This is a genomic window from Cryobacterium glaciale (assembly GCF_004402535.1).
GTDB lineage: Bacteria > Actinomycetota > Actinomycetes > Actinomycetales > Microbacteriaceae > Cryobacterium > Cryobacterium glaciale.
Genome location: NZ_SOEY01000008.1, coordinates 229,124 through 285,559, shown reverse-complemented (window position 1 = coordinate 285,559; position 56,436 = coordinate 229,124). Strand labels below are relative to the sequence as shown.

The 56,436-nt window shown below is 66.5% G+C and carries 53 protein-coding genes (2 of these 53 only partly in view); 25 read left to right on the top strand and 28 right to left on the bottom strand.

All coding sequences use genetic code 11. From position 1 onward, the window contains the following. Both xylB and E3O06_RS06115 read right to left on the bottom strand, forming a co-directional pair. Positions 1–538 carry the start of a xylulokinase gene (gene xylB / locus E3O06_RS06120; RefSeq protein WP_134502081.1) on the bottom strand. Its footprint begins 944 nt before the window's first position, so the window shows 538 of its 1,482 coding nt (coding positions 1–538); it begins with the start codon at positions 536–538; its stop codon lies off the left edge, out of view. Continuing rightward, positions 535–1,173: an SIS domain-containing protein gene (locus tag E3O06_RS06115; RefSeq protein WP_134502080.1), complete on the bottom strand. Its 639-nt coding sequence runs from the start codon at positions 1,171–1,173 to the stop codon at positions 535–537. Before E3O06_RS06115 ends, xylB begins: the two co-directional genes overlap by 4 nt. Positions 1,174–1,310: 137 nt before the next feature. Between E3O06_RS06115 and E3O06_RS06110 the strand changes: the two genes are divergently transcribed. Next, complete coding sequence (locus E3O06_RS06110; RefSeq protein ID WP_166788120.1) at positions 1,311–2,255, top strand: sugar-binding transcriptional regulator; 945 nt, start codon at positions 1,311–1,313, stop codon at positions 2,253–2,255. An 81-nt stretch (positions 2,256–2,336) separates the two neighbouring features. Here the strand turns inward: E3O06_RS06110 and E3O06_RS06105 are convergent, their stop codons facing one another. The 3 genes from E3O06_RS06105 to E3O06_RS06095 all read right to left on the bottom strand — a co-directional run bounded on the left by E3O06_RS06105 (position 2,337) and on the right by E3O06_RS06095 (position 6,027). Then, a complete protein-coding gene (locus E3O06_RS06105; protein WP_134502078.1) occupies positions 2,337–3,407 on the bottom strand; it encodes a substrate-binding domain-containing protein in 1,071 nt (356 codons plus the stop codon). 83 nt (positions 3,408–3,490) lie between these two features. Next, positions 3,491–4,468 carry an ABC transporter permease gene (locus E3O06_RS06100; protein WP_134502077.1) on the bottom strand — a complete coding sequence of 326 codons (978 nt, stop codon included), beginning with the start codon at positions 4,466–4,468 and terminating at the stop codon, positions 3,491–3,493. Between the two features lie 2 nt (positions 4,469–4,470). Then, positions 4,471–6,027, bottom strand: a complete 1,557-nt coding sequence (locus E3O06_RS06095) for a sugar ABC transporter ATP-binding protein (protein WP_134502076.1) — start codon at positions 6,025–6,027, stop codon at positions 4,471–4,473. A gap of 172 nt (positions 6,028–6,199) precedes the next feature. Here E3O06_RS06095 and E3O06_RS06090 point away from each other — a divergent pair, with 172 nt between their 5' ends. Both E3O06_RS06090 and E3O06_RS06085 read left to right on the top strand, forming a co-directional pair. Then, positions 6,200–7,132 (top strand): sugar-binding transcriptional regulator, encoded by a 933-nt coding sequence (locus tag E3O06_RS06090; protein WP_166788119.1) that lies wholly within the window; start codon positions 6,200–6,202, stop codon positions 7,130–7,132. Between the two features lie 51 nt (positions 7,133–7,183). Then, positions 7,184–7,951 (top strand): SDR family oxidoreductase, encoded by a 768-nt coding sequence (locus tag E3O06_RS06085; RefSeq protein WP_134502074.1) that lies wholly within the window; start codon positions 7,184–7,186, stop codon positions 7,949–7,951. A gap of 8 nt (positions 7,952–7,959) precedes the next feature. On the opposite strand, the gene E3O06_RS06080 is transcribed toward E3O06_RS06085, so the two are convergent. Genes E3O06_RS06080 through E3O06_RS06070 form a run of 3 tightly spaced genes read right to left on the bottom strand, consistent with a single transcriptional unit; the run spans position 7,960 to position 9,951 of the window. Beyond that, positions 7,960–9,192, bottom strand: a complete 1,233-nt coding sequence (locus E3O06_RS06080; RefSeq protein ID WP_134502073.1) for a hypothetical protein — start codon at positions 9,190–9,192, stop codon at positions 7,960–7,962. Then, on the bottom strand, positions 9,192–9,740 hold the full coding sequence (gene pyrE, locus E3O06_RS06075; protein WP_134502072.1) for an orotate phosphoribosyltransferase: 549 nt from the start codon (positions 9,738–9,740) through the stop codon (positions 9,192–9,194). The genes E3O06_RS06080 and pyrE overlap by 1 nt, the downstream gene beginning before the upstream one ends. A gap of 22 nt (positions 9,741–9,762) precedes the next feature. Then, complete coding sequence (locus E3O06_RS06070; RefSeq protein WP_134502071.1) at positions 9,763–9,951, bottom strand: hypothetical protein; 189 nt, start codon at positions 9,949–9,951, stop codon at positions 9,763–9,765. Between the two features lie 63 nt (positions 9,952–10,014). Between E3O06_RS06070 and E3O06_RS06065 the strand changes: the two genes are divergently transcribed. Further along, positions 10,015–10,929 carry a LysR family transcriptional regulator gene (locus E3O06_RS06065; protein WP_134502070.1) on the top strand — a complete coding sequence of 305 codons (915 nt, stop codon included), beginning with the start codon at positions 10,015–10,017 and terminating at the stop codon, positions 10,927–10,929. Between the two features lie 29 nt (positions 10,930–10,958). On the opposite strand, the gene E3O06_RS06060 is transcribed toward E3O06_RS06065, so the two are convergent. The 9 genes from E3O06_RS06060 to E3O06_RS06020 form a co-directional block, all read right to left on the bottom strand. Next, positions 10,959–12,458, bottom strand: coding sequence for a CoA-acylating methylmalonate-semialdehyde dehydrogenase (locus E3O06_RS06060; protein ID WP_134502069.1), 1,500 nt, complete (start codon positions 12,456–12,458; stop codon positions 10,959–10,961). A gap of 24 nt (positions 12,459–12,482) precedes the next feature. Beyond that, positions 12,483–13,805 carry an aspartate aminotransferase family protein gene (locus E3O06_RS06055; protein WP_198415785.1) on the bottom strand — a complete coding sequence of 441 codons (1,323 nt, stop codon included), beginning with the start codon at positions 13,803–13,805 and terminating at the stop codon, positions 12,483–12,485. Between the two features lie 87 nt (positions 13,806–13,892). After that, positions 13,893–15,038 carry an ABC transporter substrate-binding protein gene (locus E3O06_RS06050; RefSeq protein ID WP_134502068.1) on the bottom strand — a complete coding sequence of 382 codons (1,146 nt, stop codon included), beginning with the start codon at positions 15,036–15,038 and terminating at the stop codon, positions 13,893–13,895. A 13-nt stretch (positions 15,039–15,051) separates the two neighbouring features. Then, the gene (locus E3O06_RS06045) at positions 15,052–15,828 is read right to left on the bottom strand and encodes an ABC transporter permease (RefSeq protein WP_134502067.1); all 777 of its coding nucleotides are present in this window, start codon (positions 15,826–15,828) and stop codon (positions 15,052–15,054) included. Continuing rightward, a complete protein-coding gene (locus E3O06_RS06040) occupies positions 15,825–16,652 on the bottom strand; it encodes an ABC transporter ATP-binding protein (RefSeq protein WP_241979903.1) in 828 nt (275 codons plus the stop codon). The genes E3O06_RS06045 and E3O06_RS06040 overlap by 4 nt, the downstream gene beginning before the upstream one ends. Before the next feature lie 8 nt (positions 16,653–16,660). Continuing rightward, positions 16,661–17,614 carry an ABC transporter permease gene (locus tag E3O06_RS06035; RefSeq protein WP_134502065.1) on the bottom strand — a complete coding sequence of 318 codons (954 nt, stop codon included), beginning with the start codon at positions 17,612–17,614 and terminating at the stop codon, positions 16,661–16,663. An 8-nt stretch (positions 17,615–17,622) separates the two neighbouring features. Continuing rightward, complete coding sequence (locus E3O06_RS06030; RefSeq protein ID WP_134502064.1) at positions 17,623–18,639, bottom strand: TIGR03842 family LLM class F420-dependent oxidoreductase; 1,017 nt, start codon at positions 18,637–18,639, stop codon at positions 17,623–17,625. Positions 18,640–18,649: 10 nt separating this feature from the next. Next, positions 18,650–20,083 carry a dihydropyrimidinase gene (gene hydA / locus E3O06_RS06025; protein WP_134502063.1) on the bottom strand — a complete coding sequence of 478 codons (1,434 nt, stop codon included), beginning with the start codon at positions 20,081–20,083 and terminating at the stop codon, positions 18,650–18,652. Positions 20,084–20,110: 27 nt separating this feature from the next. Then, positions 20,111–20,995, bottom strand: coding sequence for a nitrilase-related carbon-nitrogen hydrolase (locus E3O06_RS06020; protein ID WP_134502062.1), 885 nt, complete (start codon positions 20,993–20,995; stop codon positions 20,111–20,113). A gap of 152 nt (positions 20,996–21,147) precedes the next feature. Between E3O06_RS06020 and E3O06_RS06015 the strand changes: the two genes are divergently transcribed. The 5 genes from E3O06_RS06015 to cofD all read left to right on the top strand — a co-directional run bounded on the left by E3O06_RS06015 (position 21,148) and on the right by cofD (position 26,440). Beyond that, complete coding sequence (locus E3O06_RS06015) at positions 21,148–22,515, top strand: aminotransferase-like domain-containing protein (RefSeq protein ID WP_134502061.1); 1,368 nt, start codon at positions 21,148–21,150, stop codon at positions 22,513–22,515. A 133-nt stretch (positions 22,516–22,648) separates the two neighbouring features. Further along, a complete protein-coding gene (locus tag E3O06_RS06010; RefSeq protein ID WP_134502060.1) occupies positions 22,649–23,662 on the top strand; it encodes a putative F420-0 ABC transporter substrate-binding protein in 1,014 nt (337 codons plus the stop codon). After that, complete coding sequence (locus E3O06_RS06005) at positions 23,659–24,675, top strand: putative F420-0 ABC transporter permease subunit (protein WP_134502059.1); 1,017 nt, start codon at positions 23,659–23,661, stop codon at positions 24,673–24,675. Before E3O06_RS06010 ends, E3O06_RS06005 begins: the two co-directional genes overlap by 4 nt. Then, positions 24,666–25,439: an ABC transporter ATP-binding protein gene (locus E3O06_RS06000; protein ID WP_134502058.1), complete on the top strand. Its 774-nt coding sequence runs from the start codon at positions 24,666–24,668 to the stop codon at positions 25,437–25,439. Before E3O06_RS06005 ends, E3O06_RS06000 begins: the two co-directional genes overlap by 10 nt. Continuing rightward, positions 25,436–26,440 (top strand): 2-phospho-L-lactate transferase, encoded by a 1,005-nt coding sequence (cofD, locus tag E3O06_RS05995; protein WP_134502057.1) that lies wholly within the window; start codon positions 25,436–25,438, stop codon positions 26,438–26,440. Before E3O06_RS06000 ends, cofD begins: the two co-directional genes overlap by 4 nt. Before the next feature lie 3 nt (positions 26,441–26,443). Here the strand turns inward: cofD and cofC are convergent, their stop codons facing one another. Continuing rightward, positions 26,444–27,079, bottom strand: a complete 636-nt coding sequence (cofC, locus tag E3O06_RS05990) for a 2-phospho-L-lactate guanylyltransferase (protein ID WP_134502056.1) — start codon at positions 27,077–27,079, stop codon at positions 26,444–26,446. 154 nt (positions 27,080–27,233) lie between these two features. Between cofC and E3O06_RS05985 the strand changes: the two genes are divergently transcribed. Continuing rightward, positions 27,234–27,590, top strand: coding sequence for a nuclear transport factor 2 family protein (locus tag E3O06_RS05985; protein ID WP_134502055.1), 357 nt, complete (start codon positions 27,234–27,236; stop codon positions 27,588–27,590). 220 nt (positions 27,591–27,810) lie between these two features. Here the strand turns inward: E3O06_RS05985 and cofE are convergent, their stop codons facing one another. Then, on the bottom strand, positions 27,811–28,593 hold the full coding sequence (cofE, locus tag E3O06_RS05980; RefSeq protein WP_134502177.1) for a coenzyme F420-0:L-glutamate ligase: 783 nt from the start codon (positions 28,591–28,593) through the stop codon (positions 27,811–27,813). A gap of 6 nt (positions 28,594–28,599) precedes the next feature. Continuing rightward, a complete protein-coding gene (locus E3O06_RS05975; protein ID WP_134502054.1) occupies positions 28,600–29,601 on the bottom strand; it encodes a TIGR03557 family F420-dependent LLM class oxidoreductase in 1,002 nt (333 codons plus the stop codon). 79 nt (positions 29,602–29,680) lie between these two features. Between E3O06_RS05975 and E3O06_RS05970 the strand changes: the two genes are divergently transcribed. Then, a complete protein-coding gene (locus E3O06_RS05970) occupies positions 29,681–30,517 on the top strand; it encodes an exodeoxyribonuclease III (protein ID WP_134502053.1) in 837 nt (278 codons plus the stop codon). Positions 30,518–30,523: 6 nt separating this feature from the next. Continuing rightward, positions 30,524–31,111: an antibiotic biosynthesis monooxygenase gene (locus tag E3O06_RS05965; RefSeq protein WP_134502052.1), complete on the top strand. Its 588-nt coding sequence runs from the start codon at positions 30,524–30,526 to the stop codon at positions 31,109–31,111. 73 nt (positions 31,112–31,184) lie between these two features. Here E3O06_RS05965 and putP read toward each other — a convergent pair whose 3' ends face one another. Then, positions 31,185–32,687, bottom strand: coding sequence for a sodium/proline symporter PutP (gene putP / locus E3O06_RS05960; protein ID WP_134502051.1), 1,503 nt, complete (start codon positions 32,685–32,687; stop codon positions 31,185–31,187). Positions 32,688–32,883: 196 nt separating this feature from the next. On the opposite strand from putP, the gene E3O06_RS05955 reads away from it, so the two are divergent. From E3O06_RS05955 to E3O06_RS05945, 3 genes are read left to right on the top strand one after another with little or no spacing between them, the layout of a single operon-like run. Further along, entirely contained in the window at positions 32,884–34,062 is a 1,179-nt protein-coding gene (locus E3O06_RS05955) for a CaiB/BaiF CoA transferase family protein (RefSeq protein WP_134502050.1), read from the top strand. A gap of 18 nt (positions 34,063–34,080) precedes the next feature. Continuing rightward, entirely contained in the window at positions 34,081–35,295 is a 1,215-nt protein-coding gene (locus tag E3O06_RS05950) for an acyl-CoA dehydrogenase family protein (protein WP_134502049.1), read from the top strand. Positions 35,296–35,308: 13 nt separating this feature from the next. Next, positions 35,309–35,971 carry a GntR family transcriptional regulator gene (locus E3O06_RS05945; protein ID WP_134502048.1) on the top strand — a complete coding sequence of 221 codons (663 nt, stop codon included), beginning with the start codon at positions 35,309–35,311 and terminating at the stop codon, positions 35,969–35,971. Here the strand turns inward: E3O06_RS05945 and E3O06_RS05940 are convergent. Continuing rightward, a complete protein-coding gene (locus tag E3O06_RS05940) occupies positions 35,968–36,606 on the bottom strand; it encodes a fumarylacetoacetate hydrolase family protein (protein WP_241979899.1) in 639 nt (212 codons plus the stop codon). The two genes, E3O06_RS05945 and E3O06_RS05940, sit on opposite strands and share 4 nt — an antisense overlap. A gap of 109 nt (positions 36,607–36,715) precedes the next feature. Next, on the bottom strand, positions 36,716–37,636 hold the full coding sequence (locus tag E3O06_RS05935; RefSeq protein ID WP_134502046.1) for an AEC family transporter: 921 nt from the start codon (positions 37,634–37,636) through the stop codon (positions 36,716–36,718). Between the two features lie 81 nt (positions 37,637–37,717). On the opposite strand from E3O06_RS05935, the gene E3O06_RS05930 reads away from it, so the two are divergent. Further along, positions 37,718–38,533, top strand: a complete 816-nt coding sequence (locus E3O06_RS05930) for an alpha/beta fold hydrolase (protein ID WP_134502045.1) — start codon at positions 37,718–37,720, stop codon at positions 38,531–38,533. A gap of 113 nt (positions 38,534–38,646) precedes the next feature. After that, complete coding sequence (locus tag E3O06_RS05925) at positions 38,647–42,846, top strand: SCO7613 C-terminal domain-containing membrane protein (protein WP_134502044.1); 4,200 nt, start codon at positions 38,647–38,649, stop codon at positions 42,844–42,846. Positions 42,847–43,871: 1,025 nt separating this feature from the next. On the opposite strand, the gene E3O06_RS05920 is transcribed toward E3O06_RS05925, so the two are convergent. Continuing rightward, positions 43,872–44,117 carry a hypothetical protein gene (locus E3O06_RS05920; RefSeq protein WP_338144814.1) on the bottom strand — a complete coding sequence of 82 codons (246 nt, stop codon included), beginning with the start codon at positions 44,115–44,117 and terminating at the stop codon, positions 43,872–43,874. 68 nt (positions 44,118–44,185) lie between these two features. Then, positions 44,186–45,022, bottom strand: coding sequence for an SDR family NAD(P)-dependent oxidoreductase (locus E3O06_RS05915; RefSeq protein WP_134502043.1), 837 nt, complete (start codon positions 45,020–45,022; stop codon positions 44,186–44,188). Between the two features lie 88 nt (positions 45,023–45,110). On the opposite strand from E3O06_RS05915, the gene E3O06_RS05910 reads away from it, so the two are divergent. Continuing rightward, on the top strand, positions 45,111–46,262 hold the full coding sequence (locus tag E3O06_RS05910; protein ID WP_134502042.1) for a cation:proton antiporter: 1,152 nt from the start codon (positions 45,111–45,113) through the stop codon (positions 46,260–46,262). Here the strand turns inward: E3O06_RS05910 and E3O06_RS05905 are convergent. Further along, positions 46,259–46,675: a DUF3592 domain-containing protein gene (locus E3O06_RS05905; RefSeq protein WP_241979897.1), complete on the bottom strand. Its 417-nt coding sequence runs from the start codon at positions 46,673–46,675 to the stop codon at positions 46,259–46,261. The genes E3O06_RS05910 and E3O06_RS05905 overlap by 4 nt on opposite strands. A gap of 123 nt (positions 46,676–46,798) precedes the next feature. Next, positions 46,799–47,284 (bottom strand): SRPBCC family protein, encoded by a 486-nt coding sequence (locus E3O06_RS05900; protein WP_134502041.1) that lies wholly within the window; start codon positions 47,282–47,284, stop codon positions 46,799–46,801. A 78-nt stretch (positions 47,285–47,362) separates the two neighbouring features. Here E3O06_RS05900 and E3O06_RS05895 point away from each other — a divergent pair, with 78 nt between their 5' ends. The 7 genes from E3O06_RS05895 (at position 47,363) to E3O06_RS05860 (ending at position 55,594) form a co-directional block, all read left to right on the top strand. Then, positions 47,363–48,253 carry an amidohydrolase family protein gene (locus E3O06_RS05895; protein WP_338144813.1) on the top strand — a complete coding sequence of 297 codons (891 nt, stop codon included), beginning with the start codon at positions 47,363–47,365 and terminating at the stop codon, positions 48,251–48,253. Positions 48,254–48,529: 276 nt separating this feature from the next. Next, positions 48,530–49,939 carry a DUF6421 family protein gene (locus E3O06_RS05885; RefSeq protein ID WP_134502040.1) on the top strand — a complete coding sequence of 470 codons (1,410 nt, stop codon included), beginning with the start codon at positions 48,530–48,532 and terminating at the stop codon, positions 49,937–49,939. Next, positions 49,939–50,604: an SDR family NAD(P)-dependent oxidoreductase gene (locus E3O06_RS05880; protein WP_134502039.1), complete on the top strand. Its 666-nt coding sequence runs from the start codon at positions 49,939–49,941 to the stop codon at positions 50,602–50,604. Before E3O06_RS05885 ends, E3O06_RS05880 begins: the two co-directional genes overlap by 1 nt. 189 nt (positions 50,605–50,793) lie before the next feature. Continuing rightward, positions 50,794–51,696: an ABC transporter ATP-binding protein gene (locus tag E3O06_RS05875; protein ID WP_134502038.1), complete on the top strand. Its 903-nt coding sequence runs from the start codon at positions 50,794–50,796 to the stop codon at positions 51,694–51,696. Then, positions 51,693–52,805, top strand: coding sequence for an ABC transporter permease (locus tag E3O06_RS05870; protein WP_134502037.1), 1,113 nt, complete (start codon positions 51,693–51,695; stop codon positions 52,803–52,805). Before E3O06_RS05875 ends, E3O06_RS05870 begins: the two co-directional genes overlap by 4 nt. Positions 52,806–52,829: 24 nt before the next feature. Beyond that, positions 52,830–53,912, top strand: coding sequence for a threonine aldolase family protein (locus E3O06_RS05865; protein WP_134502036.1), 1,083 nt, complete (start codon positions 52,830–52,832; stop codon positions 53,910–53,912). After that, positions 53,909–55,594, top strand: a complete 1,686-nt coding sequence (locus E3O06_RS05860) for a long-chain-fatty-acid--CoA ligase (protein WP_134502035.1) — start codon at positions 53,909–53,911, stop codon at positions 55,592–55,594. Before E3O06_RS05865 ends, E3O06_RS05860 begins: the two co-directional genes overlap by 4 nt. Before the next feature lie 175 nt (positions 55,595–55,769). On the opposite strand, the gene E3O06_RS05855 is transcribed toward E3O06_RS05860, so the two are convergent. Continuing rightward, on the bottom strand, positions 55,770–56,436 hold the end of the coding sequence (locus E3O06_RS05855) for an HNH endonuclease signature motif containing protein (protein WP_134502034.1). The gene runs 950 nt beyond the window's last position; 667 of the gene's 1,617 nt are visible here — the last part of the coding sequence; its start codon lies off the right edge, out of view; its stop codon occupies positions 55,770–55,772.

The following is a 56,436-nucleotide window of genomic DNA, read 5'->3' as shown; positions in this document are numbered from 1 at the left end:
CGGTTCCGGAGGCCTCGGAGCGATCGGTGACCATGCGTCCGGTGAGGCGAAAGGTCAGGTAGTCGTGCGGCAGCAGAATGTGCGCCACGCTGGCGAAGTTGTTCGGTTCGTGGCGGGCGAGCCAGGCGATCTTGCTGAGGGTGAAGGCGGCTGTGGGCAGCGATCCGGTGCGGGCGATGAGCTCCGCTTCGCCGATCTGGTGGCGAAGGTCGAGCAGCTCGGGTGTGGACGTCGTGTCGTTCCAGAGCTTCGCCGGGCGCACTACCCGGTACGCCCGGTCGAGGCACACGAGTCCGTGACACTGGCCGGCGATCGACAGACCCACGATGACGTCGGCGGCGCCAGCCTGAGCCTTGACTGCTGCGAACGCCGTGGTGAACGCCGCCCACCAGTCGTCCGGGTTCTGCTCACTGCACGGAGGGGCCACCGGCGTGTGCGGGGCGCTTCCGCTCGCGATGAGTTCGCCGGTATCGACGTGTCGCAGCTCGACCTTGCAGGACTGGGTCGAGGAGTCAACGCCGGCCACAAGCCGGGTCATTCCGCGCCTGCCGTCTGCACGTGCGCATCCGCTGTCTGGGCTTGTTGGCCGACATAGCCCGCCGGGTGGGTATGGATTACGTCATGCCAGGGATAGCCACGCACGGTCATCAGGGTCGTGGCGAGGGCATCGCCCCAGGCGCCGGCGACGAGGGTGCTCCCCATGGCGATGAGTCCGCCCGGGTCGGCATCGCCCGGGATGGTTTCGACCAGGGCGACGCTGCCGGCAGCTCGCGCGAACGGGGATTCACTGTTTCCGGTGACGGCGATGACGTGCACCGCGCGCTCGGCCAGGCGGGTCACGAGTTCGGTCAATTCAGCGGATTGGCCTGTCTTCGACAGAGCGATCACGGTATCGGTCGGGGTGATGGCGCCCATTCCGCCGTGCAGGGCGTCCTGGCCGGAGAGGTAAAAGGCTGGTGTCCCTGACACCGACAGGAGATGCGCCAGACGTTCGGCCGCGATGCCCGATGTGCCGGCTCCGGTGGTGACGACCTTTCCCGTGGTGGCGAGCACCCGGTGCACGACGTCGAGAAAGGAACCGTCAAGCGAGTGCGCGAGCTGGTCGATCGCGGCCGCTTCTCGTCGAATGAAGGCACGCGCGGATTCCAGCACCTCAACACCGTTGTTGCTCACATGAACCCCGGACGCTCTCTTTTGTCTAGGTCTTCATCCTCACGGCGCTGTACTCAAATGTCAAGTCGTGCGCTCATATGAGAGAATCGTCTTGCGAGCCTGAAATTCGGCGCAGAGTGGCGAGGCAGAGGAGAGTCATGAATATCGGTCCCAGCGAGCTCGTGCAAATGGCCTACGTGGCGCAGCAGCACTATCGCGTCGGAAAATCGCTCGTTGAAATCGCTGACGATATCGACATGTCCCGCTTCAAGGTCGCGCGTCTTCTGGCCCGAGCCCGAGAGACCGGACTCGTCACCATTCGGGTTAACGCGCCGGGCACCCTGCACGCCGACCTTGCTCGCCGTCTGGCGGCGGCCTATGGGCTGAACCGGGCGATCGTGGCCAACACGACCACCGATCTCAGCCCGGCCATTCGGGCGGAACTGGGTCGGATCACGGCCAATCTGCTGACCGAGATCGTCACGGAATCCGACGTGCTTGGCATCGCCAGCGGGCGCACCCTCACGGCCATCGTCGACCAGCTCGACCGGCTCGCGCCCTGCGATGTCGTGCAGCTCACCGGCATGGCCGGCGACCCGAACCAGACGTCCAGCGACCTGGTGCGGCGCATCTGCGAGATTTCGGGCGGTCGACCGTTTCCGATCTACGCCCCCCTCGTGGTCTCCGATCCGCAGGCCGCTGAAGCGTTCAAGCGCCAGGCATCCGTTCAAGCCACCTTCCAGCGGATGAGCCGGGTGACGAAGGCGGTGCTCGCGGTCGGCAGTTGGGAGCCGCCGGAGTCCCAGCTGAGCGACGCCCTCAGCGATGACGAGCGCGCCGAGTTGCTCGCCCGCGGCGTTCGCGCCGAAATCAGCGCGACCCTGCTCGACGAACGCGGCCAGCGGGTACCTGCGCTGGAAGGACGCACGCTCGCGATCGACATCGAGGCGCTGCGCAACATTCCCGAAGTCATCGTCGTGGCCGGTGGCGCTCAGAAGACGGAGGCCTTGCGGGCGGCGCTGAACACCGGGGTCGTCACCATCCTGGCCACCGATTCGCATATGGCCCAGCGACTGCTGGACGGCGCGCCGCGCGCCAGGTGACCCCCGGGCGCAGACACGTGGTGCCGCGGTCGAGAGAATTCTCGACCGCGGCACCACGTTTGTGTTCCGGCAGGCGGTGCCTTACTTGCCCTGTCCTGGCAGGTTCTCGAAGGCGATATCGCCCGTGATGAGGTTGCCGGCGATCAGCTCGCTGAGAGCGTCGAGGAAGGTCGGGCGGTCGGACACGACGTGCTCGATGGCGTCACCGACGTTGTCGGTGGTGATCGGGGGCATGAGGTAGATGAGGTTCTTGTCGACCTCTTCGCCGCGGGCGATCTTGGCGGCGACGGCGACACCCGTGGCGAGCTGGACGGTGCCGTTCTGCAGGCTGGTCCCGATGAAATCGCCGTTCTCGACGGCGTTGAGGCCGTCTTCGATTCCGTCGATGCCCACGACCGGTACCCCCTCGATGCCCGCTTCGCGCAGGGCCTGCACGGCACCGAGACCCATGTCATCGTTCTGAGCGATCACACCATCGATCTCGCCGCCGAACGCGGAGATCCAGTTCTTCACCTTGTTGATGGCTTCGTCGCGGCTCCAGTTGGCCGTGTCCTTGGCGAGAACGGTGATTCCCGGGTTTTCGGCCAGCACGTTGTCGATTCCCTGGCCGCGGTTGATCTCACCGGATCCACCGAGCGGTCCCTGCAGGATCACCACGTTGCCGGAACCACCGAGCGCCTCCATCATCATTTCAGCTTCCTGCTCGCCTGCCGCGACGTCGTCGGGCTGAACGCTGCCGGCGACCTCGGAGTTGTTCAGGGTGGCATTCACGTCGAGGAACGGGATGCCGGCTGCCTTCGCCGCCGCGACCTGCGGCTGGAGGGTCTCGAGCTGCACCGGAACGACGACGATGGCGTCAACCGCGGCACTGATGTACTGGTCGATCTGGTTGGCCTGGGTACTGACGTCCATTCCCGCTGAATTCCAGAGAATGTCGATGTCGTTCTCTTCGGCGTAGCGGTCGATGCCTTCCTTGCCCTCGGTGATGAACGACGACATGTCGTACACCGTCACCCCGATCGTGACCCGGTCGCCCGCGTCGGCGCCCTGATTGGCGGTGGGGTCCCCTGCCCCGCACGCGGTGAGCGAGAGCGCTGTCAGCCCGGCGATCGCGATTCCGGTCGCGCGACGGATAGTGCGTGTGATCTTCATTGATTCCTCCGTGTTGGATTCCCGGTGTCGGGAGTGCGTGGCGCCAGCGCGAATGCGCGTGGGCCAAGTGCGTGGTGACGAAACTAAACGCGCCGTTTGGAGGCCCACACGTCGACGGCGACGGCCGTGACGATGAGCACCCCCTTGATGACGTCCTGCCAGTAGGCGGGAACGGTGAGAATGTCAAGTCCGTTGTTGAGGGTTTGGATGAGCAGAAGGCCCAGCGCCGTGCCCCAGATGGTGCCCCGGCCACCGAGCAGGCTGGCTCCGCCGATCACGACCGCCGCGATGGCATCGAGTTCGTAGCCCTGGCCCAGGTTCGGTGACCCGCTGATCACGCGGGATGAGAGCATGATTCCGGAAAGCCCCGCGAGCGCTCCGCTGATCGCGTAGACGCTGAACAGGATGCGTCCCGTCTTGACCCCCGCGATCTCGGCGGCCAGGCGGTTGCCGCCCACCGCATAGACGCGCATGCCGTAGGCGGTGCGCTTCATCAGGATTCCGAAACCCACGATGCTGACAATCATCAGGATCACGGGGATCGTCAGCCCGAAGATTTCGGTGTTGGCGATCTGACCATAGGCCGCCGGCAATCCGTTGATCGGTGCGCCACCACCGACGACGAATGCGAGGCCGGAGGCCAGGGTGAGCATGCCCAGGGTGGCGATGAACGGTGGCACGTTGATGATCGAGACCACCAGCCCGTTGATCGAGCCGGCGATCAGCCCGACGGCCACGGCAACCAGCAATGCCAGCCAGATGCGGTCGGGGAAGGTCTTGGCGGTCAGCGCCCCCGACATGGCGCTCAGGGCGATAATGCTGCCCACCGACAGGTCGATACCGCCAGTGAGGATGACGAGGGTCTGGCCGAGAGCGATCAGGGCGAACGGTGCGGCAGCGATGAGGATCGTGACGACGTTGTCGACGGTCCCGAACCGGGCGCTGCGATAGAGGAAGAACGAGATAATGAGCACCATCACGATGACCATCGCGTAGCGCACCGCAAGGTCCTGCAACCATTTTGCGGAGAAACGCCGCGTGGTGTCCTGGGTAATTGTCATGCTCAGTTGTCCTTCTGATTGTTCGTGGACGGGTCGGGGGTGGAGGAATCGATGCCCTCGAGTCCGCTGGCCAGCCGAAAGATGGTGTCCTGCACCCCTGGATGCGCCAGCTGCTCGGAATCGAGCTCACCGGCGATGATGCCGTTGCGCAAGACGAGCGCCCGATGGGACAGGCTCAGGATCTCCGGCATGTCGCTGGAGGCCATGACCACCGCCATCCCTTGCTCAGCGAGGTCCACGATGATGCGGTAGATCTCGCTGCGAGCGCCGACGTCAACGCCACGGGTGGGTTCATCGAGGATGAGAACATCCACCGGGGAGGTGAGCCAGCGCGCCAGCACGACCTTCTGCTGATTGCCACCGGAGAGCGTCTCCATCGATTGGTCGAGCCCGCGGCTGCGCAGCTTGACGGCGTCCATGGCCTCGCGCACCTGTGACCGGCGAAAGCCCTGTCGAAGCAGTCCGCCAACCGAGAATTTGTCCATCCGGGGCAGAGTGGCGTTGTCGAGTACGCTCATCGACAGCACGGCTCCGGCACCCTTGCGGTCCTCCGGAACGAAGGCCATGCGAGCCGCAATCGCTGCTGCGGGCGTGCCTCCCTTGATCGTGGTTCCCTTGACCCTGATCGAACCGGCGATGCTCTTACGAATACCAAACACCGTTTCCAGCAATTCCGTGCGGCCGGCCCCGACGAGTCCGGCCAGACCGACGATCTCGCCCCGCCTCACAGTGAGGCTGAGCGGCGCGGCCGCACCGGACACGTGCAGGTTGTCGATCTCGAGCACGGCTTCCGTACCGGGCTCCGGCAGGGCGGGAAAGAGGCCTTCGAGCTCACGACCGATCATGGCCGTGACGATGTCATCGTCGGTGAGGTTGCGCAGGGGCTCGTCGAGCACGAGCTCGCCGTCCCGCAAGACCAGGACGCGGTCCGCGAGAGCGCGCATTTCTTCCATTTTGTGGGTCGTGAAGAGCAGGGCGACACCGCGGTCGCGCAGTGTGCGCATCACCTCGATCAGTTTTCCGACTTCACGCTCGGCGATGGCGCTGGACGGCTCGTCGAGCAGGATGACGCGAGCTCCGGTGTTGGTTGCCTTGACGATTTCCACGATTTGCCGCAAACCGACGGGGAGGCTGCCCATGCGCCGCGTCGGCTCGATGTCGACGCCGAAGACGTGCAGAATCTGTCGGGCCGATTCAATCATGGCCCGGCGTCGCAGGCCGAACGGTCCGCTCAATTCGCGCCCGAGGAAGATGTTCTCGTAGACCGTCATCTCCAACACGGAGGCCAGTTCCTGGGGAACGATCGCCACCCCGAGCCGATAGGCCGCCTGCGGGTTGCCGCTCGGAAGGCTTTCGCCACGCACGAACACCTCACCGGAGTCCGGCCGGTACTGCCCGGACGCGATCTTCATCAGCGTGGACTTTCCGGCACCGTTCTCACCCGCCAGGGCGGTGATCGTTCCCGGAGCGAGCGAGAGGGAGATGCCCTTCAGTACCGGAATCCCACCAAATGCCTTGGTCAGATCGCGGCATTCCAGAGTGCCCAGTTCATCTGCCATCAGCCTCACCTTTCGTGCAAGGAGAACTGGCGACAAAGCCTCTTTGCGATCAACCATCGAAAACGAATGTTTTCAAACTCTAACCACAAAAAATACATATGTGAAACCACCATGCACAAATGAGCGAAGTGCTAACCTTGAGCGCAGGCAAACTCAATGGAAGAGAGTTGCGTTGAAACGGAACGATGAAGAGCGCATGGCCGACGTCGCAACGCGTCACTTCATTGGCAACCTCTCGAGGATCGAAATCGCCGAGGAACTCGGAATCTCTCGATTCAAGGTGGCCCGGTTGCTTGAGGAGGCCATCGAACTGGGAATCGTCACGATTGATATCGGCATGCCTGGTGTCGTGGATCTCGACCTGTCCATTGCCCTGCAGAAACGATTCGGGCTCAAACGCGCGATCGCCGTGATGACCCCGAGTCCGCGACCCGAGGTCGTGCAAGAGGCTTTGGGCCGGGTCGGCGCTCAGCTTCTGAGCGAAATCCTCGTCGACGGCGACGTCCTGGGCGTTACCGCCGGGCGCACGCTCAGCCACATGGCGCACAACATCGGTGAGATCGCCCACTGCGAGGTCGTACAACTGGCCGGGGTCGCCGGGCCGGTTCGCGAGAACGGCATCGATATCGTGCGCCGCATCGCCCTGGCATCCGGTGGAAACGCCTATCCGATTTTCGCCCCCCTCTTGGTGAAAGATCGCGCCACAGCGATCGCGCTGCGCAGTGATCCGGTCATCCACGAGACGTTTCGACGTTTCGACGGCGTCACCAAGGCCGTCGTCGCGATCGGAAGCTGGAACCCGCCGGATTCCCAGCTGTATGACAACGCCCGGAATATCGGCGTACTCGATGACCTCCTCCGCCGAAACGTTCTGGCCGAGGTTGCAGCGACCCTGCTCGATTCACGCGGACAGGAAATCGACGCCGTCGCCGACCGCTCGGTCGCCATCAGCTCGGCGCAACTGCACGCCATCCCCGATGTCATCGGCCTGGCCGGAGGCACCCTGAAGGCCGCGGCGGTGCGCAGCGCGATCGACAGCGGACTGGTCACCTCGCTCGTCACCGATACCGGTTTGGCGCAACGGCTGTTGAGCCAGCCGGCGTAGGGTGCGCCGTCGGCACGACCTTGTACCCACCATCAAACCTGGAGTAGACACATGCATGCAGATCTCAGTGGCAAAGTAGCCGTCATCACGGGGGGAGCGCGAGGGCTCGGTTATTCCCTCGCCACGGCCCTCGCCGCGCAGGGAGTCGCCGTGGGCCTCATCGACCTGCTCGATGGCGTCTCCGGATCGGCTGCGACCCTGGCCCGCGACCACGGCGTGGCCACCGCGAGCGTCCAGGTCGATGTGACCGACGCCGCAGCGCTCGACGCGGCATTCACTGAGCTGGAGGCAAAGCTCGGCACGGCAGACATTCTCGTGACGGCCGCGGGAATCACAATGTGGGGTGACAGTGTCGACGTGACCACTGCGGCGTGGAACAAGGTCATCGGGGTGAACTTGAATGGCACCTTTTTCGCCAGCCAGTCGTTTGCACGGCGACTTCTCGCGTCGGGCAAACCCGGATCGGCCATCTTCATCGCGTCGATGTCGGGCCTGATCATCAATGTCCCCCAGTTCCAGGCGTCGTACAGTGCGTCGAAGGCCGCCGTGAGCCACCTCGCCAAGTCGCTTGCCGTCGAATGGGCACAGTCCGGAATTCGAGTGAACGCGATTGCACCCGGCTACTTTCTGTCGGACATGACGCGTCAATTCACCACGGAGAACCCCGATCTGGCCACGCAGTGGACCAGCACGATCCCCCTCGGTCGCATGGGCGAACCCGAAGACCTGCACGGTCTGACCACGTTTTTGGCGTCGGAGGCCTCCGCGTATATCACCGCCCAGACCATCGTCATTGATGGCGGCTACACCGCCTTGTAGGCAGGGCGTCAGGCGGTCGGGCCGGCTCCCATGATGCTCCCGGTGAGCGGTTCGGCCGAGGCTCGGCTGACGAAGCAGTAGTAGTTGCGTGGCTCGGCGGTCCACTGCTCGGCGGTGATCGGGTAGCTGCCCTGCATCTGCAGGTTCGGGTAGGCACCGGCCGCGTTCAGGTCGAGGACGCCGGGTGCCGTGCACAGCAGGTTGATCTGGGCGGCCAGGGCGGCCTCTCCTGGAAAAACGGTGGCCAGGTCGCCGCCGAAGTTACCTCGATACACCAGCTGGGCGGTGTGCCCGGCAGCACAATCAACGACCGTGAAGTCTTCCGCCCACGGCGAGGCGTACGGCTCGAGGCACTCTCCACCGAACAGGGTGTTCCACTCGTGCACACCGGCGGGCTGCGCGGCCGTGATCTCCGGGGTCAGGGTGGGAGTCGGCGTCGGACTGGGAGTCGGCGAAGCTGATGCTGTCGGTGCCGGCGCCGCCGCCGGGCTCGCGACGAGCCGCTGGCCCAGATAGAACAGCCCGACGAGCACGATGAGGGCGAGCAGCCCGACGGCCGTCCAGATGAGGGCGGCCTGGTTCGCCCCGGGAGCGCCACGCCGGGACCGGTGGCGGCTCGGCGGCCCGGCGCCCACACCCGCTGTTTCCGCTGCCGCGGTCACGGCCGCTGTCGGCACACCCTCAGCGCCGGCGCCCAGTGCGGGCAGCAGTTCCGTCGGCTGGTCGCTTTCCGCGTCGGCTTCGGCTTCGGCTTCGGTCTCGGTCTCGGTCTCGGTCAAGCGGATGCCCGCCGTTTCGACGCCGACTGGTGCAACAGTAACCGGCAGGAGCGCGGTCGGGTCAACCAGAGTTGACGAGACGGGAGCCGGCTCAGCAGGCGACACCTCAGGTGTCGGCGCAGATTCAGGCCCGACTCCAGCGGCGGCTAAAACAGGGTCGGTGGACTCTGTAGCAGCAGCGTCGATCTCGACCGGTTGCGGCAGTGGGTTCGTCCACCAGGGCGCCGGGCCGGCCGGCGTGACCGCAATCAGAGCTGCCTCCGGTGGAGCGACAACGGGCTCCTCCGCCTCTTCAGCAACCCGGCGGGCGCGTCGACCGAATCGGGGCGCGGGCGCGGCGGCATCCGCTTCTTCAGGAATGGGAGACTCGGCGTCCCTGTCCTCGGCGCCCGTGCCGTCTGAGTCCGGGTCGAGCTGCGACGCGAGCCAGTCGATTCCGCGCTCGTCGTCGTCTGGTGCCACTAGTTCAGCCCCAGGTCCTCAAGGGAGATCGCGGCGAAGTAGGGGTAGCCGGCGGCCTCGATCACTTCGCGGGCACCGGTGTTGCGGTCGACCACGACGGCGACGCCGGCGATCTCGGCGCCCACCTTGAGCAGGGCTTCGATGGCGGCGAGGGGGGATCCGCCGGTGGTCGAGGTGTCCTCGAGTACGATCACGCGCTTGCCGGCGAGGTCAGGGCCTTCGACCTGGCGGCCGCGGCCGTGGTCCTTGGGTTCCTTGCGCACGACGAACGCGTCATAGCTCAAGCCTCGGGCCGCGCCCTGGTGCATGACGGCCGCGGCGATCGGGTCGGCGCCCATGGTCATGCCGCCGACGGCGACGACATCGGGAACGTCCTTGATGAGATCGAGCATGACCTGCCCGATCAGCGGGGCGACCCGGTGGTCGAGGCTGACCCGGCGCAAGTCCACGTAGTACGTGGCCTTCTTACCGCTCGTGAGAACGAAGTCTCCGTGAAAAACGGCCTCGGCCGAGATGAAGTCGATGAGTTTCTGCCGTGTATCAGTCACACAGGCAAGTTTAGGGGGGTGCTTAGAAGATGCGCACCAGGTTGCGACGCTCGGTCTGACGGTAGCCATCGCGGTGCACCTCGACGACGAGGGCGGCGATGGAGACAACGGCAACGAGCAGGATGGCGATAAGGACGAGCACGAGATGCCTTTCGAAGGAGGTGGAGTGGCCCGGCACGGAGGCGACATTGCTCGTGTATGACTCTCTCATTTGAGCACCCCTGACCGTGCAGCACAATCGCTTTATTCTGCATGAACTCTTTAGACTAGCTACATGGACGTGCAACGGCTCGAACTGCTCCGCGAACTTGCCGACCGCGGCAGCGTCACGGCGGTCGCTCTCGCCACCCACCGGACCCCCTCGGCGGTCTCCCAACAGCTCAAGGTGCTCGAACGAGAGGCCGGCCTGCCGCTCACCCAGCGACAGGGCCGCGGGCTCGTGCTCACCGACGCCGGTCGGGCCCTCGCTCGCAGCGCAACGGATGTCGCGGTGTCACTCGCGAAGGCGACCGCGCTCTGGGACGAATTTCGCAACCACGCCTCGGGCGAGGTGAGCCTCGTCACCTTTCCCACCGCCGGCCAGATGCTGCTCCCCGGAGTGATCAAGAACCTCGGGCCCGGCCTCGTGCTCAACTGCGCCGACGAAGACCCCGAGCTGAGCGACTTTCCCGCGTTCACGGCCGAGTATGACATCGTGCTGGCCCACTCGATGAGCGGGCAGCTGTCCTGGGCCGGCCGGGGGCTGAAAGTCGTGCCGCTCATGACCGAGCCGCTCGATGTGGGACTGCCGGTGGGGCATCCGCTCGCCGATCGTGCCTGGGTCGGCCCGCGGGACCTCGCCGGGGAGACCTGGATCGGCGTCACCGACGGCTACCCGTTCGAGCGCATCCTGCATGCCATCGAACAGGAGGCCGGCGCACACCTGTCGATGTCGCAGCGATTCGCAGACCTCGCCCTGATCGAATCGTTCGTGATCGCCGGGCTCGGGATCGCGCTCGTGCCGCGCTACACCTCCGGCGGCGGGCAGCCCGGCCGCCTCGTGCTCAAGCCGCTGCGCGGCGTGGAATCGCAGCGGCAGATCGTGGCCCTGATGCGCCCCGACCGAGCCGAACGCGTGGCCGTGCGCACAGTAATAGAGGCCCTCCAATCCGAGGCCGCGAAAGTTGAGCAATCCCACACCGCGAAATAGGTCCGCGAGAGCGGGGTGAGGATAGAAGGCTAGGTGTTCTGGGGGAACCCCAGGTTGATGCCGCCGTGGCTCGGGTCGAGCCACCGACTCGTCACGGCCTTCTCCCGGGTGAAGAAGTTGACGCCGGCGGGACCGTAGGCCTTGGCGTCACCGAACAGCGAGTTCTTCCAACCGCCGAAGGAGTGGTACGCGACCGGCACCGGAATCGGCACGTTGATGCCGACCATTCCGACCTGCACCTCGTTCTGGAACCGGCGAGCTGCACCGCCGTCGTTGGTGAAGATCGCGGTGCCGTTGCCGTACTGGCTCGCGTTGATGAGGTCGAGGCCCTCCTGGTAGGTGGCCACGCGCACGATCGACAGCACCGGGCCGAAGATCTCGTCGAGGTACACGGCCGAGTCGACGCTGACCTTGTCGAACAGGGTCGGGCCGAGCCAGAAGCCGTTGGGGTCACCGTCGACCGTGACGCCGCGACCGTCGATGACGATGTCGGCGCCGTCGGCCTGGGCGATGTCAATGTAGCCGGCGACCTTGTCGCGGTGCACCTGCGTGATCAGCGGTCCCATGTCGCAGTTACGGGTTCCGTCGCCGACGGTGAGGCCCTTGACCCGTTCGGCGATCTTCGCGATGAGCTCGTCGGCGACGGGCTCGACGGCGACGATGACGCTGATCGCCATGCAGCGCTCACCGGCGGATCCGAAACCGGCGTTGACGGCGGCATCCGCTGCCAGTTCGAGGTCGGCGTCGGGAAGAACGAGCATGTGGTTCTTGGCACCGCCGAGGGACTGCACGCGCTTGCCATGCTTGGCAGCGGTCTCATAGATGTAGCGGGCGATCGGGGTGGAGCCGACGAAGGAGATCGCCTGCACGTCGGGGTGAACGAGCAGCGCGTCGACGGCCTCCTTATCGCCGTGCACGACGTTGAGCACACCGGCCGGAAGTCCGGCTTCGGTGAAGAGCTCGGCGAGCCAGTTCGAAGCACTCGGGTCCTTCTCGCTCGGCTTGAGCACGACGGTGTTGCCGGCCGCGATGGCGATCGGGAAGTACCAGAGCGGCACCATGGCCGGAAAGTTGAACGGGCTGATGATGCCGACGACGCCGAGTGGCTGGCGCAGCGTGTAGACGTCGACTCCGGTCGAGACGTTCTCGGAGTACTCACCCTTGGTCAGGTGCGGCATGCCGAGAGCGAATTCGACGACCTCGAGCCCGCGAATGATCTCACCGAGCGCATCAGAGGTGACCTTGCCGTGTTCGGCGGTGAGGATCTCGGCTAGGTCGCCCTTGCGGGCGTTGAGCAGCTCGCGAAAGTTATACATGATGGTCTGGCGGCGGGCCTGGCTCAGGTCGCGCCAGGCCGGGTATGCGGCCTGGGCTACCGCGACGGCGTCGTCGAGGTCGGCCGTACTGGCCAGTAACACGTTCTTGGCGACTGTGCCCGTGGCCGGGTTGTAGACGGGCGCGGTGCGGGTAGACGTGCCAGCTGAGGCTGCCCCGCCGACGTAGTGCTGGATGGTGGGAACTTCGGTCATGATTTGAGCCTTTCAGTGAATCGGTTAGGAAAGCAGGTCGAGGCTGAGCACCTCGTCGTAGATGGCGAGCGCCTCGGCCACCTCAGCGTCGGTGACGACACACGGCGGCACGACGTGGATGCGGTTCTCCATGAGGAATGGCAGCAGGCCGCGGCCGAGCAGTTCGGCCTTCACGCGGGCCATGACGGCGGCGCTCACCGGCTCCCGGGTCTCGGGGTCGGCGACGAGTTCAACCGCCCAGAACACTCCGACACCGCGCACTTCGCCGATGATCGGGTGCCGGGCCTGCAGTATTTTCAGCCCCGGTTCGAGCACGTCGCGGCCGATGCGAGCGGCGTTCTCAACGATGCCCTCGGTCTCCATCGCGTCGAGGGCGCCGACGATCGACGCCATGGCGAGCGGATGCCCGCTGTAGGTGAGTCCGCCGGGGAAGACCGTCTCGTCGAAGTCGGCAGCGATGGCGTCGGAGATGATCACGCCGCCGGTGGGCACATAACCGGAGTTGACGCCCTTCGCGAAGGTGATCAGGTCGGGCACAACGTCATAGGCCTGGAAGGCGAACCAGTTTCCGGTGCGGCCGAAGCCGCACATGACCTCGTCGAGGATGAGCACGATGCCGTACTTGTCGCAGAGCGCACGCACACCGGGCAGGTAGCCGGCGGGCGGCATCATGATCCCGGCGGTGCCGGGAATCGACTCGAGCAGAATCGCGGCGACCGACGCAACGCCCTCACCCTGGATGACGCGTTCCAGGTGGTGCAGCGCGCGGGCGCATTCCTCGGCCTCGCTGGTCGCCCAGAATTCGCTGCGGTAGAGGAACGGTCCGAAGAAGTGCACGTGGCCGCGCGCATATTCGTTGGGAATGCGGCGCCAGTCCCCGGTCGCGACGATGGCCGCGCCGGTGTTGCCGTGGTACGACTTGTAGAGCGAGAGCACCTTGTCGCGGCCGGTGTGCAGGCGGGCCATGCGCATGGCGTTCTCATTCGCATCCGCGCCCCCATTGGTGAAGAAGACCTTGTTGAAGCCGGCCGGGGCACGGTCGGTGATGCGCTTGGCTGCTTCACCGCGGGCCAGGTTGGCCGTGGACGGCGCGATGGTCGTCAGCAGTGCGGCCTGCTCGGTGATGGCCTTCACGACGGCCGGATGCTGGTGGCCGATATTCACGTTCACCAACTGACTCGAGAAATCCAGATACCGGCGTCCGTCGTGATCCCAGACGCGGCAGCCCAGCCCACCGGCGATGACGAGCGGCTTCAGTGCCGCCTGTGCCGACCAGGAATGGAAGACGTGCGCCCGGTCGAGTTCGCTCGTGTGCGCATTAAGGCTTTGAGTAATGGTGTCAGTCACGGCTATCGCTGGCTTTCTCTGTTGGTTTGGTGAATCGGAAAGAGTGTGGACCGGGCGGCCTTTTAGGGGCCGCCCGGCCGGGCGCTGCTAGTTGCCGCCCTCGTTGAGGGTGACCTCGGTGGGGGTCCAGTCGGCGCCCATCACGTCGACGCCGTCGGCTTCGAGCTCGTCGAGTGCCTGCTGCACGTACTCGTTGGAGTAGGCGGTGGCGGGCGGTTCGGTGGTGATGATGGTCGCACCGGTCTCGTTCTTGGTGTTGAGGGCGATGTCGACCGTGTTGGCCCAGGCCGCGTCATCGATGAGTCCGACGCCGTTGGTCGAGGGGAAGATAAGCTTGCTGACCTCGTTGGTCATCCACAGCTGGTGGCTCTGGCCGAGTGACGAGCCCGCGGCGGTCACGATGCCCGCGGCTTCTTCGGGGTTGGTGCCCGCGTAGATCCAGCCCTTGATGGAAGCCTTGATGAACTTCACCGTGTTGGCGGCGTAGTCTTCATCGCTCTCCAGCTGGTCGGCATTGGCCCAGATAGCGTCCTGGAGCATGGCCGTGCCCTCGTCGTTCCAGTCGATGACGTTGAGCTCATCGGGCTGGTAGAGCTCTCCGGTTTCTTCGTTCACGGTCTCGAGCACCTGGGCGTATTCGTTGTAGGTCATCGCCTGGGCCGCGTCGATGTCGCCGGAGAGGAAGGCGTTCATGTCGAAGGCCTGCTGGATCAGCGAGATGTCGTCGAGTGCGACGTCGGCCTGCTGCATGCCGGCGAAGAGTTCCCACTCGTTGCCGAAGCCCCAGCTGCCCACGTTCTTGCCGGCCAGGTCGGCGGCGGTTTCGATGCCCTTGTCCTTGAAGGAGATCTGGGTGGTTGCGCTGCGTTCGAAGATCTGGGCCACGTTGGTGATGTTGGCGCCCTGCTCGATCGAGCCGAGCACCTTGGGAACCCAGGAAATGGCGTAGTCCACGTCGCCGGCCGCGAGTACATCCTGCGGGACGATGTCGGGGCCGCCCTCGACGATGGTCACGTCGAGTCCTTCCTCTTCGTAGAAGCCCTGGTCAACGGCGGCGTAATACCCGGCGAACTGGGCCTGGGCGACCCACTGCAGTTGCAGCGTGATGGGGGTGAGCTCGCCGGCGGCATCCGTTGAGGGGGTATCGCTCGCGGTGCTGCAGCCCGAAAGCACGAGCGCGCCGACAGCCGTGATCGCTCCGACGGTGCCGAGCCATGTGATGCGGTGTTTCATGGTGCCTCCTTGGTTACTGGTGCTGTGTGTGGTTGCGGGTGACGAGCTTCTCCACGATGAGAGCTGCACAGTAGAAGGCGAGGCCGAGAATGATGGACCCGAGCACGTAGGCCCAGGCGAGGCCGTAATTGCTGCTCGACGCGGCCGAAGTGATCGATTTGCCGAGGCCGCCGACCGGTCCGCCGAAGTATTCGGCGATGAGGGCGCTGATCACGGCGAGTGACGACGCGATGCGCAGCCCGGTGAAGACGAACGGCAGCGCGGTCGGCAGGGTGACGGCGCGGGTGGCCTGCCAGCTGGTCACGGCGTAGGCGCGCATGAGGTCGCGGTGCACCGGGCGCACCTGGCGCAGCCCTTTGAGGGTGTTGAAATAGACCGGAACGAACACGGCGAGCGCCGCGACGAGCTGCCTGGCGGTCTCGGCGCCGGCACCGAACATCGTGTAGAGCACCGGGGCGAGGGCCACGATCGGTACGACCGACAGAGCGGCGACGACCGGCGCTGCCATCTCGTCGAACAGGCGGGCGAGCGCGGACACGATCGCGAGCGCAATGCCGAGCAGTGCGCCGACGACGAGGCCAATCAGGGAATTGCGACCGGTGACCGCCATTCCGTTGGCGACATTCTGCAGGTTCGCGGCGAATTCGGCGCCGATCGCGAACGGTGCCGGCAGGATGAAAGCCTTGATGGCCAGCCCGGTGACGAGGCCCTGCCAGAGCAGGATGACGGCCACCCCGAACACGATCGGGGCGAGCACGGTTTGAGCGAGTCCAGGCTGACTGGTTCTCATCGCGTCTCGACCCCGCGGGCACCGGCCGGTGCTGCAGTTCCCTCGTCACCGTGCAGCAGCTCGCGCACGTGGCTGAGCGCGTGGAAGAATCCCTCGTCTTCACGCAGGTATTCGCCCCGCCCGCTCATCTCGCCGAGACCAACGCTCACAATAGAGCGGATGCGCCCGGGCCGCGGCGACATGACCACGACCCGGTTGGACAGGAACACCGCCTCGGGAATGGAGTGGGTCACAAAGACCACGGCCGCCTGCGTTTCAGCGCAGATGCGCACGAGTTCGTTCTGCATGCGCTCGCGGGTCATCTCGTCGAGGGCGCCGAACGGTTCGTCCATGAGCAGCAGGCTCGGGCTTTCGGCGAGCGAGCGGGCGATCGCGACGCGCTGCTGCATGCCGCCGGAGAGCTGGTCGGGGTAATGACTCGCGAAGTCGGCGAGCCCGACCAGAGCGATGAGTTCGGCCGCGCGCGCTCGCCTGGCCGTCTTGCCGACCCCGTGCAGTTCGAGCGGCAGCTCGATATTGCCGGCCACGGTGCGCCAGGGCAGCAGGCCGGCCTGCTGAAACGCGATGCCGTAGTCCTGGTCGATGCGGGCCTGCCGGGCCGGCTTGCCGAACACCTCGATGCTGCCGCTGGTCGGCACGTCGAGGTCGGCCACGAGTCGCAGCAGGGTGCTCTTGCCGCATCCGCTCGGCCCGATCAGACTGACGAATTCGCCGGGCGCGACCGTGAGACTCACGTCGTCGAGGGCCGTGACTCCCTGGCCCTTGCGGGCCGCGAAGATGCGCGTCACACCGTGGACTTCTACCGCGGGCACATCAACAGTCATGCTCGTGCTCATATAGAAACTTCTCCCCTGCGAAAACGACGAAGGAACAGGCCGATCAGGCCCACAAGGCCGGCGGCGACGAGGCCGACCAGGATCGATCCGAAGATGGGCGCCCAGGGCTTGCCCGGGTCGCCGCCGGCCGCGCCGGCGTATTCCACGATGAGCCGACCGATGCCGCCGCGCAGCCCGATCGACACCTCCGCGACGACGCTGCCGACGACGGCGCTGACCGCGGCCAGGCGCAGGGCCGGCAGCAGGTAGCCGACGCTCGCCGGCAGGCGAAGGCGCCACAGCGTCTTCCACCAGCCCACCGCATAGCAGCGCATAAGGTCGACGTGGTTGGCGTCGGGTGAGCCCAGGCCGCGCAGGGCGCCGATCGACACCGGGAAGAACGCGAGGTAGGAGGCGATCAGCGCGACCGACATCCAGCTCTCCCAAGTGAATTCGCCGAGCTGCAGCTGCGCGCCCCAGCGCCGCACGAGCGGGGCGATCGCGATCAGCGGCACGGTCTGACTCAGAATGATCCAGGGCAGAATCGCCGACTCGGCGAGCCGGAAGCGTTGCATGAGCAGGGCGAGCGCGAGCCCGACGGTAACGCCGACCAGCCAGCCGACCGCGGCGATGCCGAGGGTGAACAGCGAGCCTTGCAGCACCGCCGCCCACAGCGGCAGAGCGGATGCCGCGCCCGTCACCGGCTCAACCAAGCGTTCGGCCATGACCGCGAGGTGCGGCATCGCGAGGTCGGTCGTGCGCGGCAGCACCGTCACACCATTGAGGATGACTCCGTCGGCCGGGCCGAAGGTTTTGTAGAACTCCCAGACCAGGGCGAGCAGAGCGAGGCCGGCCAGGCCGAACAGGCCACCGCGCAGGCGCGGGTGCACCCCAGGCCGCCGACGTGCGGCGCGCGCCGAGGCGATCTGCTCGGCGGTCTGCTGGGCGATCTGCTCGCTGGTGGCCGGCATCCGCTTCGCTATTTCTTGGCCGTGATGGCGTCGGTCAGGGCCGGGATCACGGTTTCACCGTAGACCCGCATGGTCTCTTCTTTGTTGTCGTGCTGCAGGTAGCCGGCGAACTGGTCGACACCGAGCTCTTTGAGCGCCTCGAGCTTCTCGATGTGGTCCTGGGCCGTGCCGAGCAGGCAGAACCGGTCGACGATCTCGTCGGGCACGAACGCGGCGTGCTCGTTGCCCGCCTTGCCGTGCTGATTGTAGTCGTAGCCCTCGCGGTCCTTGATGTAATCGGTGAGAGCTTTTGGCACGGCCGAGTCGGCGCCGTACTTGGCGACGATGTCGGCCACGTGGTTGCCGACCATGCCGCCGAACCAGCGGCACTGGTTGCGCATGTGCTCCCAGTCCGTTCCGATGTAGGCGGGGGCGGCCACGCAGAACTTGATCGCCAGGGGGTCGCGGCCGGCGTTGGAGGCTGCGGTGCGCACGCTGTCGATCATCCACTTGGCAACGTCGAGGTCGGCCATCTGCAAAATGAAGCCGTCGCCGACCTCACCGGCGAGCTTGAGCGCGAGAGGACCGTAGGCGGCGACCCACACCTCCAGGCTGGAGCCGCGGCTCCACGGAAACTGCACAGTGGCGCCGTTGTATTCGGCCGGGCGCGAGTTGGCGAGCTCCCGAATGACGTGGATCGACTCGCGCAACGTCTTAAGCGTGGTCGGGGCGCCGTTGGTGGTGCGCACCGCAGAGTCACCGCGGCCGATGCCGCAGATGGTGCGGTTGCCGTACATCTCGTTGAGGGTCGCGAAGGTCGAGGCCGTGACGGTCCAGTCGCGGGTGGCCGGGTTAGTGACCATGGGGCCGACGATGATCTTGCTGGTCTCGGCCAGGATGCGGCTGTAGATCACATAGGGTTCCTGCCAGAGCAGGTGCGAGTCGAAGGTCCAGACGTGGCTGAACCCGTGCGCCTCCGCCAGTTTGGCGAGTTGTACGGTTCGCGCCGACGGCGGGTTGGTCTGAAATACTGCTCCGAATTCCATGTCATGCCCCTTAGATGAGGTACTGACTGAGGCCGCGCTTGATGTAACGACCGTCACCCTTGGTGCCGAGGTAGGCGTTATCGTCGACGACGACCTTGCCGCGGGAGATGACGGTGTCGACGTGGCCGTCGATCTCGTAGCCTTCCCAGGCGGAATAGTCCATGTTCATGTGGTGGTTCTTGCCCACACCAATGGATGTGTGTCCGTTCGGGTCGTAGATCACGACGTCGCCGTCGGCGCCGGGGGCGATGACGCCCTTCTGGCCGTACATGCCGAACATGCGTGCCGGAGTGGTGGAGCACACCTCGACCCAGCGTTCGAGCGAGATCTTGCCGTCGACGACACCCTGGTACAGCAGGTCCATGCGGTGTTCGACCGAGCCGATGCCGTTGGGAATCTTAGAGAAGTCGGTCAGGCCCATGTCCTTCTGGCCCTTCATGCAGAACGGGCAGTGGTCGGTGGAGACCATCTGGATGTCGTTCGTGCGCAGACTTTGCCACATGTGGTGCTGGTGACCCTCGGCCTTGGCGCGCAGCGGCGTGGAGCAGACCCATTTGGCACCCTCAAAACTGCCCCACTCCTCACTCTCGGCGCCGAGGTTGTCCTCGAGCGAGAGGTAGAGATACTGCGGGCAGGTCTCGCCGAACACGTTCTGGCCGTTGTCCCTGGCCTGGGCAATCTGGTCAACGGCCTGCTTCGCCGACACGTGCACTATATAAAGAGGTGCGCCGGTGAGGTTGGCGAGCATGATCGCCCGGTGGGTGGCCTCTTCTTCTGCCTGCCAGGGCCTGGTGAGGCCGTGGTAGAGCGGGCCGGTGTTGCCGGCGGCGACCGCCTGTTGCACGAGCAGGTCGATGACGCTGCCGTTCTCGGCGTGCATCATGATCATGCTGCCGTTCTGGGCGGCGCGCTGCATGGCCTTGACGATCTGGCCGTCGTCGCTGAGGAACACGCCCTTATAGGCCATGAACAGCTTGAAGCTCGTGACACCGTCGTCGACGAGTTCGTCCATCGCGGTCAGTGAGCTGTCCTGCACGTCGGAGAGGATCTGGTGAAAGCCGTAGTCGATGGCGCACTGGCCGGCGGCCTTCTGCTGCCAGGCGGCGTAGCGCTCGAGCACGCTTTCACCGGCGTACTGCACGACGAAGTCGACGATGCTCGTGGTGCCGCCCCAGGCCGCCGCGCGGGTGCCGGTTTCGAAGGTGTCGCTGGCCTGGGTGCCGCCGAACGGCATCTCCATGTGGGTGTGGGCGTCGATGCCCCCTGGGATGACGTACTTGCCGCCGGCGTCGATGACGCGGTCGACGTTGCCCGCCACGTCGAAGCCGAGCAGGTTCGAGCCGGGCGCGAGCACCGCGGCGATCTTCTCGCCGTCGATGAGTACGTCGGCGAGCCCTCGGCCCGTGGCGTTGACCACGGTGCCGTTCTTGATCAAAGTCTTCATGGCATCCTTCGTTGTGGTCTGCTCAAACTAGGGCGCGACGAGGGGCTCGTAGGAGTCGGGGCGACGGTCGCGGTAGAACTGCCAGGAGTTGCGCACCTCCCGGATCACGCCGAGGTCGAGGTCGCGCACGAGGATCTCCTCGGTGTCGGTCGAGGCTCGTTCTCCCACGTAGTTGCCCTTGGGGTCGACGAAGTAGGAGCTGCCGTAGAAGGTCACTGCCTCGTCGCCGAACTCGGCTTCCTCGTTGCCGATGCGGTTGTTGGCGCCGACGTAGTACTGGTTGGCGACGGCGGCGGCCGGCTGCTCGAGTTCCCACAGGCGGTTGGACAGCCCGGGCTTGGTGGCCGAGGGGTTGAACACGATCTCGGCACCGTTCAGTCCGAGCGCACGCCAGCCCTCGGGAAAGTGGCGGTCGTAGCAGATGTAGACGCCGATCTTGCCGTACGCGGTGTCGAAGACCGGGTAATCGGTGTTGCCGGGGCGGAAGTAGAACTTTTCCCAGAACTGCGGCAGGTGCGGGATGTGGTGTTTGCGGTATTTACCGAGATAGGTTCCGTCGGCATCGATGACCGCGGCGGTGTTGTAGAGCACGCCGGGCTGCTCTTCTTCGTACATCGGTACGACGATGACCATCTTGTATTCGGCGGCGAGCTTCTGGAAGCGTTCGACGATGGGGCCGGGCACGGCCTGCGCGTAGTCGTAGTACTTGGCGTCCTGCACGATGCCGAAGTACGGGCCGTGAAAGAGTTCCTGGAAACAGATCACCTGCACGCCCTGAGCTGCTGCGGTGCGCACAAAGCCCTCGTGCTTCTGGATCATGGATTCCTCATCGCCGGTCCAGGTGGCCTGGGTGATGGCGGTTCGAACAATGTTTCTGTTGTCGGTGCTGGTGTCGGTGGTACCCGTGCTCATGCTGTGCCTTCCATTTGCTTCCGTTAGTCAAGGGCCGATACGAACCGCGCCGTTCGTATTGTTATTATTTGACGTAAACATTTCAAATGTGTTTCTCTGTGTATCGCACGCATTAATCATCCTGTCGTCCGACGCAGCCAGGGGCAAGAGCAATGCAGAACTTTATCGACGAAATCGAGCAGCGCACGCCGGCGGGCATCGCCGCGGCCATCGGCCGGCTGATTGCCTCCGGTCGCCTCGCACCGGGTGACCGCCTGCCCACCGTTCGAGTGCTCGCCGGCGAGCTTGGCGTGAGCCCCGCCACGGTCAGTCACGCCTGGCAGGCCCTCTCGGCGGTCGGCCTGATCGTGTCGCGTGGTCGAGGCGGCACCTTCGTGCAGGATGCCGCACCCAAGTGGCTGCCGGCGCGCAGCCAGTCAATGATCGGCACGGTCGGTCCGGCCCGCCTCGACCTCTCGCGCGGTACTCCCGACCCGCGGTTGTTGCCGGCACTCGGGCCGGCCCTCTCTCGGGTATCGCTGCGCGCCGTGACGCCGAGCTACCAGGACCTGCCCATCCTTCCGGAGTTGCTCGAGGTGCTGCGCGGGTCGTGGCCGTACCCGGCCCCGACGATCACCATCGTCGACGGCGCCCTCGACGCCATCTCGCGCTGCCTCGACGCGGTCACCCGGTTCGGCGACCGCGTCATCGTGGAGAACCCGTCGTTTCCGCCATTCTTCGACCTGCTCGACCAGCTCGGCCTGGAACGCCTGCCGGTGGCCGTCGACGAGCACGGCATCATTCCGGCCGACTTTGCCGCGGCCCTCAAGCTCAGCCCGGCCGTCGTGCTGCTGCAACCGCGCGCGCAGAACCCGACCGGAGCATCGATGACCGCGCACCGGGCCGAGGAACTGGCCCGCCTTCTGCGGAATACCCCGGCGAGCGCTGACACCATCGTCATCGAAGACGACCATTCCGCCGAGATCAGCATCGCGCCCGACGTGAGCCTCGGCCTCTGGTTGCCCGGCCGCACCCTGCACGTGCGCAGCTTCTCGAAGTCCCACGGCCCCGACCTCCGCATGGCGGCGCTCGGCGGCCCGGCCGCACTCATCGACCCGATCGTGTCGCGGCGCATGCTCGGCCCGGGCTGGACCAGCCGCATGCTGCAGACGATTCTGCACGACCTGCTGACCAACGGCGAGAGCATGGCGCAGGTCAGCGAGGCGCGCCGCATCTATTTCGCCCGCCAGCGCGCCCTCGCCGACGCCCTGGCCGAGTTCGGACTCGATGTGGTGCAGGCGGACGGCATCAATACCTGGCTGCCCGTGCAGAACGAGCGTGACGCCCTGGTGCGCCTCGCCGCGTCGGGCATTCGCGTGGCTGGCGGCTCGCCATTCCTGGCCGTGGAGGGTGGCCCCGCGTTCATTCGGGTGACCGCCGGCGCCCTGCCCGACGACGTCCGACCGGTGGCGGAGGCCCTCGCCGCTGCGGCGCATCCGCTGGATTCGGCCGTGCACCCGGTCGGGGCGCGCTGGGCGTAGCCGCGCGAGGAGCCTAGGCCTCGGTGGGGGTTTAGGGTTGAGGCAGACCACCGGTTTGCTTTGACCGGCTGAGCTGGCCTGGATTTGGGCTGAGGTCCACCCTTATTACGCCAGTTGAGCCGAAAGAGACCTCATGAATCGAATCACCGTGCGCCTGACCGTGCGCCTCGCCGCGTTGGCCGCCACGTCGCTGCTGCTCAGCGGATGCGCCGCCACGGTAACCCCCGCCGCCACACCCGCCGAGACCAGCGCCGAGACCCCGGCCGCCAGTGCGAGCTACCCGGTCACCGTCGATAACTGCGGCACGAGCGTCACCGTCACCGCCGCCCCTGAGCGCATCGTGTCGATCAAATCCTCGACGACCGAGCTGCTGCTCGCCCTGGGGGTCGGCGACCGCATCGTGGGCTCGGCCTTCCTCGACGGCCCGCTGCCGGAGTCGCTCGCCGCGAAAGGCGCCGATCTCAACGTGATCAGCGACTTCCTTCCCGGCCAGGAGGCCGTGCTCGGTCTGAACCCCGACTTCATCTACGGCGGCTGGGAATCCAACTTCAGCGCCGACGGGGTAGGCGAACGCCCTGCCCTCGGGGATCTCGGCGTCGGCAGTTACGTGTCCCCCGCCGCCTGCAAGGGCGATTTCATGCCCCAACCGCTCACTTTTGACACGGTCTTCGCCGCGATCGACGAGGCCGGTGCCATCTTCGGCGCGGCGCCGGCCGCCGCCGAGCTGGTCAGCACGCTCGAGGACGAGCTCGCGGCGCTCGAGCCGATCACCGCCGAGACCAGCGCGCTCTGGTATTCCAGCGGCACGACCACGCCCTACGTCGGCGCCGGCGTCGGTTCGCCGGCCATGATCATGGCGGCCGCCGGACTCACCAATATCTTCGCGGACGTCAACGACACCTGGACCTCGGTCGGCTGGGAATCGATCATCGAGGCCAACCCGAGCGTCATCGTGCTCGTGGACGCCAGCTGGAACACCGCCGCCGCGAAGATCGCCCACCTCGAATCGGACCCGGCCACGCAGGTGCTCGACGCGGTGAAGAACCGGCGCTACATCATTCTGCCGTTCGCCTCCACCGAGGCCGGCCTGCGCAACGTCGAGGCGGCGTCCTCCACCATCGCCCAGTTTGCCGACCTGAACGAGTGACTCGCGCGCGATACCTCGGCTGGCTCGTCGCGGCCATCATCACATTGATACTGGTGTGCGGGGTGGCAGTGACCATCGGGCCGGCAGCGGTGAGCCTCGCCCAGGTCGCGGGCAGCATCGGCGCCCACCTCGGACTGCCCGTCGAACCGGTCCCGCTCCTCATCGACTCGATCGTCTGGCAGCTGCGGCTCCCCCGGGTGCTCACGGCCGCGCTGGTCGGCGCCGGCCTCGCCCTCAGCGGCGCGGTGATGCAGAGCGTGACCCGCAACCCCCTCGCCGACCCGTACCTGCTCGGGCTCTCGAGCGGGGCATCCGTCGGCGCGGTGTGCGTGGTCATTCTCGGCGTCGGATTCGCCTTGCCGGCCGCCGCCTTCGCCGGCGCGCTGCTCGCCCTGATCGCCACGCTCAGCATCGCCCGGGTCGGCGGCACGATCACTCCGGTGCGGGCGGTGCTCGCCGGCCTCGCCATCGCGCAGCTCGCTGGCGCGCTCACCTCGTTCATCATCTTCTGGGCGGCCAAGGGCGACTCGTACCGGGAGATCCTCAACTGGCTGCTCGGCTCGGTGGCCGGCGCGACCTGGGAGAGCGTCGCGATCGCGGCGACGGCCGTCGCAGTCGTGGGCACCGGCATCCTCTTGTCGGCGACCCGGCTCGACGCGTTCGCCTTCGGCGATACCTCGGCGGCGAGCCTCGGCATCAACGTGAACCGCACCCGCTGGGCACTGCTCGGGTCAGTTGCCCTGCTCACCGGTGCCATGGTGGCCGTGAGCGGGTCAATCGGGTTCGTCGGGCTCATCCTGCCGCACCTCGTGCGCGGAATCAGCGGGCCGGGACACCGCCGACTGCTGCCGCTCGTCGCGGTCTGCGGCGGCCTGTTTCTGGTGATCGCCGACACGCTGGCCCGCACGGTGTTCGACCCGCGCGAGCTTCCGGTCGGCATCATCACGGCGTTCATCGGCGTGCCGGTTTTCATTCTGCTGATCAAGAGAAAGAAGTCACACCTATGGGCGTAGACCTCGACCAGCTGTCGTACAGTATCGACGCCACCAGAATTCTGCGGAACGTCTCGGCGTCGCTGCCCACCGGCAGCGTCACCGGCCTGCTCGGGCCGAACGGCGCCGGCAAGTCCACCCTGCTGCGGATCATCGCCGGCATCGACAAAGCGGATGCCGGCACCGCCTCCCTCGACGGCGTCTCGGTCGGGTCGCTGAACCGGCGCGACGCGGCCCGGCGCATCGCCCTCCTCGAACAGAATGCAGCGCCGAGCGTCGAACTCACCGTGCTCGAGGTCGTGCTGCTCGGGCGCATCCCGCACCGCACCAGGCTGATGGGCTCCTTCGGGGGCGAAGAGGATCGTGCCGTCGCGTTCGACGCCCTCGAAGCCGTCGGCGCGGGGGCGCTTTTCGATCGCTCCTGGCAGACGCTGAGCGGCGGGCAACAGCAGCGGGTGCAGATCGCCCGGGCCATGGCGCAGCAGCCGAGCCTGCTGTTGCTCGACGAACCGACCAATCACCTCGATGTGAGCGCCCAGCTCTCGCTGCTGGCCCAGGTGCGCGAGCTCGGCGTGACGGCGATCATGGCCCTGCACGACCTCAACCTCGCAGCGGCGTACTGCGACCAGATTGTGCTGCTCGACGGCGGCCGGCTGGTGGCTTTCGGCACGCCCGCCGAGGTGCTCACCCCCGAGATCATCGGCGCCGTCTATGGGGTGGACTGCTTCATTCTCGAGCATCCGCGCGGCGGTCACCCGGTCATCGTGTACTCGGCGGCGTCATGAACGGTGTCGGTTTAGAGCGTGTCACCGTACTGGCCGGCGGGGTCGGCGGCGCCCGGTTCACCCGTGGCCTGCTAGCCCGCCTCGCCGTCACTGCACCCGACGCAGCCGTGACGGTGATCGTGAACACCGGCGACGATATGTGGCTCGACGGGCTGCGCATCTGCCCCGATCTCGACACCGTCATGTACACCCTCGGCGGCGGCATCAACGAGGCGCAGGGCTGGGGCCGACCCGACGAGTCCCGGCGGGCCGCGGCCGAGATCACCGCTTACGGCCGCGGCTGGTCCTGGTTCACGCTCGGAGACCTCGACCTCGCCACCCACATCGTGCGCACCGATCTGCTCCGTGGCGGATCAACCCTGAGTGACGCGACCGAATTTCTCTGCCGCCGCTGGCAGCCGGGGGCGAGACTGCTGCCGATGAGCGACCAGCCGATCGAAACCCACGTATGTCTCGCCGAGAATATCGATGAGCACGCAGCGGGTGACTATATTCACTTTGAGGAATGGTGGGTTCGCTACCGGGCCCGGGTCGCGATCACGAGGTTCGAACAGCGCGGGCTGGCCGAGGCTGTCGCCGCGCCGGGCGTGCTTGAAGCCATCAGTGAGGCCGACCTCGTGGTGCTGCCGCCATCGAACCCCGTCGTGTCGGTCGGCACCATCCTCGCGGTGCCTGGCGTGCGCGAAGCCCTGCGTTCGACGGTCGCGCGGGTAGTCGGAGTGTCCCCGATCATCGGCGGCGCGGCGGTGCGCGGCATGGCCGACGCCTGCCTGCACACGATCGGCGTCGAGACCAGCGCACTCGCCGTCGGGCGGCACTACGGCGCCCGCAGCGCGGGTGGAATCCTCGATGCCTGGCTGATCGACGAAACGGATGCCGCGGCGCTGCCAGCGCTGGCGGCCGCCGGCATCCGTTCTGCCGCGGTGCCGCTGTGGATGACCGACCTGCCCGCCACGACCGCGATGGCCGCTGCCGTGCTTGGCCTGGTTGCCGCTAACTAAACCTCAGTGGTGAACGCTGCCGAGCAGCACGCTCGTGTTCGGCCCGAGTCCGAGCGCGCCTGCCATGTCGAGGTCGGCGGCGGTGTCCACGTCGCGCCGAATCGATGAGTTCGACGGCAGATCCAGCACCACGTGACCGGCCGTCTCGTGCACGGCACGGGAGTCCAGTCCGAACCGGGGAATGAACATGACGCCCGCTCGGGCGAACAGGGTCGTCGTTCCAATGCCTTCGGCGTCCGGCACCATCGAGCGCGGATATGCCGCGGCGAGCCCGAACACGCTGTCGATGTCGGCCGATCGCAGGGCTGGCAGGTCCCCGGTCATCACGGCGAGGTTTGCATGCGGGCAAGCGCGCCGGGCCGCGGCGATGCCCTGCTCGATCGCGGCGTTCAGTCGATCGTGCCCCGTCGTCTTGGCCACCGCTTCCGGCACGATCACCGCCCCGCGGGCAGCGAGGCGAATGCCGAGGCGCCCGCTGCCGGTCACCACAAACACACGTTCCACAGCGGATGCTGCTGCAAGCGCCGCCACCGTGTCGATCGCAAATGCCTCGGCGAGCGCCGCCCGCTCTGGCCTGTCCCCCAGTCGGCTCTTCGCGTGCGAACTGTCCTTGACTGGCACCACTACCGCCCACGTCATGCCTGCTCGACCTCTATGCTCGCCACGAATCCGAGGCTATCACTGACCCTCGGGGCCGTTGGCGCCGACCCCGAGACGGCCACGGTACCCTCAAGGGTCGACTCCAAACATCCGTCGACCCGAATTCGTTCGACCGAACGGCCCAGGAGGTCACATGTCACAGTCACTCACCGCACAGGCTCGCGCGCTCCCCATGGCGATCGTCACCTACCTCGAGCGCAGCGTCAGCGCCAAGCCAGCGTCCGCTCGCCAGACCTTCGTCGAAAACGCTGTCGTCGTCGATGACGGCAAGTCCTACACCGGCGAAGCGGCCATCGCTGCCTGGCTGGCCGGCAGCGCAGCGGAGTTTGAGTACACGACGACCCTGCTGCGCACCGAGACAGACGAGTCAGCGACGACCGTCGTCAACCGCATCGAGGGCAACTTTCCGGGCCGCAGCGTCGACCTGAGCTACCGCTTCGAACTCGAGCCCGAGACCGGCCTGATCCAGAACCTCACCATCTCTATCTAGGGCTTCTCCGCGCGGGACGCCCCGTTCCCAGCAGAGTGGATGGCGCGGCCGATTCCTGCAGACGCGCCCGGTTCCGACCGGCGTACGGCGCGGGTCGCGCTGCCATTTGCTGCGCAAGCGCCCCGCTGTTGCTTGGGCGGCTGGCAGGCCAGGCACGCGAGCCGGTCACCACAGCGCCTGCAACAAACGGCCACGCGATGCCCGGCCCGCCCCGCGAAGCTCAGCTGGCCGAGCCCGCCGCAACGCTGGCAGCGCGCCCGGCCGCGAAACCCTCCGCATACCCTTCGGCGCGGGCCTCCGCCGTGCCGAGGCGAAACATGTCGGTGTCGCTCTGCCGTTGCAGTGCCCGGGCCCCGACGGTGTCCAGGTCGCCGACCAGCCGGCCGAGCCCGCGCACCACGGCGACGGGATTGCCGCTGGTCTTGCCTTTGATCAGGTCGGCGGCACCGGCGATCTCGTCGGCGACGGCCGCGACGGTGACATCGAGGCGGCGACCGGAGGCATCCGCTGTGCCGCGAAGGTCATCGAGGACCGCCAGCCCGGCCGCGCCGATGGCGATGTCGGTCTGGCCCTCGCGCCACGGGCGTCCGGCGGTATCGGTCACCAGCACGCCGAGTCGCAGCCCGGTTCGCTCGCGCAGGGCCGAGCAGATGGCGCGCGCCGACCTGTCCGGATCGACCGGCAGCAGCAAGACCATCCCGTCGGGCGCGTTGCTCGTGTCGACGCCGGCCGCGGCCATCACCAGGCCCTGCCGGTTCTCGACGATGCGGGTGAGGCCGCCGGGGTGCGCCCGCGAGGCCACGACACGCACGGTCTCGTCGGTGATCGCCTGTTCCCGGTCGGCGGCCAGCACGGTGCGGCCCTCGGCTTTGGAGACGATTTTGCTGGTCACCGCGATAATATCGCCGTCGAGGAGGCGTGATTGCGCGGCCTCTGCGATCAGGGTGGCCAGGTCGTCGCCGGCCCTGATCTCGCTGAAACCACCGAGCGTGAATATGCTCAGCACGTTCTACCGAACGAGCTTCGGCAGAACGGATGCGCCGAACACGTCGATCCACTGCTTCTGATTGCGGCCGACGTTGTGCAGGTAGATGCGATCGAAGCCGAGGTCGACGAAGTTCTGGATGTACTTGCGGTGCTCGTCGGGGTCGGCCGAGATGATCATGCGGCCCTCGAAGTCCTCCGGGCGTACGAGCTTGGCCATCTGCTCGAACTCGAAGGGCGAACGGATATCGCCCTTCGGAAACTTCATGCCACCGTTCGGCCACTCGTGCAGCGCATTGGTCATGGCCTCTTCGTCGGTCTCGGCCCAGCTCATGTGCAACTGCAGCACCTTGGGCATGATCGAGGGGTCCTTGCCGGCCTCGCGGGCACCGTCGTCGAACTTGCCGAACAGCATCGAGATCTTCTCGAGCGGAGCGCCGACCGTGATGAGTCCGTCGGCCAGTCGGCCGGCGCGCTTGGCGGTGACCGGGCCGGCGGTGGCGACCAGAATTTCGGGCGCAACCTCGGGCATCGTCCACAGTCGGGTTGATTCAAGTTTGAAGAACTGCCCGGAATGCTTGACGTCCTTGCCGGCGATCGACCCGGCGAACAGCTTCGAGATGATCTCGATGGCCTCGAACATGCGGTTGATGCGCTCGGGGGCTTCGGGCCAGTAACCGCCAACGATATGCTCATTCAGGGCCTCGCCGGAGCCGAGGCCGAGCCAGTGCCGGCCGGGATACATCGACGCGAGCGTCGCGGAGGCCTGGGCGACCATGGCCGGGTGCCAGCGAAAGGTCGGGGCGGTCACGCCGGGCCCGAAGTCGCCCTTGGTGCGCTCGGCGATCGAGGCCAGAACGCTCCAAACGAAACTCGACTGGCCCTGCGCCGGAACCCACGGTTGAAAGTGATCCGCGGCCATGACGCCGGTGAACCCGTGCTCCTCGGCGTAGGCCGAGAGCGCGACAGCCTCAGCTGGCGCGAACTGCTCCAGCATGGCCGCATAGCCAATCTGCAACTCCGTCATTATGACCTTCCTGCACTTGGTGTTTTGTACCATTCAATCGCACTACGGGCTGAACGCTCACCCCTTATAGGCTGGAGGCATGCGCATTGCCACCTGGAACGTCAACTCCGTTCGTGCCCGCTCCGGGCGAATCGTCGACTGGATGGAACGGGAGGACATCGACGTTCTTGCCATGCAGGAGATCAAGTGCAAGCCCGAACAGTTTCCGTCGCAGGTGTTCGAGGACGCCGGCTACGACCTCGCTATTCATGGCCTGAGCCAGTGGAACGGTGTGGCGTTTGCCAGTCGTGAGCCGATGACGGATGTCGTCACCGCCTTCCCGTATATGCCCGGCTTCTTGAAGGGTGCGGTCGGGCCGGATCAGCCGCTCGAGGCGCGCGCCCTCGGCGTGACGGTGAATGATCTGCGATTGTGGAGCCTGTACGTGCCAAACGGGCGCGCACTCGGCGACCCGCACTACGCCTACAAGCTGGCCTGGCTGAAGGCTCTCGAGACCCACGCGGCCGAGGAACTTAGCCGGCGCCCCGCGCTCGCACTGGCCATGATGGGCGACTGGAACGTCGCCCCCCGCGACGAAGACATGGGCGACCCAAGCTTCGTGCCCGGTCAGTCGACGCACATCTCCCCCGAGGAACGGGCGGCATTCGACGCCTTCGAGCGGGCCGGACTGGCCGACGTCGTGCGACCGATCGTTCCGGAAGGATTCACCTTCTGGGACTACAAGCAGCTGCGGTTTCCGCGCAACGAGGGCATGCGCATCGACTTCATCCTCGGCTCGCCGGCGTTCGCCGATCTCGTGACGGATGCCAGCATCCACCGCAACGAGCGCAAGGGCGACGCCCCGAGCGACCACGTACCGGTGCTCGTCGACCTCGACCTGGGCGGCGATGACGACGACCGACCGATGATCTTCTAGATTCACATGTCATCCGTCCCCCCGCCCGCGTCAGCATCCGTGACCGTTTCCATCACGCGCACGGTCGACCCGGCACGGTTCACCGAGGCGAGCGAATGGGTGCAGTTCGGCATCAACCTCGCGCACAGATACCCCGGGTTTCTCGGGTCGGGCTGGGTACGCGGCAGCGAAGATTCCGCGACCTGGAACATGCTCTATCGTTTCTCCAACCCCGAGAGCCTCGAGGCCTGGGAGAACTCCGACGAGCGCACCGAATGGCTCGAAGCCGGTACCGACCTCGTACTCGACGCGCACGTCGAGAAACGCACCGGCATCGAGGGCTGGTTCGACACCCTGCAGCAGGCACCGCCGGGAACGCCAGCCCTGCTGCCGCCGCCGCGCTGGAAGCAGATGATCAGCATCTGGCTCGGCTTCTTTCCGGTCAACCTCGCCTTCACCCTGCTCGTGAGCTGGCTCGTGCCCGGCTGGGGTGACCTCGGCACAGCCCTGAAGGTGCTGCTGACCACCCTCGTGCTCACCCCGCTCATGGCTTACTTCGTGCTTCCGTGGGTGACCCGGATGCTGCGCCCCTGGTTGCAGAGACAGCCTCGCTGACCAACGCGAACGGCACCCGCCGCCGGCCGTGAGGCCGACGGCAGGTGCCGTTGTCGTGCGCGGTGCAGGCTGGTTAGGCGGAGACCTTTTCGGGAGCCTTGTACGTGGGGTGAGCCTGCTCAGCGGCAAGTTCGAACTCGGCCTCGATTTCGGCGTTCGGCTTGTACGTGGCGAGCGAGACGATGACGGCGACGATCAGGCTGGCGGCGAAGCCCGGCACGATCTCGTACATGATGTCGCCGAGCGGGGAGTTGCCCCAGACGAAGACGACGAGGGCACCGGTGACCATCGAGGCCAAGGTACCCCAGGTGGAAAGCTTCTTCCAGTACAGCGACAGGATGACGACCGGTCCGAAGGCGGCACCGAAACCGGCCCAGGCGAAGCCGACCAGGTCGAGAATGGTCGAGTTCTGCTGCAGCGCGATGAGTCCGGCGACAACGGCCACGACCAGAACGCCGAGGCGACCAAGCAGGACGAGGTGTTTCGGTGTCGCGTCCTTGCCGACGATCCGGTAGAGGTCCTCGACCAGCGCAGAGGAAGAAACGATCAGCTGCGAGGAGATGGTGCTCATGATGGCGGCGAGCACCGCGGCCAGCACGAGGCCGGCAATGAACGGGTGGAACAACGTCTGCGCGAGCAGCAGGAAGACCGTTTCCGGGTTCTCGAGCGACAGGTCCGGGTTCTGCTGGAAATACGCGATGCCGATGAGCGCGGTCGCGACAGCGCCGAGGGCGGTCGCGACCATCCAGCCGATACCGATGCGGCGTCCCGCCTTTGCGTCCTGCGGGGTGCGCATAGCCATGAAACGCACGATGATGTGCGGCTGACCGACGTAGCCGAGGCCCCAGGCGGTGGCGGAGATGACGCCAAGAACCGACCCTCCGGCCGTCAGGGAGAGCAGGTCGGGGTTGAACGCGCGGATGGAGTCGAGGGTGGCGGTGATTCCGCCGGTCGCATTGAGCGCGACGAGGGGAACAGCAATCAGTGCCACGAGCATGAGAATGCCCTGGGCGACGTCGGTGAGGGTGGCGCCGAGAAAACCGCCGAACAGCGTGTACAGCAGGGTGACGCCGCCGACGATCAGCATTCCGGTGAGGAAGGTGGAGCCGAAGGATTCTTCAAAGAAGACACCGCCGGCTACCATGCCGGAGGAGACATAGAAGGTGAAGAACACCAAAATGATCAGGCCGGAGACCACGCGCAGCAGGCGCGAGGTGTCTTTCAGCCGGTTCTCGAAAAAGCTCGGAATGGTGATCGAGTTCTTCGACACGAAGGTATAGGAGCGCAGCCGCGGGGCCACGTACTTCCAGTTCAGCCAGGCACCGATGGTGAGGCCGATGGCGATCCAGGCCTCCACGAGACCGGACACATAGATTGCGCCGGGGAGCCCCAGGAGGAGCCAGCCGGACATGTCCGAAGCGCCGGCGCTCAGGGCTGCTGTGCCCGGTTTGAGTCCGCGGCCGGCGAGCATATAGTCGTCAAGATCTTTGGTCTGGCGAAAGGCAAAGTAGCCGATGGCCACCATGCCGGCGAGATATAAAACGATTGCGATTAACTGAAATGTTTGATCCGTCAATGGGATTCCTTTGTTGGGATGCCCGACGTACTGGACGTGATTACCCGAGGTGCCGGGCAAGCTCAAAGTTCCAGTCTCGCAGAAATACGGGCTTGATACCATTTTTTGTCCCCCATTTGCCCCTCTGGCCGGGCCGCGCACTCTCGATTCACAACCATCTCTTCCCCTTTCCGGAGAAATTGGATACAGTATCCAAATGACCCGAACTGAGGACGAAACACCCGCTACGGGGCCGCTGGACGGCATCCGTGTGGCCGATTTTTCCCGCGTGCTCGCCGGGCCATTCGCCACGATGATGCTCGCCGATTTCGGTGCCGATGTCATCAAGATCGAGCATCCGCTCGGCGATGACACTCGCGCCTGGGTGCCGCCAATCGATGAGAACGGCATGGGCAGTTATTTCGCGAGCGTCAACCGCAACAAGCGCTCGGTCGTGTGCGACCTGCGCACGGACAGGGGCCTGGCCGAGGCGCGGGCACTCGCCCTCAGCGCCGACGTCGTGATCGAGAATTTTCGTCCAGGCGTGATGGAACAGTACGGCCTCGACTATGCGACCCTGAAGATCGAGAGCCCCGAACTCGTGTACTGCTCGATCACCGGATTCGGCCGCACCGGCGGTGCCGCGCTGCCCGGGTACGACCTGCTCGTGCAGGCGGTCGGCGGACTCATGAGCGTGACCGGCGCTCCCGATTCGGAACCGAGCAAGGTGGGCGTCGCCCTCGTCGACGTACTGACCGGGCAGAACGCGGTCGTGGGCATTCTTGCGGCGCTGCGTTCGCGCGACCAGACCGGCCGGGGCCAGCGGGTCGACGTGAACCTGCTCTCCTCCCTGCTTGCCGGGCTGGTCAACCAGGCTTCGAGCACACTCGCCACCGGTGTCGCGCCGAAACGGCTCGGCAACGCCCACCCGAGCATCGCACCCTACGAGACCTTCCGCACCCTCGACGACCCGATCGCGATCGCCGTCGGCACCGACAAGCAGTTCAGCAACCTGGTCGAGGTGCTCGGGCTGCCCGAACTCGCCGCCGACGCGCGGTTCGACCACAACGCGAACCGTCTCGCGCACCGCGCCGTGCTCAAGGCACTGCTCGAGGAAGCGCTCGAGACGCGCTCCGCTGCCGAATGGACGGCGCGGCTGTCGATCGCGCGGGTTCCCGCCGGCAAGGTGAATTCCATCGCCGAAGCCCTCGACCTGGCCGCCCTGCTCGGCCTGGCCCCGGTCGTGTCGGTGACGGATGCAGCTGGCTCTCGCCTCAGCCAGCAGATCGCCAACCCGATCAGCCTGTCCGCCACGCCCGCGCGCTACCTCCGCCCGCCGCCCCTGCTCGGGGAGCACGCCGGTGCGACCTTTCACCAGCCACAGCCATCCGCTTGACCGACCGAAAGACGACTCATGACCGCTAGAACTGCTATCGATACGAGTGCTGTCGAACTTACCGACACCGACCTGACCGACGCCGTCGACCTCGTCGGCATCGATTCCCTGCTGACCGAGGCCGAGATCGACCTGCGAAACGAGGTGCGAGCCTTCGTGAACACCACCATCAAGCCGAACATCGCCGAATGGTACGAGAAGGCGGTCTTTCCGCTCGAGATCGTTCCGCAGATGGCCAAGCTCGGCCTGCTCGGCATGCACCTGAAGGGATATGGCTGCCCCGGGCGCACCGCGGTCGAATACGGCCTCGCCGCACTCGAGCTGGAGGCCGGCGATTCCGGGCTGCGCACCTTCGTAAGCGTGCAGGGTTCGCTCGCCATGAGCGCTATTCACAAGCACGGCTCCGAGGAGCAGAAGAACGAGTGGCTGCCGCGCATGGCGGCCGGCGAGGTCATCGGATGCTTCGGGCTGACGGAGCCTTCTGCGGGTTCCGACCCGGCGAGCATGACGACCTCCGCTCGCCGTGACGGCGCCGACTGGGTGATCAACGGCACCAAGCGCTGGATCGGCCTCGCGACGGTCGCTCAGGTCGCGATCATCTGGGCCATGACGGATGACGGGATTCGCGGCTTCGTCGTGCCCACCAATACCGCCGGCTTTGTTGCCACGCTGATCGAGCCGAAGCTCTCGATGCGTGCCTCGATTCAGTGCGAGATCGAGCTGACCGAGGTGCGCCTGCCTGACTCGGCCATGCTGCCGAAGGCAAAGGGCTTGCGCGGACCGTTCGAGTGCCTCAATGAAGCCCGATACGGCATCGTCTGGGGCGTCATGGGCGCCGCCCGCGACAGCTACCTCACCGCGCTGGCCTTCTCCAAGGAGCGGATGCAGTTCGGCAAGCCGCTCGCCGGCTACCAGCTCACCCAGCAGAAGCTCGTGAACATGGCCCTCGAAATCAACAAGGGCACCCTGCTCGCGCTGCAGCTCGGCCGGCTCAAGGACGCCGGAACGCTCGCTCCGCACCAGATTTCGGTGGGCAAGCTCAACAACTGCCGCGAGGCGATCGCCATCTGCCGCGAAGCCCGTGCGATGCTCGGCGGCAACGGCATCACCCTCGACTATTCCCCCCTGCGCCACGCTAACAACCTCGAGAGCGTGCGCACCTACGAGGGCACCGACGAGGTACACACTCTCATTCTCGGCCAGCACATCACCGGAATCGCGGCGTTCCGCTGAGTTAGAGTCGAACGTGCCTTCTCACCTCGCAAATACCCGGCCGCCGACCGTTCCGGCGTTCGTTCTCGGCGAGCTGCGCCGACTGATCGCGGTCGGTGAGCTGGTTCCCGGTCAGCCCTTGCGCCAGGAGGACCTGGCCGAACGACTCGGCGTCAGCCGGGTTCCGGTGCGGGAGGCGCTCAACACGCTGGAATCCGAGGGACATGTCGTGCACGAGCCGCATCGCGGCTATCGGGTGACCGAGCTGTCCCTTGCCGATCTGCTCGAGGTGTACCGGCTGCGCCAGCTGCTCGAGGCCGAAGCCGTGCGCGCCACGATCGCGCTCGGCAACGCGCGGGTGCTCGTCGACCTGCGCGCGGCCGGTGCCCTGGTCGAACAGGCCAACGCGGCCGGCGATCTGCTCGCCATGAACGAGGCCAACCGACGATTTCACTTCGTGCTCGTGACGTCATCCGGATTGCCCCGGCTCGAGCGCATTCTGCGTGCGCTCTGGGATTCGACCGAGGCCTACCGCCGGCTGTACTACCAGGAAACGGGTAACCGGGCGCGGGTCGAGCACGAGCACGCGGGTATCGTCGACGCGTTCGCTGCGGGGGATGCCGAGCTGGTCATCCGCTTGCTCGATGAGCATCGTGGCCACGCGACAACCGCACTCGGTGCGCTGCTGGGGACCTAGCCCGCGCTGACCAGGCTGAAGGCCAGATCGCCGATCCCGTCGATGCCCGCGGTGATCTCGTTGCCGGGCTCGATGCGACCGACGCCGGCGGGGGTTCCGGTGAAAATGAGGTCACCGGGCCGCAGGGTAACGAAGCGGGACAAGGCGGCGATCACGCCCTGCACGGGCCAGATCTGGTCGACGAGGTCGCCGTCCTGGCGCCTCTCACCGTCGACGTCGAGCCAGATTCGCGCGGCGGAGGGGTGACCGACCGCACTAGCCGAAACGATCGGAGTGCAGGGCCCCGAGAAGTCGAAACCCTTGGAGAGATCCCAGGGGCGGCGCAGGACCTTGGCGGCGTCCTGAAGGTCACGCCGAGTGAGGTCGACGCCGGCGCCGTAACCGAAAACGTGGGTGAGGGCATCCGCTGGCGCAATGTCGGCGCCGCCGACACCGATCGCGACCACGAGTTCCATCTCGTAGTGCAGGTTGTCGGTCTCGGGCGGGTAGGGAACCGTGTGCGGGGCCACTCCGCGTGCAGGAACACCCTCATCGACGGCGAATACGGCGTCGGCCGGTTTGGCGAAGAAGAACGGCGGCTCCCGGTCGGGGTCATTGCCCAGCTCGCGGGCGTGTTCGGCGTAATTGCGGCCCACGCAGTACACCCGGTTCAGGAAAAAGCGCGCGGTTGAGTCGACAATCGGTAGATTGGCCGGCTCAGGTGCGGTGAAGGGGCTGGAAGCAGACACGTGGTCCTTTCAAGAGTCAGGCGAGCAGCGCCGCGATCACGAGCAGGGCGGGCATCGACAGGATCGTGGTGAGCAAAACGGTGTCGCGGGTGACGACGATCGCTCGGTCGTAGCGCGAAGCGAAGTTGAAGATGTTCTGCGCGGTCGGCAATGCCGACACCGCGACCACGGCGAACAACTCAGCATTATCGAGGTCGAACACGAAATGCCCGAACAAATACGCGATGATCGGCATCAACACGACCTTGATCAGGGTGGCCGCGACGACCTGTTTACGCCCGGTTCCGGCCTTGAGCAGGCGCTGCCCGTGCAGGGACATGCCGAATGACAGCAGCACCAGGGGGATCGCTGCGCCTCCGATCAGTTCGAACGGTGCGAGCACCGGATCCGGCAGGGTGATGCCGAAGGTCGCCACGAGCACACCGGCGAGCGAGGCGAGAATCATCGGGTTGCGTAGCGGCTGGGTCAGAATCGACACGAAGGAGGCCCGACCCCGGGTAGCGACGTCGAGGACCGCCAGGATGGTCGGTGCGAGGATCACCAGCTGCAGCAGCAACACCGGTGCCACGTACTGGGCACTGCCGAGCACGTAGATGGCCACCGGCAGCCCGATATTGTTCGCGTTCACGTAGGTTGCGCTCGACGCGCCGAGCACCGTCTCGGCCAGTGGCGTGCGAAAGAACAGCCGGGCCAGGGCGATATAGAGGAGTACACCGACCGCGATGGCGCAGACGATGGCGACCAGAAACTCGGAGAACAACACCGAGACGTCCGCGTGGGACAGCACGGTGAACAGCAGCGCGGGAGTGGCGACGAAGAAGGCCATGCGGTTGAGTACCCGGCCGGCGCCGGCCCCGACGATGCCGAATCGCTCTACGAAGTACCCGATCAGGATCACAAATCCGATAATCGAGAAACCGATCAAAACACCGCCCATTCCGTCGAGCCTACGGGTTCGCCCGGCCGGTTGCCTGCGCGGCTCTATCGGGCTGGCGCACCGCGTTGCTACGCTCGACGCATGCCCCGACTCGACGTTCCTGGCGCTTCCCTGTATTACGAGACTCAGGGAGACCCCGACTCGCCAGCCCTGCTGCTGATCCACGCGGGTATCGCGACCCTGCGCATGTGGGATCCGCAGGTCGCCGCCCTCGCAGCACACCACTACGTCATTCGCTTCGACACCCGTGGGTTCGGCCAGACCACGACCGAGAATGTCGAATTCTCCAACCGAGCGGATGCCACGGCGCTGCTCGATCATCTCGGCGTCGCTCGCGCCACCCTCATTGGGTGCTCGCGCGGCGGCACGATCGCGATCGACCTGGCCGTGGCCAGCCCCGAGCGGGTCGCCGGCCTGGTCACGATCGGATCCGGGCCGAGCGGGTTTCCCGATGTCGAGCTGACCGAGAAAGAGGACGCCCTGTTCGACAAGCTGGATGCGGCATTCACGGCGCGTCAGTGGCCGCGGCTGGCCCGGCTCGAGGTCACGCTCTGGGCGGTCGGACCGACCCGCAAGGCGGCCGATGTCGACCCGGCCTTTCTGGCCCTCGCGCAGGAGCTCAATCTGCGCAACGTCATCCACGCCACGGAAACTCCGCTCTCCCTGCCGCTCGAACCGCCCGCACTCGACCGGGTCAGCGACATCGACATTCCGGCGCTCATCACCGTCGGTGAACTCGACGTCACGAGCGCGCTGGCCCACTATGAGTTCCTCTTGGAGATGCTGCCGCAGGCGAGCGGATGCACCTTCCGCGGCACGGCACATTTACCGAGCGTGGAGCATCCGCTCGAGTTTCAGCGGGTGCTCGTGAGCTGGCTGGCGACCAACAGTCTCTGATCGGGCACCCGCATCCTCCCCCGGCAGAAGTTCTCCACATGCCTGTGCTCGGCCGGCCCCATTTTTCTCCGCCCGATAGCCTGTGCGGAGAGTGACCGACCGCGGGGAGATCGATGTCAGAGCACGAGCCAGTCCATACCGGGGAGTTCTATCTGCGCCATGTGGGTCGAATAATCTGGCCGCGCCACATCGCAGACCTCACCGACACGACGCTCTGCCCGGCCTGCCACGCCCCGCTCAAGTTGCCGGTGTGCTCGGCCTGCCGGCTCGACCTGCGGCATGCGACCGCAACCGAATTGCTGGCGAGCTCAGCGGATGCCGCGGCAGCCCTGGAAAAGCGCGCCGAGCTGATCGGGCGCATCCGCTACGAGACGGGGTTGAGCTCGGCTCCCGTGCGCGCGGCCGGCACCACCGTGGCCAGCGCCGGTACCACCACCACGACGATGCCAGCACCGGCCCAGCAGACGGTGGCCATTCCCGTTGCGCCGCGCGCCCCGCTTCCCGTGGCGCCGCCGGTTTTCGACCCGACAGCCAGCACCCGGATTCCGCGGGCTGCCGTGCCCCCGCAGCCACCCTCGACGCCCGCACTGCCCGTGGCCGGGGCCGCACCAGCTCTGCCCGCGAAGCCCCAACGTTCCAGCGTGCAGGTCGTGCTGCTCTCCATTGGCGTGCTGTTGGTCTCGGTTGCCGCGATCTTCTTCCTAACCGTCGCGTGGATCGTCGCCGGACTGGGGTTTCGCTCGGTTGTCGTCGCGGTGCTGACCGTGGCGGCGCTCGTGGTCGCGGCGCGGATGCGTCGCTCGCGGCTTACGTCCACCGCAGAGGGCATCGGCAGCTTTGCCGTCGTGCTCGTGCTGCTCGATGTCTGGGGCATGCGGCAGAACAACCTGTTCGGCCTCGCTGCCGGCGATGGCGCCCTCTATTGGGGCGTGGCCCTGCTCGCCTGCGCAGCGCTCTTCCTCGGCTGGCACGCCCGCTCGGACCTGCGGGTGGGGAGCGTCGCCGGTTTCGCCGTCGCGGTTCCCGGCCTCGGGCTGTTTGCAGCGGGCATCTTTCAGAGCCAGGACACGCTCACCCGCGTTTTCTTCGGCTTTCTCGGTGCTGCCGTCGGCGCGCTGCTGCACCGTGTGACGCTTCCCCGGCCCTCAGCGGTCGTGCTCCGGCGGCCCGCGATCGATCGCTTTCCCGAGCGGATGCTGCTGCTCGTCCTCGGCGCGCTGGCCCTCGGCGCGTCGGCGATCGTTGCCGTGTTCGTCGACTTCGACAGCCTCGTCGCCCCGGTCTGGTGCCTCGGCGCGGTTGCGATCGTCGCCACGGCACACGCCGTGCTCGTGCTGCGCGCGCAGCAGACCGCACTGGTCGCTGCGGCTGCTGCAACCCGGCCGTCCGCCACGCCGGTCGCCGTGCCAGCCACTGCGCCAGCGGAGGAGCAGTCCCGCGTGGCCGCCGCCGTGAGCGCCCTGCTCGCCCAGTCTGCAGACGCGGGCGCGACGGTCGAGTCTGCCCGATTCATGACGGAGTATCGATTCTTCGCCTATCTTGCGGCGTCGCTGGCGGCGCTCTCCGCAGCCGGCATTGCGCCGGTTATCGCCGGTCGCCACGACAGCCTGGCCTTCACACTGACCATGCCCGTGCTGGTGGCTGTGGCCCTCGCCGTTGCCCTCGAATGGTTCAGCCGTCGCTTCGTCCCGCCCGCTGCTGCGCGCACTGCCGGCGCCGTGGCTGCGGGGTCGGCGGCGGTCGTCGCGGTCATTCCTCTGCTGGTCACGGTCTGGTACGCCGCTGTGCCCCTCGCTCTGGCAACGGAGAACGGAGTTCGAGGTCGCGAGGTCGTCACCGACCTCGCCACTGCCGACAACGGTTGGGCCTTGCTCGCCCTGGTCGGGATCGGCGCGGTCCTGCTGATCGGGTGGACCCTCGGGGGTCTGATCCACGCCCGTCGCCAGATCGTGACCGCCCTCACGCTGGCCGTCGTCGTTCTCGCGGTGCCCTTCGTGGAGTCGGTCGGGATCACCGTCGCGCTCTACCTGCTGCTGGGCACCGGGGCGCTCATCTGCTTGCTGCTCGCCCGTACGCCCGAGTTCGCACTCATCCCCGGCAACGGCAGCACGACGGGTCGGTTCTCCGTCGGATTTTTGGCCCCAGGCCTCGTCGGGCTCCTGATTTCCGGTGAAGCGTTCGGCTATCTCATCAGCTGGGCGCACCCGACAACCTGGTGGTTCGGCACTATCTCGCTCGTGCTCGCCCTCTGGTTCGCCCGCCTGCTGGTGAAGCGAACTGCGCCCAACGCCGTGCTCGACGGCAAGCTGCTGGCCCCCGAGTCACGCACACACGTTCGCGGAGCGCTGCTGGCCGCGGCCATTGTGGTCGCCCTGGTCGGTGTCGCGCACGTTCCCCTGGCCCTTGCGCCCGATCAGAACTGGTCGGACTCGATTAACCTGGCCAACGTCACGGCGGCCCTCGCCCTCGTCACAGCGCTGCTGCATCTGCTCCTTGCCGCCGCGGTGCTGCGACCAAGAGTGCTCCCACCCCTCGAGCGGCGCTGGGCCTTCTTCACCCTGCTGGTTCCGACCGTGGTCGTCTTCGCCCTGCCGATTCGATCCTGGTCGCTCGCCGCCGACGAATCGCTCCTGCAGCCCGAACCGTCCGGCTCGATCGTGCGTACGGGTCTGCTTGTGGCGTCCTGCGCCGTGTGGGTGTTGGTGCGCGCCAACCGCGGCGGCCTGCACACAGAACGGGGCATTGCCGCCGTCGCGTTGGCCCCGCTGCTGTTTCTGCTGGTGCGCGAGGTTTTGTTCGCAACGGATGCCGTCGCATCCGTTTTCACCCTGGCCCCACCGGCGGTCGCGCTCGTGGTCTGCTCGCTCGCGCTGTTTCGCAGCACCGATGCCAGCAGCGTGCGCGTCGACCGGTTCGCCCGGCGTGACCGGATCGCCCTCGAAATCGGCGCGGCGATCGTGCTCATCCCGGCCGCGTTCACGGCAGCGGTCACCTTTCGCTCGCTCGGCTGGCTCGTGATCGTGCTCGCCGGCATCGTGGCCCTCATCATGGCGATCGCCCCTGACGGGATCTTCGGTTCCCGCTCGAATCGACGTCACTTCGGCTGGCTCGCCATTGCGCTCGGCACCGCCGGCCTCTGGCTCGGCCTCGCCCGGGCCGGAACAGTGGCACTCGAACCCTATGTGCTGCCCGTCGCCGGCGTCGTGCTCATCACGGCTGTACTCATTCGTCGCTACGGCCGAATCGATCGCACGAGCGCAGCGAGCCCGGTGGCCGGACTGCTCACCCTGGCCGGACTGCTGATCGCCCTCGCGCCGCTCGCCCTCGCAGCACAGTCGGGGTCGCTGGTGCGCGCGGTCGTCGTCGCCCTCGTGGCAGTGACCCTGGCACTCGGTGCCGGGGCGGTGCAGTGGTCGCCACCGCGTTCGCACTATCTCGCCGCGGCTGGCCTGGCGGGTTCCGTCGCCCTCGTGATCACGGCCGTCGCGCAGACCCAACGGCTGCGCGGCGCGCCCGGCGCTCCCGACGCACGGCTCGAGTTCTGGCTGCTGATCCCTGCCGCTGTAGCCGTCGCGACCGCCTTCCTGCTGGCACGCCAAGCGGATGCCGCCTCCGCTCCGCTTCGTCGCGGCGCGAGTATCGCGCTCGTGCTGGTGTGGGCATCCGTTCTGACCTGGATCGAACTCGCCGTGGCCATCTCCCCCGCCGATGCCGGGCTATCGACACCACGCGCTCTGCTGCTCGTAGTCGCACTCTCGGCCGTGCACGTGCTGGCCCTCTGGCGCCCCCAAGCGCCGTTTGGGACGCTCACTGCCTGGGGCGTGCTCGCGTTGGCCGGCCTGGCCGCTTTCACGGCCGCGAGTTTCAGCGTGGTCGACCCCTTCGAGCTCGTAACCGTTCCGGTGGCCCTCGCACTGCTGGGCTCGGGGCGGCTCCGGCTGCAGAGCGACCCGCGGGCGCGCAGCTGGCCGTGGATCGGCCCCGGGCTGCTGCTGCTCCTGGTGCCGACATTGCTTCTGGACTTCACGTTCAACGAACTGTGGCGCATCGTCAGCCTCGGCATTGTGGCCATTATCGTGATCGTGATCGGCAGCACGCTTCGACTGCAGGCGCCGTTCGTGATCGGCGCGCTCGTGCTGATCATTCACGGTGTCGCCCAGCTCTGGCCATGGATCGCTCTCGCCTACAGCGTGATCCCCTGGTTCCTTTGGCTCGGCGGCGGCGGAATCGTGCTCATCGTGCTGGCTGCACGCTACGAGCAGCGCATCGCGAACTTCAAGTCGGTGGCCCTGCGCATCAGCGCGCTGCGGTAGCAGTAGCAGTAGCAGTAGCAGTAGCGTGCGGTGCGGTGCGGTGCGGTCGCGTGAGCAGGCCGTGGCTCGCGATCGGTCCGGTCTTGACGACGGGCGCGGAGTTCAGGGACCTTCACCTAGAAGGGGTGCGAGTCGGGGTCGGGGTTGTCGAAGGTGCACTCGGATTTCCATGGGTCGGGCACGGGCGGCGCTGGCGCGTTAGGCGGGGGTGATGTTGACGGGCTGGCTTGTTGGAGGTGGGGCTGATGCGGGTGGCGGGGTCGGTGGCGTAGTGCTTGCCGGCGGGGCTGGTCCAGTGCAGGGTGCCGTCGGGGGTGGCGGTGACTTTCCAGTCGCTGAGGTGTGAGCTGCCGCGGATATCTCGGACAGGTCGAGACCGGCCGGAATAGGCGGGCCGTCAAACAACTCCGGACGGTCAGTCGCCGGACTCACCGGTTCTAGGTTGACGAATTCCAAGCCGACGGGGTCGAGGTCATCGTACGGGGCGAATTGTCCGAGCCCCTCGGCAACTTCAACCCGCCAATCCGCTTGACACTGCGCCCAGAACACCTCGAACTCGGCGCGCTCCTCAGGCGTGGAAGGCCGGCAGCCGTGGGCGGCGAAGAACGGATCGGCGGGGCCCGGCTGGGGGTGTCGCCGCTCTGGCTCATAGAACAAGTGTACCAAGCTCAGCGCATGAAGTCGAGGGTTTCTCGAATCTACTGGGATTCCTGTGCGAAGACGCATTCGGACTGACAGGCGCCTCTTCGAGACCGTACCGCGGTGCTCGCTGGCGGTGTCGACAGGCTCGACCAACGACAATGGCCGGGTTTCGCAGGCAACCCGCGTTGACCAACGGGAATGACGGCTCTAGCGGAGCGCCTGTGGGCTCGCGAGGGCACAGAAAGGCTGGGGCCCCGGTCCGCAACGGGGTCAACTTCCTAATGGAAGAATGCCACCAATCGGAGTACGAGAACCCCAGCTGCAAAGAATAATACTCAGCTTCCAGCGCGACGCAAGCTCAATTCTCACTAAAATTTACGGGGTTAGAAGCGGCGGGAACCGAAACTCTCGAGCAGGCGCTCCTCGGCATCGTGGCCGGGCGCGATTCCGGCCGGAATGCGCAGGTAGAAGAAGAAGACGCCGCCGATGCGCAGCGGACGGTCCATCTTCGGTTCGCGGCGATGCAACACCACGAAGGCCGCGGCCACCAGGATGTAAGCGATCACGATGCTCGGAGCACCGGAATCAACCAGCCAGCCGAGCATCTGAGTGCCGAAGAACGGGGCCACAAACGACAGGTGCGTGATGGTGCGTGGTAGCGATGGCTTATGGGGCTGGAGTTCACCTCCGAAGGCCGCTACTGGCGGCCGACCCACCGGTCCATCGACCGATACACGCCAAAAACGCGACCGGCGACGGCATCCCACGCAGCTAACGGCAGCACCCCGCGCAGCACCTTCGACAGGTTCACCGTCCACGGCAGCAGCAACTGCGGCTTGCCGGCGAGCATCGCCCGCCAGACCCGATCGACCACATATTCCGGGGTCATCAACGGGGTGAGCAGTGGCCCGCGGGCACCCTCGAACATGCCCGTGTCGATGTAACTCGGGCACACCGTGGTCACCTTGACGTGGCCGTACCCCTGCTGCACCAGTTCGAGCCGCAACGAGTCGCTCCAGCCGATGAGAGCCGCCTTCGAGGCGGCATAAACGCTCATGCGCGGGTTGCTGAGCGTGCCGGCGGCCGACGCGATGTTCACGATGCGCGACTCGCGGTATCCGCTCGCGATCATGGCCGGCAGAAACTCCCGGGCGATGTACATGGGGGCGAGCGCATTGATCTGCATGGTCGGGCGGGTGTCTGCACCGTTGTCGTGCTCCCAGAAATACTTGCCGCGAATGATTCCAGCGTTGTTGATGACCACGTCGGGGTCACCGATCTCAGTGCGCACCCGCTGCGCGGTCTGCGCGATGGCGCCGAGGTCGGCAATATCGACGATGTACGGTGCAATCTGGGTGCGCCCCTTGGACCGGTCGGTGAGGCGGGCGGCCGTCGCGGCGAGCGCCGCACCGTCACGGTCCCACAGGATCACGCTCTTCGCCCCCTCGGCGACGCAGCGTTCGGCATACAGGCGGCCCATTCCCATGGCGGCTCCGGTAATCAGCACGCGGGCTCCGGCGACGGTTTGACTCATACCCCCATCATGCCGCCTGCGCGCGCCGCCCGGGACTACGCTCGACTCAGCGCACGAGCGCGCACATGACAGCCGCGGGGAGGTGCGCATGGACTTTCAGACCCTTGCGATCATCTCAGTGATCGCGCTGCTCGGTCCGCTGCTGGCGACGCCGCGCCGTTGGAACATTCCCGTCGTCATCGGCCAGCTTGCCGCCGGCGTTATCGTCGGCCGCACCGGTCTCGGCCTCATCGATGCCGCCGACCCCACCCTGACTTTTCTAGCGGATGTCGGATTCGCGTTGATCATGTTCGTGGCCGGCACGCACGTGCCCGTTCGCTCCGGCGCGATCCGCGCAGCGCTCTCAGCCGGTCTGGTGCGGGCAATCCTCGTCACCGTTTCGGCGAGCACCCTCGGGGTGGCCATCGCGATGATCTTCGGCACCCAGCACGCTCCCTTATATATAGTGCTGCTCGCGTCCTCCTCGGCCGCGCTCGTGCTGCCGCTCGTTCACTCGCTCGGGCTGCGCGGCCGGTCGATGCTCGAGCTCACCGCGCAGGTTGCGATCGCCGATATCGCAGCGATCGTGGCGTTGCCGCTCGCCATCGACCCGCCGAATGCGGGCCGCGCCGCTCTCGGGGCTGCCGTGGTAGCGGTGCTGGCCGTGGCCCTTTACGTCGTGCTGGCCTGGCTGGAGCGGAACGGCTCCCGCCTGCGGCTGCACAAGCTCTCGGCCAACCGCAAATTCGCCCTCGAGCTGCGCATCCAGCTGGCCATTCTGTTTGCCCTGTCAGCGGTGGCCGTGTTCAGCCACGTCTCGGTCATGCTCGCCGGGTTCGCGTTCGGCCTCGCCGTCGCCATGCTCGGCGAACCGCGCCGCCTGGCCCGCCAACTCTTCGCCCTCGCCGACGGATTCTTCGGGCCGCTCTTCTTCGTCTGGCTGGGCGCCTCGCTCGCGCTGCGCGACCTCGCCGATCACCCGCAGATGATCGCGCTCGGACTGGCGCTCGGACTGGCGACACTGCTCACCCACTCGACCACCCGCGTGTTGGGCCTCCCGCTGTCGCACGGCCTGCTGTCAGCGGCCCAGCTCGGAATTCCGATCGCGGCCGCGACGATCGGCACCCAGCTGCACGTCCTCGTTCCCGGCGAGGCAGCGGCCTTGCTGCTCGGCGCGCTCGTGACCATCGCGGTGACCGCGGTGGCGAGCGGATGGGCACGGCCGCGCGCGGCATCCGCTGCGGAAAGAACGGCCAGTTAGAGGAACATCAGAACGATGCCGGCGACTGCGGCCAGAACGCCGATACCCAGCAGCACCAGGCCGATCAGGCGCAGCCCCTTGCCGTCCAGTTCGGGGTCGTGCGTGCGACACCGCTCGGGGTCGCGATTGCGAAACCAGACTCGCACATCATCACCCGGCACGAGGTGGTGCGTCTCGTGCGTCTCAGCGGGGCATTCGTGCACATCGCCGTCTCCGTCAAACCAGCGGATGACCGTGGCCGGTCCCGCCGCGGACGTTCCGGACGCTGCGATCACGGCTGTGGTGCGGGTCCAGCGGCCGCTGATGCCGCGCACCGAGAGGCCGACCATATAGAGAAGTGCTCCAATGACGAGGCCGACGAGGGTGAGAATCTCACTGACGATTCCGGCGAAGTCGAGGGCGTGCACTGCCACCGCCGTCCGTTGTCTCGTCTGCTCGCGGCGCTTACCCCGATGGCTCAAGAGTATCGGTTGGCGCGCGCCAGCGGCACGATCCCGCCCGACCGGCGCGGAGCATCCGCTTTGTGACGGCCAGGCTCAGCGGGTGGCCATGAGCGCGGCGAGCACGCCGTCGAGCCGGTCGTAGCCCTGGGCCATGCCGTCTTCCATGCCGCTTTCGGCCATGCCGTCACGAGCCTCCTGGCTCGGATAGGTTGAGTGGCCGACCATGCGCGTGCGCCCATCGCCCAAGTCTTCGAAGCGAAGAATTTCGATACTCACGACGTCGGGATAGCCGTCAAATTCAAAGGTTTGGATGATGAGGTCGCCCGGCCGGGCCTCGTGGAAAACACCGTGGAACTCGTAGCGCTCACCGTCGGGATCGATGTGGGCGAACCGGTAACTGCCGCCGGTGCGCAGATGCCAGTGATCGATCTCGGTGGTATAGCCGTTCGGGCCGAGCCACTGTTCGACGAGGTCGGGATCCGCGTAGGCCCGATAGACGGCCGCCACGGGGGCGTCGAACTCGCGGACGTACTCGACGAACGGAGTGTTGGGGACAATGCTGACCTGCAGTGTGTTCATTTTCGTTACCTCTTCTCGCGGGAGAAAATAGGCTCGGGGCATCCGCTTGTCAAGAGGCGGTCTGGCACACTGGGGTCAATGATGCTCGACAAAGAGGTACCGACCTGGTGGCGCACGCTTGGCCTGCCCGGCCTGGTCGACCTGCACACCCATTTTCTGCCCGAACGGATGCTGCGGCGTGTCTGGGCCCACTTCGACGAGATCGAGCCGCTGATCGGTCAGCAGTGGCCGATCGAGTACCGTGACGACCAGGACTCACGGCTCGCGACGATTCGCCGTCTGGGCGTGCGCCGCTTCACCGCACTGTCCTATGCGCATCGCCCGGGAATGGCCGCTTCGCTGACCGATTTCTCGCTCGACCTGGCCACGAAGCACGCCGATTGTGTTCCGAGTGCCACGTTCTACCCGGAGGAGGGCGTGCTCGAACAGGTGCAGTCCGCCCTCGATCGTGGCGCTCGAGTGTTCAAGATCCACGCACAGGTCGGGGCGTTCGACCTGCGCGAACCCCTGCTCGACCCGGTCTGGGGGCTGCTCGCCGACGCGGCGATCCCGGTTGTGATCCACGTCGGGAGCGGGCCGGTATCCCGGCCGGGAATCACCGGGCCGCACACGCTTGCGGGAGTGTTGGCGCGGCATCCGCTGTTGACGGCGGTCGTCGCTCATCTCGGCGCCCCGGAATACGGCGAGTTCCTCGATCTGGCCGAGCGGTACCCGTGGGTACACCTCGATACGACGATGGTGTTCACCGACTTTTTCGAGCGGCTCGCGCCGTTCGACCCCGCCCTGCTGCAACGACTGGCCGACCTGCCCGACCGCGTCGTGCTCGGCAGCGACTTTCCCAATATTCCGTACCCCTACGCTCACCAGCTGGAGTCGCTCGAACGCCTGCGCGACCGGGAGCCGCGGCTCGACGACGACTGGTTGCGCGCCGTCTGCTGGTATAACGGTCTGCGCCTGATCGGCGAATAGGACCTAGCGCGCGGCGCGGTAGGCAGCGCGCTGCTCCGCGGTGAGGTGCTCGGTGGCGTAGTTGAGAGCGGTGCGCGGCATTCGGGCGGCGTGCACGCTACCGGAGGTACCGTTCAGAAGTGCGCGTGCGCCACCAAGACGGCAATTCTCGGCGCCAAAACCCACGCTTAGCCGCGATTCGTTGCGACAGATCGCAAGAAAACGCCGCGTGGCGCCCGATATTCTGAGGAGGCACGCCCGCCGCGTCCGCGGCACTACCGAGAACGGGAGGTTCCCATGTCGATATCTGTTGAAAAAACACACGTAGCTAACGCTCTGGTCGGAGAGCCCGAGGTTCTCGAAGACGGCGGCATCAACCTCGCGCTCGACCCATCGTGGCTGAGCATCAAGGCTGCGGCGACGACGCTGCAGTCCCTGCAGGCCCAAAACGGATCGATTGCCGACGCCGAGCGGCACGCGGATGCTGACGTCTCCGTTTCGCGCATCACCGCGGCCATCGCAGACCTCGCGCCGCAGTTCCCGCACGATGCCGCGTATCTGGCCGCCCTGGTCACGGACTTCGACCGCTGGGCCTCTGCCGGATTCGGCGTACCCGACTTCTACGACTCCCTGATGGCCTTTCAGCCGCAACAGCACCGGGTGAACGGACTGCGCCACCTCGTGGTCTTCCCGATGTACACGCAGAACGGCAGCGCCAACCGCCTGGTCGAAGCCGTGCTGATCGAGGTCATCTGGCCGGAATTCATCGGTGAACTCGAGGCCGGGTACACGAACAAACTGTTCGTACCGATTCGTTTTCTCGATTTCACCCCCGGGTACGACACCAACTCCGCGGTGTTGTTTCCCGAGACCGTTGCGATGCGCGAGATTCCCACGTTCACCTGGGGGGCGATCTTCGCCGACCGCGAAGCCGCCCGTTTTCGCCGGGTCGTGCGCGCGGCCGCCGAGATCACCCGGCTCGAGTTGCCAGCCGATGCGGCTCTGCTGCTCGACGACCAGCACCTCACCGAAGAGACCTTCGTGATGTGGGATCTCATCCACGACCGCACCCACATGCGCGGAGACCTGCCGTTCGACCCGTTCATGATCAAGCAGCGCATGCCGTTCTTCCTCTATTCCCTCGAGGAGTTGCGCTGCGACCTCACCGCCTTTCGCGAATCGGTCACGATCGAGCGCAGCGAACTGGCGAGCCCCGAAGCGCGCCGGCACGCGAAACTGGTGCAGTACGCGGTCATCTTCGACCGCATCTTTCGGTTCGCGATCACCGGCAACCGGGTGCGCAACTATGACGGCCTCGGCGGTCAGCTGTTGTTCGCCTGGATGCACCAGCACGGCGTACTGCACTGGACCGACACCCGGCTCACGTTCGATTGGGAGGCCGTGCCCGAGGTGGTCATCGCGCTCGGCGCGCAGATCGACGAGTTGTACTGGGCGTCGATCGACCGGCCGAAGAAGGCGCACTGGCTCGCGGCCTACGAGATGATCTCGAAGACCCTCACGCCGAATCCGGCCTCGACCTGGGCGCGCGGGCTGCCGCTCGAGGTGCTCGCCGGTTCCCCCAAGGGCTACACCGACCAGGTTCTCGACGACGAATTCCCGCTGTCGATGTTCTTCGAAGCGCTCGAGAAGAAGATGCGCACGGTCATCGAGTCCACCGCCGGCATCACCGGCAGCGCGGTCGCCTAATGGCCGCCAGCCCGGCCGTCGCTGGCCGCCGCGTACTGATCGCCGGCGCGACCAGCACGGCCGGTCTGGCCGTCGCCGCTTCTCTAGCGGATACCGGCGCGCGCGTCGTCGCCGTCGGCTCGAATCTCGCACGCCTCCAGTCGGTGCTGGCCGTCGCACCCACGGCCGCCCTGTATGAATGCGACCTCACCGATTTTGGGGCGGTGACCGCGCTGGCCGCGGCGATCGGTCCGATCGATGGGCTGATTCACCTGGTGGGCGGCTGGCGCGGCGGCGGCGGCCTCGCCGGCCAGACCGACGAGGACTGGGATTTTCTGCACTCACACGTGATGACCACGCTGCGCAACACCACCCGGGCCTTCAACGCCGATCTGCTGGCGTCACCGGCCGGGCGACTCGCGATCGTCTCGAGCGTGTCGGTAGACCGGCCCTCGGCTGGCGGCGCCAACTATGCGGCCGCGAAGTCTGCCGCGGAAACGTGGGTCCGCGCGGTCGGCCAGGGTTTTGCGAAAGCGGGCGACACCGCCGCGGCCGTGATCTTCGTCGTACGTTCGCTCGAGGGTCTGGAAACCGAGCTCGCTACCCGCGTGACGAGGCTGTGGGACGAGGCGGCGGCATCCGCGAATAACAGCCGAGTGCTGCTCGTTTCCGGGGCTGAATCCTAACGCCGTGACATGGCTCGCGCTGCCGAACCGGGCTTGCGCGCCCGGCCTGCCTGGCGCGCAAGCAGAATTCGGGGGCCCCTGCAGCTTGTGACCGCGCCGGCAGGCCGGCGGAGCCCCGATCACCCGGTGGGCGGTGTGTCGCCCGACCGCCCGCGCTACCGTGAAGACACGCACAACGAAAGGGCGAGCATGCTCGACATTAGGGCAGTCACCAAGAGCTACGGCACGCGGAAGGTGCTCACCGACGTCAGCTTCACCGTGGGGGACGGCCGCATGACCGGCTTCGTCGGCGCGAACGGTGCCGGCAAGACCACGACGATGCGCATCATCCTCGGTGTGCTGTCACCCGATTCGGGTACCGTGCTCATCGACGGAGTGCCGGTCACCGCGAGCGACCGCCGGCGCTTCGGGTACATGCCCGAAGAGCGCGGCCTCTACCCCAAGATGAAGGTGGCCGAGCAGCTCGTTTACCTGGCCCGCCTGCACGGGCTGTCACCGGCATCCGCTCGCCGCAACACCGCCGACCTGCTCGAGCGTCTCGGTCTCGACGCGCGCGCCGGCGACACTGTGGAGTCGCTCTCGCTCGGCAATCAGCAGCGCGCCCAGATCGCTGCCGCACTCGTTCACGATCCCGAGTTTCTCGTACTCGACGAGCCATTCTCCGGCCTCGACCCGCTCGCCGTCGAGGTGGTCATGAGCGTGCTCGCCGGCTTCGCCGCCCAGGGTGCGCCCGTGCTGTTCTCCTCGCACCAGCTCGATATCGTCGAACGGCTCTGCGACGACCTCATCATCATCGCCGACGGTGAAATTCGCGCGAACGGCTCCCGCGACGCACTGCGCGAGCAGCACAGCAGCCCCCGATTTGAAATTCGCACCGCTGGCGACACCGGTTGGATCCGCTCGCAGCCCGGCATCACCGTGATCGACGTCAACGGCGCCAGCACCGGTGACAGTAACTTCGCCGTCTTCGAAGCCGAAACGGATGCCGCCAGCCAGGCTGTTCTGCACCATGCGATCACGCTCGGTGCAGTGCACACCTTCAGCCAGCAGCGACCAACGCTTGCCACCATCTTCAAGGAGGTCATCGCATGAGCACCGCGACCAGTCCGGCACACACCGCGCCCACCTTCGCCCAGAGCGTCTGGCTGGTCTCCAACCGTGAGATCTCGGCGCGCCTGCGCAGCAAGTCGTTTCTCATCGCCACCGGAATTCTGCTGCTCATCTCGATGGCGTCGGTCATCGTCGGCAGCATTGCCAGCCAGAACACAAGCCTGACCAAGGTCGCCGTGGTCGGCACGGCCATCAGCGTCGTCGAACAGACCGAAGCCTTCGACATCGTCCAAGCCGATACCGCCGAAGTCGCCGAGGCACTCGTGCGCGACGGCACGGTCGACGCGGCCGTCGTGCCGTCAACGAACGCCGATTCCCGGCTCGGCATCACCGTGATCGCCCTGGATTCTGCGCCGAACGACGTGCTCGGCACGCTCAGTGTGAGCCCGGAGCTGGAAATTCTCGAGCCGGCCGAACAGGACGGTTTTCTGGCCTACCTCGTGGCCATCGGCTTCGGCATCATCTTTCTCATGTCGGCGACCACCTTCGGCGCCACCATCGCCCAGAGCGTCGTCGAAGAGAAGCAGACCCGCATCGTCGAGATTCTCATGTCGACCATCTCGGTGCGGGCCCTGCTCGCCGGCAAGGTGCTCGGCAACAGCCTGATGGCATTCGCGCAGATCGTGTCCATTGGCCTGCTGGTCTCGATCGGCCTGGCGGTCACCGGGCAACGCGTGCTGCTCGGCGATGTCGGCCCGGCGATCGTCTGGTTCGTCGTGTTCTTCGCCTTCGGGTTCGTGCTGCTCGCCGCGCTCTACGCGGCCACCGCATCCATGGTGTCGCGGCAGGAAGACGTGGGCTCGGCGACGTCTCCGGTGCTGTTCCTCGTGATGATTCCCTACTTCATGGTGATCTTCTTCAACGACAACCCGCTCGTGCTCGCGATCATGTCGTACGTTCCGTTCTCGGCGCCGGTCGGCATGCCGGTACGCATCTTCCTCGGCCAGGCCGAATGGTGGGAGCCGGTGCTCTCCCTCGCGGTGCTGGCGCTGGCGACGATGGTCGTGATTCTGATCGGGTCGCGCATCTACTCCAACGCGCTGCTGCGCATGGGCGCCAGGGTCTCGCTACGCGACGCCCTGCACAAGTAGGCAGGTGGGGCGGCGTCCAGCCGGATGCGGGAGGATGGAGGAGTGACCCAACTCCATGATCTGACTTCCCGCGGTTTCGCCTCCGACAACTACTCCGGAATTCATCCGGAAATCTTGGAGGCGATGGCCCAGGCCAACGGCGCCCACCAGATCGCCTACGGCGAAGACGTCTACACGGCCCGGCTGCAGGAGGTCTTCGCCCGACAGTTCGGCGCCGGCGTCGAAGCGTTCCCGGTGTTCAACGGCACCGGCGCCAACGTCACCGGGCTGCAGTCCATGCTGCCGCGCTGGGGCGCTGTGATCTGCTCGGCCACCGCACACATTCACAACGATGAGGGCGGCGCCCCCGAACACGTCGGCGGCTTCAAGCTGCTGCCCGTGGTGACCCCCGACGGTAAGCTCACCCCCGAGCTCATCGACCAGGAGGCCTGGGGCTGGGGCGATGAACACCGGGCGCAGCCGCTCGTCGTGTCCATCACGCAGACCACCGAGCTCGGCACCGCGTACACGGCCGACGAGGTGCGCGCCATCGCCGATCACGCGCATTCCAAGGGGATGACGCTGCACATGGACGGTGCCCGCATCTCCAACGCGGCCGCCAGCCTCGGAGTACCGCTGCGCGCTTTCACCCGCGACGCCGGTGTCGACCTGCTCAGCTTCGGCGGTACCAAGAACGGCATGATGCTCGGTGAGTGCATCGTGGTGCTGAACCCGGCGGCATCCACTGGTTTAAAGTATCTGCGCAAGTCGAACATGCAGCTCTCCAGCAAGATGCGTTTCGTCTCGGCGCAGCTGATCGCGCTGCTCGACGGGGACCTGTGGCTGCGGAACGCCTCCCACTCCAACGCGATGGCCGCCCGGCTGCGCGGAGCGCTGGAACGCGAGCTTGCTGACGGCACGATCACCGGCCTCAACTTCAGTCAGGCCACCCAGGCCAACGCCATCTTCGCCACCCTGCCCGGCGGCGTGGCCGACCGTTTGCGCGAGTCCTTTCGGTTCTACGACTGGGACGCCTCGAAAAATGAGGTGCGCTGGATGTGCGGCTTCGATACCACCGAAGACGACATCGACCAGTTCGTCGCCGCGATCACCCGGGAGCTGTCATGACCTTCAAGGACCAGCCCTGGCTCGCCTCGTACGCGCCCGGCGTTCCCGCTACCATCGCGGAGACCACCGAAACCCTCACCGACATGATGGAGACCTCGGCCGAACAGTTCGCACCGTGCATCGCCCTGGACTTCTTCGGCTCCAGCACCACCTACGCCGAGCTCGGCGAGCAGATCTCTCGCGCCGCCAACGGCCTGCGCAAACTCGGCGTGAGCCCCGGCGACCGCGTTGCCATCGTGCTGCCGAATTGCCCGCAGCACGTCGTCGCGTTCTATGCGGTGCTGCGCCTCGGCGCCATCGTGGTCGAGCACAATCCGCTCTACACCGACCGGGAACTGCGGCACCAGTTCGAAGACCACGGAGCGCGCGTCGCAATCGTCTGGGACAAGGTCTACGAGTCGGTGCGCACATTTCCCAAAGACATGGGCGTAGCGGATGTCGTCACCGTCGACCTCACCCGCGCGATGCCGTTCTCGAAACGGTTGGCTCTCAAGCTGCCGATCAAGAAGGCGCAGGAGGCCCGCGCCTCGCTGACCGCCGGACCGAGAAAGGGTGCGATCAGCTGGGAGTCCCTCGTCGGCGGCCGCAAGCTGCACCACTCCCATCAGCGCCCCCTGCTCACCGATACGGCGGTACTGCAGTACACGAGCGGCACGACCGGTACCCCGAAGGGCGCCATCCTCAGCCACTACAACCTGCGCGCCAATGCAGCCCAGGGCTCCGCCTGGGTGGCGGGCCTGCGCCCAGGCGATGAAACGGTCTACGGCGTTCTGCCCATGTTCCACGCCTACGGGCTCACGCTCTGTCTCACCTTCGCGATGAGCATCGGCGCCCGACTCGTGCTGTTTCCCAAGTTCGATGAGAAACTCGTGCTCGAAGCCGCCAAGCACGCACCGCCGACCTTTCTACCCGCGGTGCCGCCGATCTACGACCGCCTGGTCACCGCAGCGGCAAAGAAGAAGGTGAGCCTCGCCGGCATCCGCTTTGCCATCTCGGGCGCGATGAACCTGCCGGTCTCGATTGTGGAACGCTGGGAGCAGGCTACCGGCGGCCTGCTGGTCGAGGGCTACGGCATGACCGAAGCGTCCCCCATCGTGGCCGGCAACCCGATCGGGCCGAGCCGTCGGCCCGGAACGGTCGGCGTGCCCTTTCCGAGCACCGACATTCGCGTGGTCGACCCGGAAGACCCCACGGTCGAGCGCGGCTTCGAGCAGGAGGGCGAGCTGCTGGTACACGGCCCACAGGTCTTCTCCGGATATTGGGACCGCCCGACTGAAACCGCGCAGGTGTTGCTGCCCGGCGGCTGGCTGCGCACCGGCGACATCGTGCGCGTCTCCGCCGACGGCTTCATCACCGTCGTCGACCGTCTGAAGGAACTCATCATCACCGGCGGTTTCAACGTGTCACCTTCCGAGGTCGAAGAGACGCTGCTCTCGCACCCCGATATCAAGGACGCGGCCGCGGTCGGCCTACCGAGCGCGAACGGCGGCGAAGACGTCGTGGCCGTCGTGGTGCTCACGCCCGGCGCCGAACTCGACGTGAACGCGGTGCGCGAGTACTGCCGCACCAGGTTGTCGGCCTATAAAGTGCCGCGCCGCATCGTCGAGGTCGACGACCTGCCGCGCAGCCTGCTCGGCAAGGTGCTGCGCCGCGAGGTGCGCAACCGGCTGCAGGGCAAATAGCCCGGCGGCTGAGTCACCCACCACACCGTCTTAACGGATGTCCGGCCTGGCTGGCTCAGCCCCGCTCGCTGCACGGCAGTCGACGATCGTTTTGGGGATTGTCTCTGAGGCGGTGTTCCGGGTGGCGAGGTCTCGAGCGCTGGCGCGTTGACTGGGTGTTGCCCTTGTGGTGGCGCTATTTTTCCCAGTTGGGTTGTTCGGTGGGGGTGGCGGCGCGGTTGTGGCTGGCGGGGCGCCAGGTTTGGGTGGGGTCGTAGAGGAGGGGTCCGCGGATCCAGGGGCGGCCGTCTCGCATGTCGATGTCCCAGCCGGAGGTGTCGATGCTGGCGTGGCCGGCGTTGCAGAGGAGTGCGGCGTTGCCGATGTCGGTGGGGCCGCCTTTGTGCCAGGGGATGACGTGGTGGGCCTGGGTGTAGTGGGGTGGCACGGTGCAGCCGGGGATGACGCAGCCGCCGTCGCGGGCGGCCAGGGCCCGGCGTTGACTCGCGGTGAAGAACCGGCTGGTGGTGCCGAGGTTGAGGATTTTGCCGGTGTGGCCGAAGAGGATGGGTTGGTAGCCGCCGGCGCAGATGAGTTCGTCGACTTGTTGGGTGGTGAGGGGTGCCGCCGCCTCCTGGTTGTCGTTGGCGTAGACATCGTTCTGTTCGTCGACCTCGTCGCTCGCGGCCTGCTCGGCGTTGGTGGGCTCGGTTTCGCGGAATTCGACCGTGGCCCGCGGAGCGGTGCCGCTGGTGCCGGATACCGGGGTGGTGCTGGCGGGAGCCGGGGTGGTGCCGGGGGTGCTGGCGCCGGGGACGGGGTTGGCCGCCGCGGCGGAGAGGTAGGCGTCGAAGACGTTGCCG

Coding starts and splice junctions, on each gene's coding strand:
- E3O06_RS06110 (WP_166788120.1), top strand. CDS start 1,311: ATGAATATCGGTCCCAGCGAGCTCGTGCAAATGGCCTACGTGGCGCAG.
- E3O06_RS06105 (WP_134502078.1), bottom strand. CDS start 3,407: ATGAAGATCACACGCACTATCCGTCGCGCGACCGGAATCGCGATCGCC.
- E3O06_RS06100 (WP_134502077.1), bottom strand. CDS start 4,468: ATGACAATTACCCAGGACACCACGCGGCGTTTCTCCGCAAAATGGTTG.
- E3O06_RS06095 (WP_134502076.1), bottom strand. CDS start 6,027: ATGGCAGATGAACTGGGCACTCTGGAATGCCGCGATCTGACCAAGGCA.
- E3O06_RS06085 (WP_134502074.1), top strand. CDS start 7,184: ATGCATGCAGATCTCAGTGGCAAAGTAGCCGTCATCACGGGGGGAGCG.
- E3O06_RS06070 (WP_134502071.1), bottom strand. CDS start 9,951: ATGAGAGAGTCATACACGAGCAATGTCGCCTCCGTGCCGGGCCACTCC.
- E3O06_RS06065 (WP_134502070.1), top strand. CDS start 10,015: ATGGACGTGCAACGGCTCGAACTGCTCCGCGAACTTGCCGACCGCGGC.
- E3O06_RS06060 (WP_134502069.1), bottom strand. CDS start 12,458: ATGACCGAAGTTCCCACCATCCAGCACTACGTCGGCGGGGCAGCCTCA.
- E3O06_RS06050 (WP_134502068.1), bottom strand. CDS start 15,038: ATGAAACACCGCATCACATGGCTCGGCACCGTCGGAGCGATCACGGCT.
- E3O06_RS06045 (WP_134502067.1), bottom strand. CDS start 15,828: ATGAGAACCAGTCAGCCTGGACTCGCTCAAACCGTGCTCGCCCCGATC.
- E3O06_RS06040 (WP_241979903.1), bottom strand. CDS start 16,652: ATGACTGTTGATGTGCCCGCGGTAGAAGTCCACGGTGTGACGCGCATC.
- E3O06_RS06035 (WP_134502065.1), bottom strand. CDS start 17,614: ATGCCGGCCACCAGCGAGCAGATCGCCCAGCAGACCGCCGAGCAGATC.
- E3O06_RS06030 (WP_134502064.1), bottom strand. CDS start 18,639: ATGGAATTCGGAGCAGTATTTCAGACCAACCCGCCGTCGGCGCGAACC.
- hydA (WP_134502063.1), bottom strand. CDS start 20,083: ATGAAGACTTTGATCAAGAACGGCACCGTGGTCAACGCCACGGGCCGA.
- E3O06_RS06020 (WP_134502062.1), bottom strand. CDS start 20,995: ATGAGCACGGGTACCACCGACACCAGCACCGACAACAGAAACATTGTT.
- E3O06_RS06015 (WP_134502061.1), top strand. CDS start 21,148: ATGCAGAACTTTATCGACGAAATCGAGCAGCGCACGCCGGCGGGCATC.
- E3O06_RS06010 (WP_134502060.1), top strand. CDS start 22,649: ATGAATCGAATCACCGTGCGCCTGACCGTGCGCCTCGCCGCGTTGGCC.
- E3O06_RS06000 (WP_134502058.1), top strand. CDS start 24,666: ATGGGCGTAGACCTCGACCAGCTGTCGTACAGTATCGACGCCACCAGA.
- cofD (WP_134502057.1), top strand. CDS start 25,436: ATGAACGGTGTCGGTTTAGAGCGTGTCACCGTACTGGCCGGCGGGGTC.
- cofC (WP_134502056.1), bottom strand. CDS start 27,079: ATGACGTGGGCGGTAGTGGTGCCAGTCAAGGACAGTTCGCACGCGAAG.
- E3O06_RS05985 (WP_134502055.1), top strand. CDS start 27,234: ATGTCACAGTCACTCACCGCACAGGCTCGCGCGCTCCCCATGGCGATC.
- E3O06_RS05975 (WP_134502054.1), bottom strand. CDS start 29,601: ATGACGGAGTTGCAGATTGGCTATGCGGCCATGCTGGAGCAGTTCGCG.
- E3O06_RS05970 (WP_134502053.1), top strand. CDS start 29,681: ATGCGCATTGCCACCTGGAACGTCAACTCCGTTCGTGCCCGCTCCGGG.
- E3O06_RS05965 (WP_134502052.1), top strand. CDS start 30,524: ATGTCATCCGTCCCCCCGCCCGCGTCAGCATCCGTGACCGTTTCCATC.
- E3O06_RS05955 (WP_134502050.1), top strand. CDS start 32,884: ATGACCCGAACTGAGGACGAAACACCCGCTACGGGGCCGCTGGACGGC.
- E3O06_RS05950 (WP_134502049.1), top strand. CDS start 34,081: ATGACCGCTAGAACTGCTATCGATACGAGTGCTGTCGAACTTACCGAC.
- E3O06_RS05935 (WP_134502046.1), bottom strand. CDS start 37,636: ATGGGCGGTGTTTTGATCGGTTTCTCGATTATCGGATTTGTGATCCTG.
- E3O06_RS05930 (WP_134502045.1), top strand. CDS start 37,718: ATGCCCCGACTCGACGTTCCTGGCGCTTCCCTGTATTACGAGACTCAG.
- E3O06_RS05925 (WP_134502044.1), top strand. CDS start 38,647: ATGTCAGAGCACGAGCCAGTCCATACCGGGGAGTTCTATCTGCGCCAT.
- E3O06_RS05915 (WP_134502043.1), bottom strand. CDS start 45,022: ATGAGTCAAACCGTCGCCGGAGCCCGCGTGCTGATTACCGGAGCCGCC.
- E3O06_RS05910 (WP_134502042.1), top strand. CDS start 45,111: ATGGACTTTCAGACCCTTGCGATCATCTCAGTGATCGCGCTGCTCGGT.
- E3O06_RS05900 (WP_134502041.1), bottom strand. CDS start 47,284: ATGAACACACTGCAGGTCAGCATTGTCCCCAACACTCCGTTCGTCGAG.
- E3O06_RS05895 (WP_338144813.1), top strand. CDS start 47,363: ATGATGCTCGACAAAGAGGTACCGACCTGGTGGCGCACGCTTGGCCTG.
- E3O06_RS05885 (WP_134502040.1), top strand. CDS start 48,530: ATGTCGATATCTGTTGAAAAAACACACGTAGCTAACGCTCTGGTCGGA.
- E3O06_RS05880 (WP_134502039.1), top strand. CDS start 49,939: ATGGCCGCCAGCCCGGCCGTCGCTGGCCGCCGCGTACTGATCGCCGGC.
- E3O06_RS05875 (WP_134502038.1), top strand. CDS start 50,794: ATGCTCGACATTAGGGCAGTCACCAAGAGCTACGGCACGCGGAAGGTG.
- E3O06_RS05870 (WP_134502037.1), top strand. CDS start 51,693: ATGAGCACCGCGACCAGTCCGGCACACACCGCGCCCACCTTCGCCCAG.
- E3O06_RS05865 (WP_134502036.1), top strand. CDS start 52,830: ATGCGGGAGGATGGAGGAGTGACCCAACTCCATGATCTGACTTCCCGC.
- E3O06_RS05860 (WP_134502035.1), top strand. CDS start 53,909: ATGACCTTCAAGGACCAGCCCTGGCTCGCCTCGTACGCGCCCGGCGTT.